General features: G+C 71.9%; 46 protein-coding genes, 1 tRNA gene and 2 pseudogenes (1 of these 49 only partly in view). 31 read left to right on the top strand and 18 right to left on the bottom strand.

Features of this window, described 5'->3' with window-relative positions:
• From Q7T67_RS11400 to Q7T67_RS11340, 13 genes are all read left to right on the top strand, one after another.
• Positions 1-767, top strand: partial view of an ABC transporter substrate-binding protein gene (locus Q7T67_RS11400; protein ID WP_304789219.1) — the final stretch only. 874 nt of this gene lie to the left of the window's left edge; 767 of the gene's 1641 nt are visible here — the last part of the coding sequence; its start codon lies beyond the left edge, outside the window; it ends in the stop codon at positions 765-767.
• 28 nt (positions 768-795) lie between these two features.
• Positions 796-1755 carry an ABC transporter permease gene (locus Q7T67_RS11395; RefSeq protein ID WP_304789217.1) on the top strand — a complete coding sequence of 320 codons (960 nt, stop codon included), beginning with the start codon at positions 796-798 and terminating at the stop codon, positions 1753-1755.
• A gap of 20 nt (positions 1756-1775) precedes the next feature.
• Positions 1776-2639, top strand: a complete 864-nt coding sequence (locus Q7T67_RS11390) for an ABC transporter permease (RefSeq protein WP_304789212.1) — start codon at positions 1776-1778, stop codon at positions 2637-2639.
• Positions 2639-4486 carry an ABC transporter ATP-binding protein gene (locus tag Q7T67_RS11385; protein ID WP_304789209.1) on the top strand — a complete coding sequence of 616 codons (1848 nt, stop codon included), beginning with the start codon at positions 2639-2641 and terminating at the stop codon, positions 4484-4486. The genes Q7T67_RS11390 and Q7T67_RS11385 overlap by 1 nt, the downstream gene beginning before the upstream one ends.
• Positions 4487-4576: 90 nt before the next feature.
• On the top strand, positions 4577-6229 hold the full coding sequence (locus Q7T67_RS11380) for a methylmalonyl-CoA mutase (RefSeq protein WP_304789206.1): 1653 nt from the start codon (positions 4577-4579) through the stop codon (positions 6227-6229).
• A 62-nt stretch (positions 6230-6291) separates the two neighbouring features.
• Complete coding sequence (locus Q7T67_RS11375) at positions 6292-7161, top strand: amidohydrolase (RefSeq protein ID WP_304789203.1); 870 nt, start codon at positions 6292-6294, stop codon at positions 7159-7161.
• A gap of 10 nt (positions 7162-7171) precedes the next feature.
• Positions 7172-7927, top strand: coding sequence for an SDR family NAD(P)-dependent oxidoreductase (locus Q7T67_RS11370; RefSeq protein ID WP_304789200.1), 756 nt, complete (start codon positions 7172-7174; stop codon positions 7925-7927).
• 30 nt (positions 7928-7957) lie between these two features.
• A complete protein-coding gene (locus Q7T67_RS11365; protein WP_304789198.1) occupies positions 7958-9202 on the top strand; it encodes a S9 family peptidase in 1245 nt (414 codons plus the stop codon).
• A gap of 10 nt (positions 9203-9212) precedes the next feature.
• Positions 9213-9974, top strand: coding sequence for an SDR family NAD(P)-dependent oxidoreductase (locus Q7T67_RS11360; protein ID WP_304789195.1), 762 nt, complete (start codon positions 9213-9215; stop codon positions 9972-9974).
• Positions 9975-10010: 36 nt separating this feature from the next.
• Positions 10011-12011, top strand: a complete 2001-nt coding sequence (locus Q7T67_RS11355; protein ID WP_304789192.1) for a hydantoinase/oxoprolinase family protein — start codon at positions 10011-10013, stop codon at positions 12009-12011.
• On the top strand, positions 12008-13660 hold the full coding sequence (locus tag Q7T67_RS11350; protein WP_304789190.1) for a hydantoinase B/oxoprolinase family protein: 1653 nt from the start codon (positions 12008-12010) through the stop codon (positions 13658-13660). The genes Q7T67_RS11355 and Q7T67_RS11350 overlap by 4 nt, the downstream gene beginning before the upstream one ends.
• Entirely contained in the window at positions 13657-14115 is a 459-nt protein-coding gene (locus Q7T67_RS11345; protein WP_304789187.1) for a VOC family protein, read from the top strand. The genes Q7T67_RS11350 and Q7T67_RS11345 overlap by 4 nt, the downstream gene beginning before the upstream one ends.
• Positions 14112-14546, top strand: coding sequence for a cobalamin B12-binding domain-containing protein (locus Q7T67_RS11340; RefSeq protein WP_304789183.1), 435 nt, complete (start codon positions 14112-14114; stop codon positions 14544-14546). The genes Q7T67_RS11345 and Q7T67_RS11340 overlap by 4 nt, the downstream gene beginning before the upstream one ends.
• A gap of 127 nt (positions 14547-14673) precedes the next feature.
• On the opposite strand, the gene Q7T67_RS11335 is transcribed toward Q7T67_RS11340, so the two are convergent.
• Genes Q7T67_RS11335 through Q7T67_RS11325 form a run of 3 tightly spaced genes read right to left on the bottom strand, consistent with a single transcriptional unit; the run spans position 14674 to position 17457 of the window.
• Positions 14674-15801, bottom strand: coding sequence for a class II histone deacetylase (locus Q7T67_RS11335; protein WP_304789180.1), 1128 nt, complete (start codon positions 15799-15801; stop codon positions 14674-14676).
• Positions 15801-17030 carry an alcohol dehydrogenase catalytic domain-containing protein gene (locus tag Q7T67_RS11330; protein WP_304789177.1) on the bottom strand — a complete coding sequence of 410 codons (1230 nt, stop codon included), beginning with the start codon at positions 17028-17030 and terminating at the stop codon, positions 15801-15803. Before Q7T67_RS11330 ends, Q7T67_RS11335 begins: the two co-directional genes overlap by 1 nt.
• Before the next feature lie 46 nt (positions 17031-17076).
• Positions 17077-17457, bottom strand: a complete 381-nt coding sequence (locus Q7T67_RS11325) for a RidA family protein (protein ID WP_370695390.1) — start codon at positions 17455-17457, stop codon at positions 17077-17079.
• A gap of 125 nt (positions 17458-17582) precedes the next feature.
• On the opposite strand from Q7T67_RS11325, the gene Q7T67_RS11320 reads away from it, so the two are divergent.
• Both Q7T67_RS11320 and Q7T67_RS11315 read left to right on the top strand, forming a co-directional pair.
• Complete coding sequence (locus tag Q7T67_RS11320) at positions 17583-18656, top strand: M42 family metallopeptidase (protein WP_304789172.1); 1074 nt, start codon at positions 17583-17585, stop codon at positions 18654-18656.
• 286 nt (positions 18657-18942) lie between these two features.
• Positions 18943-19116: a helix-turn-helix domain-containing protein gene (locus Q7T67_RS11315; protein WP_304789169.1), complete on the top strand. Its 174-nt coding sequence runs from the start codon at positions 18943-18945 to the stop codon at positions 19114-19116.
• Between the two features lie 6 nt (positions 19117-19122).
• On the opposite strand, the gene Q7T67_RS11310 is transcribed toward Q7T67_RS11315, so the two are convergent.
• Positions 19123-19989 (bottom strand): nuclease-related domain-containing protein, encoded by an 867-nt coding sequence (locus Q7T67_RS11310; protein WP_304789166.1) that lies wholly within the window; start codon positions 19987-19989, stop codon positions 19123-19125.
• A gap of 175 nt (positions 19990-20164) precedes the next feature.
• Here Q7T67_RS11310 and mobF point away from each other — a divergent pair.
• Positions 20165-22039 (top strand): annotated as a pseudogene (mobF, locus tag Q7T67_RS21210) (MobF family relaxase); the annotation flags it as partial.
• 1776 nt (positions 22040-23815) lie between these two features.
• Here the strand turns inward: mobF and Q7T67_RS11300 are convergent.
• Positions 23816-24172: a helix-turn-helix domain-containing protein gene (locus tag Q7T67_RS11300; RefSeq protein WP_304789160.1), complete on the bottom strand. Its 357-nt coding sequence runs from the start codon at positions 24170-24172 to the stop codon at positions 23816-23818.
• A gap of 92 nt (positions 24173-24264) precedes the next feature.
• Here Q7T67_RS11300 and Q7T67_RS11295 point away from each other — a divergent pair, with 92 nt between their 5' ends.
• From Q7T67_RS11295 to Q7T67_RS11280, 4 genes are read left to right on the top strand one after another with little or no spacing between them, the layout of a single operon-like run.
• Positions 24265-26493 (top strand): molybdopterin-dependent oxidoreductase, encoded by a 2229-nt coding sequence (locus Q7T67_RS11295; RefSeq protein WP_304789157.1) that lies wholly within the window; start codon positions 24265-24267, stop codon positions 26491-26493.
• Positions 26490-26705 (top strand): hypothetical protein, encoded by a 216-nt coding sequence (locus Q7T67_RS11290; RefSeq protein ID WP_304789155.1) that lies wholly within the window; start codon positions 26490-26492, stop codon positions 26703-26705. The genes Q7T67_RS11295 and Q7T67_RS11290 overlap by 4 nt, the downstream gene beginning before the upstream one ends.
• A gap of 17 nt (positions 26706-26722) precedes the next feature.
• Entirely contained in the window at positions 26723-27154 is a 432-nt protein-coding gene (locus Q7T67_RS11285; protein WP_304789152.1) for a tautomerase family protein, read from the top strand.
• Between the two features lie 3 nt (positions 27155-27157).
• A complete protein-coding gene (locus Q7T67_RS11280; RefSeq protein WP_304789149.1) occupies positions 27158-27646 on the top strand; it encodes an SRPBCC family protein in 489 nt (162 codons plus the stop codon).
• A 133-nt stretch (positions 27647-27779) separates the two neighbouring features.
• Here the strand turns inward: Q7T67_RS11280 and Q7T67_RS11275 are convergent, their stop codons facing one another.
• Positions 27780-28409, bottom strand: coding sequence for a hypothetical protein (locus Q7T67_RS11275; protein ID WP_304789143.1), 630 nt, complete (start codon positions 28407-28409; stop codon positions 27780-27782).
• 124 nt (positions 28410-28533) lie between these two features.
• On the opposite strand from Q7T67_RS11275, the gene Q7T67_RS11270 reads away from it, so the two are divergent.
• Positions 28534-29148 carry a recombinase family protein gene (locus Q7T67_RS11270; RefSeq protein WP_304789141.1) on the top strand — a complete coding sequence of 205 codons (615 nt, stop codon included), beginning with the start codon at positions 28534-28536 and terminating at the stop codon, positions 29146-29148.
• 56 nt (positions 29149-29204) lie between these two features.
• Here Q7T67_RS11270 and Q7T67_RS11265 read toward each other — a convergent pair whose 3' ends face one another.
• From Q7T67_RS11265 to Q7T67_RS11255, 3 genes are read right to left on the bottom strand one after another with little or no spacing between them, the layout of a single operon-like run.
• Complete coding sequence (locus Q7T67_RS11265; RefSeq protein WP_304789139.1) at positions 29205-30602, bottom strand: MFS transporter; 1398 nt, start codon at positions 30600-30602, stop codon at positions 29205-29207.
• Positions 30595-31125 carry a PaaI family thioesterase gene (locus tag Q7T67_RS11260; RefSeq protein WP_304789137.1) on the bottom strand — a complete coding sequence of 177 codons (531 nt, stop codon included), beginning with the start codon at positions 31123-31125 and terminating at the stop codon, positions 30595-30597. The genes Q7T67_RS11265 and Q7T67_RS11260 overlap by 8 nt, the downstream gene beginning before the upstream one ends.
• 46 nt (positions 31126-31171) lie before the next feature.
• Complete coding sequence (locus tag Q7T67_RS11255) at positions 31172-31840, bottom strand: enoyl-CoA hydratase/isomerase family protein (protein WP_304789134.1); 669 nt, start codon at positions 31838-31840, stop codon at positions 31172-31174.
• Positions 31841-31889: 49 nt separating this feature from the next.
• Between Q7T67_RS11255 and Q7T67_RS11250 the strand changes: the two genes are divergently transcribed.
• Both Q7T67_RS11250 and Q7T67_RS11245 read left to right on the top strand, forming a co-directional pair.
• Positions 31890-32516: a TetR/AcrR family transcriptional regulator gene (locus Q7T67_RS11250; protein ID WP_304789131.1), complete on the top strand. Its 627-nt coding sequence runs from the start codon at positions 31890-31892 to the stop codon at positions 32514-32516.
• Between the two features lie 135 nt (positions 32517-32651).
• The gene (locus tag Q7T67_RS11245; protein ID WP_304789129.1) at positions 32652-33509 is read left to right on the top strand and encodes an alpha/beta fold hydrolase; all 858 of its coding nucleotides are present in this window, start codon (positions 32652-32654) and stop codon (positions 33507-33509) included.
• 45 nt (positions 33510-33554) lie between these two features.
• On the opposite strand, the gene Q7T67_RS11240 is transcribed toward Q7T67_RS11245, so the two are convergent.
• The 3 genes from Q7T67_RS11240 to Q7T67_RS11230 all read right to left on the bottom strand — a co-directional run bounded on the left by Q7T67_RS11240 (position 33555) and on the right by Q7T67_RS11230 (position 38557).
• Positions 33555-37358: a hypothetical protein gene (locus Q7T67_RS11240; protein ID WP_304789126.1), complete on the bottom strand. Its 3804-nt coding sequence runs from the start codon at positions 37356-37358 to the stop codon at positions 33555-33557.
• A gap of 487 nt (positions 37359-37845) precedes the next feature.
• A tRNA-Ala gene (locus Q7T67_RS11235) sits at positions 37846-37918 on the bottom strand.
• 96 nt (positions 37919-38014) lie between these two features.
• Complete coding sequence (locus Q7T67_RS11230) at positions 38015-38557, bottom strand: pyridoxamine 5'-phosphate oxidase family protein (RefSeq protein WP_304789123.1); 543 nt, start codon at positions 38555-38557, stop codon at positions 38015-38017.
• Between the two features lie 269 nt (positions 38558-38826).
• Between Q7T67_RS11230 and Q7T67_RS11225 the strand changes: the two genes are divergently transcribed.
• The 3 genes from Q7T67_RS11225 to Q7T67_RS11215 all read left to right on the top strand — a co-directional run bounded on the left by Q7T67_RS11225 (position 38827) and on the right by Q7T67_RS11215 (position 42550).
• On the top strand, positions 38827-39825 hold the full coding sequence (locus Q7T67_RS11225) for a diiron oxygenase (RefSeq protein ID WP_304789120.1): 999 nt from the start codon (positions 38827-38829) through the stop codon (positions 39823-39825).
• Positions 39825-41366, top strand: a complete 1542-nt coding sequence (locus Q7T67_RS11220) for a 4Fe-4S binding protein (protein ID WP_304789118.1) — start codon at positions 39825-39827, stop codon at positions 41364-41366. Before Q7T67_RS11225 ends, Q7T67_RS11220 begins: the two co-directional genes overlap by 1 nt.
• 233 nt (positions 41367-41599) lie before the next feature.
• Positions 41600-42550, top strand: coding sequence for a manganese catalase family protein (locus Q7T67_RS11215; protein WP_304789115.1), 951 nt, complete (start codon positions 41600-41602; stop codon positions 42548-42550).
• An 18-nt stretch (positions 42551-42568) separates the two neighbouring features.
• Here the strand turns inward: Q7T67_RS11215 and Q7T67_RS11210 are convergent, their stop codons facing one another.
• Positions 42569-43483 (bottom strand): LysR family transcriptional regulator, encoded by a 915-nt coding sequence (locus Q7T67_RS11210; RefSeq protein WP_304789112.1) that lies wholly within the window; start codon positions 43481-43483, stop codon positions 42569-42571.
• 81 nt (positions 43484-43564) lie between these two features.
• Here Q7T67_RS11210 and Q7T67_RS11205 point away from each other — a divergent pair, with 81 nt between their 5' ends.
• Positions 43565-44764 (top strand): MFS transporter, encoded by a 1200-nt coding sequence (locus Q7T67_RS11205; RefSeq protein ID WP_304789109.1) that lies wholly within the window; start codon positions 43565-43567, stop codon positions 44762-44764.
• 9 nt (positions 44765-44773) lie between these two features.
• On the opposite strand, the gene Q7T67_RS11200 is transcribed toward Q7T67_RS11205, so the two are convergent.
• The 3 genes from Q7T67_RS11200 to Q7T67_RS11190 are packed head-to-tail and all read right to left on the bottom strand — an operon-like array spanning position 44774 to position 50523.
• Positions 44774-46207, bottom strand: a complete 1434-nt coding sequence (locus Q7T67_RS11200; protein WP_304789106.1) for an aspartate aminotransferase family protein — start codon at positions 46205-46207, stop codon at positions 44774-44776.
• Positions 46204-47604 (bottom strand): MFS transporter, encoded by a 1401-nt coding sequence (locus Q7T67_RS11195; RefSeq protein ID WP_304789103.1) that lies wholly within the window; start codon positions 47602-47604, stop codon positions 46204-46206. Before Q7T67_RS11195 ends, Q7T67_RS11200 begins: the two co-directional genes overlap by 4 nt.
• A 3-nt stretch (positions 47605-47607) precedes the next feature.
• Positions 47608-50523 (bottom strand): penicillin acylase family protein, encoded by a 2916-nt coding sequence (locus tag Q7T67_RS11190; RefSeq protein ID WP_304789302.1) that lies wholly within the window; start codon positions 50521-50523, stop codon positions 47608-47610.
• Between the two features lie 702 nt (positions 50524-51225).
• Here Q7T67_RS11190 and Q7T67_RS11185 point away from each other — a divergent pair.
• The 4 genes from Q7T67_RS11185 to Q7T67_RS11170 are packed head-to-tail and all read left to right on the top strand — an operon-like array spanning position 51226 to position 55046.
• Positions 51226-52326 (top strand): sulfite oxidase, encoded by a 1101-nt coding sequence (locus Q7T67_RS11185; protein WP_304789100.1) that lies wholly within the window; start codon positions 51226-51228, stop codon positions 52324-52326.
• Between the two features lie 34 nt (positions 52327-52360).
• Positions 52361-53494, top strand: coding sequence for a methionine ABC transporter ATP-binding protein (locus Q7T67_RS11180; RefSeq protein ID WP_304789098.1), 1134 nt, complete (start codon positions 52361-52363; stop codon positions 53492-53494).
• On the top strand, positions 53491-54171 hold the full coding sequence (locus Q7T67_RS11175) for a methionine ABC transporter permease (RefSeq protein WP_304789095.1): 681 nt from the start codon (positions 53491-53493) through the stop codon (positions 54169-54171). Before Q7T67_RS11180 ends, Q7T67_RS11175 begins: the two co-directional genes overlap by 4 nt.
• Positions 54172-54191: 20 nt before the next feature.
• On the top strand, positions 54192-55046 hold the full coding sequence (locus Q7T67_RS11170; protein ID WP_304789092.1) for a MetQ/NlpA family ABC transporter substrate-binding protein: 855 nt from the start codon (positions 54192-54194) through the stop codon (positions 55044-55046).
• 120 nt (positions 55047-55166) lie between these two features.
• Here Q7T67_RS11170 and Q7T67_RS11165 read toward each other — a convergent pair whose 3' ends face one another.
• Together Q7T67_RS11165 and Q7T67_RS11160 are read right to left on the bottom strand one after the other, a co-directional pair.
• Entirely contained in the window at positions 55167-55559 is a 393-nt protein-coding gene (locus tag Q7T67_RS11165) for a DUF1801 domain-containing protein (protein ID WP_304789089.1), read from the bottom strand.
• A 100-nt stretch (positions 55560-55659) separates the two neighbouring features.
• Positions 55660-56628, bottom strand: a pseudogene (locus tag Q7T67_RS11160) (hypothetical protein); the annotation flags it as partial.

Below are 56628 nucleotides of genomic sequence, written 5' to 3'. Positions count from 1 at the left end.
GCCTGAACCAGAAGCACAAGCCGTGGAACGACGTCCACGTCCGCCGAGCCGTCGCCCACGCAGTCGACCGACCGGGCCTCGTCAAGGCGATCCTCCGGGGGAACGGCTCGCCGTCCACGACGCTCGTCCAGCCGGCGAACGCGCAGGACGTCATGCCCGCCGCCGAGCAGGAGCGGCTGTACGCCTCGCTCGACCTCTACAAGCCCGACATGGCCGCCGCAAAGGCCGAGATGGCGAAGTCGACCGTCCCGGGGGGCTTCAAGGACACCATCGTCTTCTCCGACGCCGAGCCGGGGCAGGGCCGGGTGGCCCAGGCCATCGCGCAGGAGCTGAAGGCGATCGGGATCGACCTGACGGTCAAGCAGACCCCGGACGAGGCCTACACCGAGGCGGTCTTCTTCAAGCACACCGCGAGCGCCGCCGTCGTCGACTTCACGACGGACCAGCCCGACCCGATCAGCCTGCCCAACTACATGTCGAGCAAGAAGCAGACGCTCGCCGAGGGTGGCTACACCAACATCGCGGACTACGTCAACCCCGCGCAGGACGCGGTGCTCGACGAGTACCTCGCGACCCCGGCTACGGACAGCAAGAAACGCGCCGAGCTCCTCTCGTCCGCCCTGACCAACCTCGCCACCGACGAGCCGTACGTCCCGCTCTACAACTCGAACTACATCGCCATCGTCAAGTCCGGCCTGAAGTTCGCGGACTTCGACGGCATGTGGTGGATGCGCCGCTGGACCGACGGCGTCACGGCGTCGAAGTAGCGCCGGCCGAGACGACGGGAGCCACCCCATGAACAGCCTCGCGCTCTATCTCCTCAGACGCCTCGCCGCTGCGGTCCTGGTGGTCCTCGTCGTCTCGTTCCTCATCTTCTGCTGCCTCTACCTCGCACCCGGGAGCCCGGAGCAGGCGATCCTCGGCCCGCAGCAGGCCACGCCCGAGGCGCTGGCCACCATCCGCAGCGACTTCGGGCTCGACGACTCCTTCGTCCTCCAGTACTGGCACTTCCTCGACGGCCTGCTGCACCTGGACCTCGGCCGGTCGTTCCAGACCGGCGAAAGCGTCGGATCGGGCATCACCTCCCGGCTCGGCGTCACGGTCCCGCTCGCGCTCGGCGGGTTCCTCGTGGCGTGCGTCCTCGGGATCGGCGGCGGCATCATCGCCGCCCAGCGCCGCGGACGCATGAGCGACCGGGCACTGGGAACGCTGGGCGTCGTCGCGGCCAGCACGCCGGCCTACGCCAGCGGAGTGCTCTTCCTCTACGTCTTCGGCGTCGCGTTGGGGTGGTTCCCCGTCTCCGGCTCCGGCGACGGGCTGTCGGACCGCGCCTTCCACCTCGTGCTCCCGATCGTCACGCTGGGCCTCGTCGGCGCCGCGTCGATGTTCAGACGCACCCGGGTCGCCGTCGTCTCCGCCCTCGAGCGCGACGACGTCGCGTTCGCCCGGGCCCGAGGCCTCTCCTCACGAGAGGTCCTGCAGAAGTACGTCCTCCGGCACGCGATGGTGATGATCGCGACGTCGGCCGGAGTGATCCTGATCTTCATGCTCGCCGGCGCGGCGGTGGTCGAGAGCACGTTCGACCTCGACGGCGTCGGGTCGTACCTCCTGACGTCGATCAACGACAAGGACCTGCCGTCGGTGCAGGGGATCGCCGTCGTCACGACCGCCCTGGTCGTCCTCATCAACCTCGCGATGGACCTGCTCTACGCCGTCATCGATCCGCGCATCCAGCGCGGCGCGGCCGCGGACTGACGGTCGGAAGAACGCTGCTCATGGGAACCACAACCATCGGCTCTGTCGCCACCCGCCGACGCTTTCGCGTCCGGCCGGGCCAGGCGCTCACGGCCCTCGCCCTCGCGGTCGTCGTCGCCGCCCTGTTCCTCGCCGTGTTCGGCGAGGTCATCGCCCCCGACGACCCCCGCCGCGTCGACCTGAACGCAGGGAGCCTCGGCCCCGTCAGCGGCCACCTCCTCGGGACGGACCAGCTCGGTCGGGACATCCTCTCCCGAGCCCTCGCCGGCGCCCGCACCGCCATCTTCGGTCCGCTGATCATCGCCGCCAGCACGGTCGTCATCAGCACCGTCCTCGGCCTCGTGGCCGGCTACGTCGGAGGCTGGACGGACGCCACGCTCAGCCGCGTCAACGACATCGTCTACGCCCTGCCGCCCCTCCTCGTCGCGATCGTCGTCGTCGGCGTCCTCGGCGGGGGCTTCGGGCTGGGCATCGTGATCCTCGTCGTGCTGAACATCCCGGCGAGCTTCCGCAGCCAGCGCGCGGCATCGCTGGAGCAGCGTGGCCTCCCGTACATCGAGGCCGCACGCGTCCTCGGACTCTCGCGCTGGCGGATCATGCGCATCCACGTCCTCCCGAACATCATGCCCGTGGTCTCGTCGAGCTTCTTCATCGCGTTCACCTACGCGTTCGTCGACCTCTCCACGCTCTCGTTCCTCGGCCTGGGCGTCGCACCTGGCACCCCGGACTGGGGCCGGATGGTGGCCGAGAGCCGCATCCTCGTCTTCGAGAACCCGTGGGCCGCACTCGCACCGCTGCTGCTGATCGTCGCCACCGCCGTCAGTGCAAACCTCGTGGGCGAGGCCGTGGACGACCGGATCGCCGCGAAGGGACGGGGTCGCTGATGCCCGCCGACATCACCGAGCCGCTCCTGTGCGTCTCCGGCCTCACCGTCCGCTCCACCACCGGGACGACCCTCGTCTCCGGTGTCGACCTCGAGCTGCGAGAGGGGGAGGCCCTCGCCATCGTCGGCGAGTCCGGCTCCGGCAAGTCCCTGACGGCCCGCTCGATCATCGGCCTCGTCCCGACCGGGCTTCACGCCGCAGGATCGATCCGCTTCCGCGGGGAGGAGATCCTCGACCTCCCCGAGCGCCGCCGAGCGCGCCTCCGCGGCGCGCAGATCAGCATGATCCTGCAGGACCCGTTCACGATGCTGCACCCGATGCGTCGCTGCGGGGCGGTCATCACCGAGACCCTTCGGACAGCGACCGGATCGCGGCTGCGCAAGGACGAGCGCCGCCGCGAAGCCGTCCGGCGCCTGGCCGAGGTCGGCATCCACGACGAGCGCGTCGCCGGCCAATACCCGTTCGAGCTCTCCGGCGGGATGCGCCAGCGCGTCGCAATCGCCGCAGCACTCGCGCAGAACCCGCAGGTGCTGATCGCCGACGAGCCGTCCACCGCGCTTGACGTCACGACGCAGAAGGAGGTCCTCGACCTGCTCGTCGACCTGCAGCGCTCGCGCGGCATGGCCCTGATCCTGATCACGCACGACCTCCGCGTCGCGTTCTCGGTCTGCCAACAGGTGAACGTGTTCTACGCCGGCGGCGTCAGCGAGGTGGGGCCGGCAGAGGAGCTCGAAGCGGCCCCCGCCCACCCCTACACGCTCGGGCTGCTCCTGGCCGAGCCGCCGGCGGACCGGCGGGTACGGGACCTCGTCAACATCGCCGGGACCGTGCCGACGCCCGACGCCGTGGCCGGTCGCTGCGCCTTCGCGGCGCGGTGCGACTGGGCGACCGACGTCTGTCGCTCGATCGCGCCGCGGCTCGTCGACACCGAGGACCACCGCCGGGTCGCGTGCGTCAGGACCGACGAGATCGCCGGCGAGATGCGCGAGACCCGCGAGCGGTACGAGACGGTCGACGTCGCGCCGTCCCTGGCCGCGGTCGGCACCGGCCTCGTCCGGGCCCGCGGACTCCAGGTGACGTACCCGCCACGGTCGCGACGGGACGCCCCGATGCAGGCACTCCGAGGCATCGACATCGACATCGGGCCGGGCGAGAGCGTCGGCATCGTGGGGGAGTCCGGCTCGGGCAAGACCACGCTCGGGCGCTGCCTCACCGGCCTCGCGACCCCGAGCGGCGGGAGCCTGGAAATCGACGGCACCGACGCGATCGCCTACGCGGCCTGCTCCCGCGACGAGCGCCGGAAGCTCCGGTCCGCGGTCCAGATGGTCTTCCAGGACCCGTACTCGTCGCTGAACCCCTCGCGGACCGTCGGGGCCGCGCTGGGCGAGGCCCTCGCGGTGCGCTACGGCAAGGACGTCGGGCCCGAGCGCATCGGGGCGCTCTTGGACCGGGTGGGACTGCCCGCCGGGTACGCGGAGCGCCGGCCGGTCGCCCTCTCGGGTGGCGAGCGTCAGCGCGTGGCGATCGCACGGGCGATCGCACTCGAGCCGCGTCTCCTGATCTGCGACGAGCCCGTCTCGGCCCTCGACGTATCCGTCCAGGCCCAGGTCCTCACGGTTCTTCGCGATGTCCGCGAGGAGCTCGGGCTCGCATACCTGTTCATCACGCACGACCTCGCGGTGGTCCGGCAGATCGCCGATCGGATCTACGTCATGAACAAGGGCGAGGTCGTCGAGAGCGGCCCCACGCACGAGGTCCTCGAGGCCCCGCAACACCCATACACACAACGCCTGGTCGCCTCGGTGCCCGGCAACGACGCCGGCACCCCGTCGGCGATCGCCTCCTAGGAGCCCCGCGATGACGATCGAGCACCGCTGGTTCCGGACGCCCGGAGACCTGATGGATGGGCACTCCGCAATGTGGAAAGCGCACGCATAATGCCTGTGACGGATCCGGGCTTCGGCTCCCGCCTGGCGGCGTGGGAAGCGACGCACCGCTCCACGATCGGGGTCGGCGAGGCCGGCGACCGAACGCTCTCGGACCTCGAGATCGCGTCGCTCTACACCCGGGCGGACCGCGACCTCGCGACGCCTGACGCCGACGTCGGCCTGCCCGGGGAGTTCCCGTTCACCCGCGGAACGACGGCGGCGGGCTACCGCGACCACCTCTGGGTCATGGGCCAGTATTCGGGCTACGGATCGCCGAAGGAGACGAACGCGCGGATCAAGCGGCTGATCGCCGAGGGGCAGAAGGGGTTCTCCATCGCGCTGGACCTCCCGACCCAGCTCGGCCTGGACTCCGACGACCCGCGCGCCGAAGGCGAGGTGGGCAAGGTCGGCGTCCCGATCGACGCGCTCCAGGACATGGTCGAGCTCCTCGACGGGATCCCCCTCGAGCACGTCCGCCAGATCCGGACGACCGCCAACGCGATCGCGCCCATCGCCCTGGCGCTGTTCGTCGCCGCCGCCGAGGTCCACGGCTACCGACCGGACCAGTTCAAGGTGATGTTCCAGAACGACGTGCTGAAGGAGTACGTCGCCCGCGGGACCTACATCTTCCCGCCCGAGAAGGGACGGCGGTTCTCGGTCGACGTCATCGAGTACTGCGCGGAGCACATCCCGACCTGGGAGCCGATCGAGTTCTGCGGCTACCACCTGCGCGACTCCGGAGCCAACGCGATCCAGGAGATCGCCATCGCCAGCGCGAACGGCATCGCCTACATCGACGACGCCCTCGCCCGCGGACTCGACATCGACGAGTTCGGCGAGTCGCTCTACATGTTCCTGAGCGCGCACCTCGATCTGTTCGAGGAAGTCGCGAAGTTCCGCGCCGCCCGACGGTTCTGGGCGCGCCTCCTGAAATCGCGCTACGGCGCGCACGACGACGCGTGCCGGCTCAACATCTTCGTCTACACGCTCGGCAGTCCCCAGACCGCGCAGGAGCCGCTGAACAACATCGTCCGCATCGCCTATCAGGCGATGGCGGCGGTCCTGGGCGGCGTCCAGACCATCGCGACGTCCGCGTACGACGAGGCGGTCCAGCTGCCGTCGGACGAGGCGGCCCGGATCTCGCTGCGCACCCAACAGATCCTCGCCTACGAGACCGGCGTCCCCCGCAGCGTCGACCCGCTGGGCGGCTCGTACCTCGTCGAGGACCTCACCGATCGCCTCGAGGTCGCCGTGCAGGCCGAGTTCGACCGGATCCAGGACCTCGGGGGAGCCGTCGCGGCGCTCGAGTCGGGCTGGATCGCCGCGCAGCTCGAGGACGAGGCCTACGCCGTCCAGCGCGCGATCGAGGACGGCGACCGCGTCGTCGTCGGGGTCAACCGCTTCGCGCAGACCGAGGACGCGCCGCTCCGCCACCGGATGCGCACCGACCCGAGCCTCGAACGCACACAGGTCGAGCGCCTTCGGACCCTCCGGGCCGAACGGGACGCGGGCGCGGTGGACGCCGCCCTCGGGCGCGTCGGGACCGCCGCGGCGGGGACCGCCAACACGGTCCCGTCGATCCTCGAGGCCGTCCGCGCCCACGCGACCGTCGGCGAGATCTGCACCGCGCTGAAGGCCGAGTGGGGGGTGCACCGCGCATGAGCACTTCGCCGCCCGCCGGGCGGGCACCCGCGCCGGCCGTCCGCCATCCCGCAGGAGCCCGCATGACTCGTCCGCCGTTCACCGACTGCCACGTCCACCTCTGGGACCGCACCGTCCCGGGCCTCGACTACGCATGGCTCGACCCCACGGTCGACCCGGTGATGGGGGACGTCAGCGCCATCCAGTTCGAGCGCTGGGACGCCACCGACCACCTGCGCGACAGTCGCCACGCCGGCACCGGCAAGGTCGTCCACGTCCAGGCCGCTGGCCCCCCGGGCGACGCCGTCGCCGAGACAGCATGGCTCGAGCAGCAACACCAGTCGCACGGCCTGCCAGACGCCATCGTTGCCCGCGCCGATCTCCGGGCCCCCGACCTCTCGAAGACACTCGATCGCCACGCAGCGGCGTCCGGGCTGCTGCGCGGCATCCGGGACATGTCGAGCATGGGGCATCTGGACGATCCCGACGTGCTCCGCGGCCTGCGCGAGCTCGAGCGGCGGGACCTCGTCTGGGACCTGGCGTGCGGCTGGTCGGAGATGCCCGTCGCGGCGGACCTCGCACGGGCGTGCCCCGGCTTGCGCATCGCGCTGAACCACGCAGGCTGGCCCGTCGAGCGGACCGACGAGTACTTCGCGTCCTGGCGCACCGCCCTCTTTGTCCTGGCCGCCGAGCCCAACGTCCACTGCAAGATCTCCGGTCTCGGCATGGCCGACCACGAGTGGTCGGTCGCGAGCTGGCGCCCCTGGGTCCAGACGTGCCTCGACGCGTTCGGACCCGAGCGATGCGTCCTCGGCGCCAACTGGCCCGTCGACCGCCTCTTCGCGTCCTACGACGCGGTCGTCGCCGCCTTCGCGCAGCTGACCGACACCTTGTCCCCCGGTGACCAGCGCTCGCTGTTCACCGACAACGCCGCGCGGCTCTACCGCGTCTGAAGGAGACCGCATGACCTTCACCACCACCGCCCTCGAGGGCAAGAAGGTGCTCGTGACCGGCGCCAGTTCCGGCATCGGTGCCGGCATCGCCGTCGCCCTCGCGACCGCGGGTGCCTCGATCGCGATCGCCGGCCGCAACGCCGACCGCCTCGCAGCGACGGCGGAGGCCGCCCGCGAGACGGGAGCCACCGTCGTCGAGATCATCGCCGACCTCACCGAGGAGGAGTCCGCGGCGCGCGTCGTCGCCGAGGCGCTCGACGGCCTCGGCGGCCTGACCACGTTGGTCAATGCCGCCGGCGTCTTCGAGCCCGCGCCGATCGCGTCGGGCATCGGCTTCCTCGACCGGCAGCTCGCAGCGAACGTCCGGGCCCCCTTCCTCGTGACCGCCGCCGCGATCGAGCACCTGCGCCCCGGCGGCAGCGTCCTTTTCGTGAGCTCCGTCGGCGGCCACATCGGCTTCAAGGGCTGCAGCGCCTACGGGGCCACCAAGGGTGCCATCGAGCTGCTGGTCCGCTCCCTCGCACTCGAGGAGGCCCCCAACGGCGTGCGGGTCAACGCCGTCGCGCCCGGGAACGTCCGGACGCCGATGAACGCCCACCTCTTCGCGGACCCGGAGTTCGAGAAGAAGGAGATCGGCCACACCCCGCTCGGCCGGATCGGCGAGGTCGGAGACATCGCCGACGCGGCCGTCTTCTTCGTCTCCGACAGCGCGTCCTACATCACCGGCACCAGCTTGCTGGTCGACGGCGGCCTCGCCGCCGGCTGACCCCACCCACACACGAGAACGAGAAGCACCATGACGAAGCGCGCAGAACAGCAGAGCTGGGTCGTCAACACCCTGCTCGCCGGCAACGGCTACGAGGTCCTCCACCCGGAGTCCCGGCACTTCCTGGCCGAGATCGGCTACGACCCCGTCGACTTCGACCGGGCTCTGAGCCGGGTCAAGACCTCCGCCCAGATGCCGAAGGCCTGGGGCGAGGTCGGCTCCGAGATCGAGCACAAGGCGACCTGGTACGAGGCGCAGGGCTTCCGACGCGCCGCCCACGACCTCTACCACCGCTCCGCGCTCCTGTACGGCCACGCCCGCCACTCGTTCGCGCCGGGTGACTCCCGCAAGACCGCCTACACGCAGGCCATCAACCGCTGCTCCGAGGGCGTCGCGCGCATGGGCACCACCCGCAGCGAGCGGATCGAGCTGCCGTTCCGCGGCCAGACCCTCTACGCGACAGCACACTTTCCGGACACCGACGAACCGGCCCCGCTGGTCCTGATGCTGCCCGGCATGGACATGTACAAGGAGGACTGGGCCCGCGTCGCGGAGCAGTACTACCTGCCGCGCGGCATGGCCGTTCTCGCCGTCGACGGTCCCGGACAGGGGGAGACCCTCACCGACCAGCTGTTCGTGACGCTCGAGAACTACGAGCCCGCGATGAGCGCCCTCATCGACGAGCTTACGTCGCGTCCCGAGATCGACGCAGATCGCGTCGGGCTCTGGGGCGTGAGCATGGGGTCGTACTGGGGCCTGCGCACCGCGGCGCTGGATCCGCGGATCAAGGCGGCCGCGACCGCGATGGGCTGTTACGGCGACACGCAGGTCATCTTCAACCGGGCCCAGCCGGGCTTCAAGAAGCAGTTCATGGCCATGTCCGGCATCGCCGACGAGCAGGTCTTCGAGGACGAGGTCGCGACGAAGATGGGGGTCAAGCAGCTCGCCGATCGCATCAGCTGCCCCGTCCTCATGTGTTACGGCGAGTTCGACGAGCTCTCCACCCTCGAGGAGACCATCGACCTCTACGAGTACATCGACGCGCCGAAGCGGCTCGTGGTCTACGAGCAGGAGTTCCACGCGCTCGGCGGCGTCGGGGCCGAGATCATCGGCATCGCCGCCGACTGGCTCGAGCAGGCCCTCGGCGACGGCATCCCCGCAGGTGCCGACGCACAGAGCTACGTCGGACGCGACGGCACCATCGTGGACGGCACCGCCCGTCCGCCCTGGTGGGACGGCACCGAGGCGCCGGCCACCGTCGCCCCGGTCGCCTAGGGGACCCGGCATGCCCGGTCCCCTCGACGGCCGCGTCGCCCTCGTCACGGGGGCCGGCGCCGGCATCGGTCTTGCGTGCGCAGCCGCCTTCGCGCGGGACGGCGCGAAGGTCGCGGTCGTCGACATCGACGAGGAGGCGGCGGACGCCGCCGCGTCGGCGCTGTGCGACGACGGCGCGCGCGCGATCGCCGTCCGCTGCGACGTTGCAGATCAGGGCGACGTGACCGCGATGGTCGCATCCGTCGTTGCGCAGCTGGGCGGACTGCACTGCGCGCACAACAACGCCGGGGTCGAGGATCCCGGCGGTGCAGCCCACGAGCTCGACCCGGAGGAATGGGACCGGGTGCTGGCGGTCGACCTCCGTGGTGCGTGGCTCTGCCTGAAGGCCGAGGCCGCCCACATGCTCGAGGCCGGGGGCGGCAGCATCGTCAACACCGGATCGGTCCTCTCCTCCGTCGCGCAGCCCAGGACGACGGCCTACACGGCGGCCAAGCACGGGTTGCTCGGCCTGACCCGGGCCGCGGCGCTCGACTACGGAGCGCGCGGCATCCGGGTCAACTGCGTCTCGCCGGGCGTCATCGACACCCCGCTCCTCCAGCGCGCTGTGGACGGTGGGCTGCTCAGCCGTGGCGACGTCCGCGCGCTGCAACCCCTCGGTCGGCCCGGCACCCCGGCCGAGGTCGCCGAGGCCGTGGTGTGGCTCTCCTCCGATCGCGCCTCCTTCGTCACCGGACACGACCTCGTCGTCGACGGCGGCTATCTCGTCCGCTGAGCCGCCCGGCTCCCACCTCTTCCAGATCGAGAACGCATGAGCACCACCTGGCACATCGGCGGAGACGTCGGCGGCACCTTCACCGACCTCATCGCCTGGTCACCCGACCGGGCGGCCGTCCTGGTCAAGACCCCGTCGACCTTGGAGAACCAGGCCGACGGCCTGATGCACGGGATCGCCGAAGCGATCCCGGCGGAGGACCTTGCGGGGATCGTCGAGGTCCTGCACGGCACCACCGTCGCCACGAACGCGATCATCGAGCGGCGGGGGGCCCTGACCGGCCTGGTCACGACCGCCGGATTTCGCGACGTCCTCGAGCTCGGGCGACGGACGCGGCCGCAGGTCTACGGCCTGCGGGGCAGCTTCGAGCCCCACGTTCCGCGTTGGCTGCGCTTCGAGGTCCCCGGCCGGCTCAACCGCCACGGCGTCGAGCAGCTGCCATTGGACGAGACGGCCACCCGCGAAGCCGGACGTGCGCTGCGTGATGCCGGCGTCCAGAGCGTCGCGGTGGTCCTGTTGCACTCCTACGCCAACCGCGAGCACGAGGACCAGGTCCTCGCCTGGTTGGCCGACGAGCTCCCCGATGTCCCGATCACCCTGTCGGCCGACGTCCTGCCGGAGGTCCGCGAGTTCGAGCGGACCGTTGCGACGGTCCTGAACGCCTACGTGACCCCGAACCTCTCCGAGTACCTGGGAGACCTGGGGCAGCGGGTCGGTGAGGTCACGACCGACGCGCGCGTCCGGGTCATGCAGGGCAACGGCGGGACGCTCCCGGTCGCGGCCCTCACGGGGTTCCCGATCCGCAGTGTCATCAGCGGCCCCGCCGCCGGGTTGACCGGTGCGGCACGCGTGCTCTCCGAGCTCGGGATCTCCTCCGCCGTGGCGTGCGACATGGGCGGCACGAGCTTCGACGTCGGCGTCATCGAGGACGGCCGCCCGCTGACGACCAACGAGCTCGAGCTCGAGTACAACGTCCCGATCCGCATCCCCACCCTGGACGTGCGGACCGTCGGCGCCGGCGGGGGATCGATCGCCGAGCTCGACGACGGCGGCCTCCTTCGCGTCGGCCCGCGTTCTGCGGGTTCGGTGCCCGGACCCATCTGGTACGGGAAGGGCGGCACCCGTTTCACCGTCACCGACGCCAACGTGCTTGCCGGCCGGCTCCGCGCGACGCAGCTCGGGACGGACCTGGCGCCACCGGTCTCGAAGGACCAGATCTGGGCCACCGTCCAGCAGCACCAGCCCGAGCTGACTGCGGCGTTCCCGAGTCCGGGTCTCCTGGCCGACGCCGTGCTGCGCGTCGTCGTCGCGACCATGGCCTCCTGCGTCCGCGACGTCACGATCCAGAGCGGCCGCGACCCCCGCGACTACGCGATCATCAGCTACGGCGGAGCCGGTCCGCTGCACGCGTGCGAGATCGCCCGCGAGCTCGGCGTCCGGACCGTCGTGGTGCCCGCCAGCCCGGGCCTGCTGTCCGCCTACGGCTGCCTCATTGCCGACCTCGCTACCGACGAGATCATCTCCGCCCGGTCCGCGCTCCAGGACCTCGACACCGCAACGCTCGGCGTCGCCATTCAGCGGTCCGTCGCGCGCATGTCCGAGAACCTCACCGGCGTCGAGGGGATGCCGACGAGCGTGCGCGCGCTCTACGAGTGCCAGTTCGAGCGCCAGACCCACGCGGTCTACGTCGAGGCGCCCCTGGATCCCGACCCGGCGGCCATCGAGGCGGCGTTCCTCGCCCAGTACCGCGAGCTCTTCGGCGGCCTCCTGCCGAGCTCCGCGGTGATGGTCCGCAGCGTCCGGCTGGAGGCCCGGACGCCGCGCCGCGCCGCCGCGGGGTTCTCGCTCGGCGACGTCCGGACGACGAACGTCGCCGTCCCGCCCGACGTCGAGCACTGGAGGCCGGCCCTGGCCGACGACGCCGTCGTCCGCGGCCCGACCACGATCAGCGCACCCGACGCCACCCTGTTCCTCCCGCCCGACACCACCGCAACGGTGAGCACCGGCGGGCACATCCTCATCGAGGTCCACGCATGAGCACCACCGAGGCCACCAATGCCGCCGACCTCGCCATCTTCGCGGGGGCGATCGAGCAGATCTGCTCCGAGATGGACACCGCGCTGGAACGTGCCGCCTTCTCGCCCATCATCTCCGAGTCCGTCGACCGCGCGTCCGGGATCTACTCGAGCATCGACGGCGGCGCAATCGCCCAGGGCCACCGTGGTCTGCCGATCTTCACAGGCTGCATGCAGTACTCCGTCGAGGCGTTCCTCGACGAGGTCACCGTTCCGGGCGAGCGCGACGTCTACATGCTGAACGACCCCTACCGCGGCGGGACGCACCTGATGGACGTTCGGCTCATCACCCCGTTCCACGTCGACGGGGAGCTGGTCTGCGTCCTGGCCAACACCGCGCACTGGGCGGACATGGGTGGCGCCGTCGCCGGCGGATTCGGCAGCCGTTCGACGACGATCCACGAAGAGGGGCTCCGGTTCGGGCCGACGCGGCTCGTCCGCGACGGCGAGGTCGATCACGACGTTCTCGGCCTCGTGCTCGACAACGTCCGCGTGCCCGAGGAGCGCCACGGGGACATCGTCGCCCAGCTCGGAGCCCTGGAGGTCGGCAGGCGCCGCCTGACCGCCCTCGTCGAGCGCTACGGCCTGGACGGCTTCCGGAGCTTCGCCGACCAGCTCGGCCACTACGCCGAACGCCTCGCCCGTGCGCAGTTCCTGCGTCTGAAGCACGGACGCTACGAGACGGTCGCGTGGCTCGATGGCGACGGCGTGAGCTCGGATCCCCTCAGGGTCTCCTGTGCGATGACCGTTGCCGACGGACGTCTCGCGTTCGACTTCGCCGGCACGAGCCCCACGTGTGCAGGGCCGATGAACTCACCCCTGGGCGCGTCGAAGTCCGGCGTCCTCATTGGCATCATGCACGCGTTCCCCGGCCTGCTCATCAACGACGGGACCTTCGGGCTCGTCGACATCACCGTGCCGCCCGGCTCGTTCCTCGACGCGCGCTACCCGTCCCCGGTCGCGGGCTGCGCCTCTGAGGTCCCCGCCCGCGTCATCGATGCCGTGATGGCGCTGCTCGGGCAGGCCCTGCCGGAGCTCGCCCAGGGCGCTGCGTACTCCACGTCCGCGAACCTCACCGTCCACGGCCACCACGAGGGCCGCGAGTTCATCATGTACTTCTTCGCCGGGGGCGGCTACGGCGGCCACGCCGGCGGGGACGGCCTGACGAACGCCTGCGCGACCATCTCGATGGCGAAGGTTCCGCCGATCGAGCTCCTCGAGGAGTGGTACCCGGTGTCGTTCGCCCGCTACGAGCTGCGACCGGACTCCGCCGGGATCGGACAGCACCGCGGCGGCCTGGGTGCGCGCTACGAGCTCGTCATCGAGGCCGACCGCGCCGACGTCTCGTTCCTGATGGAACGTGGCCGCTTCGCCCCCCCCGGCATCGCGGGTGGCGGCGACGGCGCGCTGACGACCGCGAAGGTCGTCCGGACCGACGGCACCGTCGAGCTCCCCGAACACGTCACAAAGGACCAGGACATCCAGCTGCGCAGGGGCGACCGGATCGTCGTCGAGATGCCCGGAGGTGGCGGATTCGGTGACCCCGGGCTTCGCGATCCCGCGCTCGTCGACCGTGATGTTCGCGCCGGCTACGTCGGGGTCGCCGCATGATCCGCGACTTGCACCACACCGTCCTCCTCGTCCGCGACTTTGGCCGCTCCATGGACTTCTACACCGACGTCCTCGGCGCCGAGCTCGTCTCTCGCGACGACGACCGCCGCGGCGACTTCCTCGACCGGATGTTCAACGTCCCGGGCGTCGTCATCCGGCTGGGCCTCATCCGCCTCGGCGGCGAGATCATCGAGATCATCGAGCCGGTCGCCCCGGATGCGATCCGCACGTTCGACGGGGGCGAGGACCGTTTTGGGATTGCCCGCATCGGCTTCGAGGTCGACGACATCGAGGGCGACGTCCGACGACTCCGGGCCGCCGGCGTTGAGACGCTGAGCGAGATCGTCGACATGAGCGTCGGCCACTACGCGGGAGGCAAGGTCGTGTTCTTCCGGGACCCCGACGGCATCCTGCTGGAGTTCCAACAGCCCGGGACCCCGGGACAGGTCACATGAGCTCCCCGGACGTCGGACACGACCTCCCCGCGGTTGTCCGCGACCACCCGATCAGGGTCGTCGTCGGCAAGCCCGGCCTCGACGGCCACGACCGCGGCGCGAAGATCATCGCCCGGGCGCTGCGCGACGCGGGGATGGAGGTCATCTACACCGGGCTGCACCAGACGCCCGAGCAGATCGTGGCCACGGTTCTGCAGGAGGACGCCGACGCCGTCGGGCTCTCGATCCTGTCGGGTGCCCACATGACGCTGATGCCGCGCATCATGGATCTGCTGCGGGGCGCCGGGGCCGAGGACGTCGTGGTGGTCGTCGGAGGCACGATCCCGATCGACGACGTGCCCGTGCTGCTCGAGATGGGGGTCCGACAGGTCTTCACGCCGGGAACCCACACGGCACGCATCGTCGAACTCCTGCGGTCCGCGGTGCGCTGAGCACCGCGTCGGGCCCGGCGGCCGCCCGGATCGGGCGTCCGCCTGGCAGCCGTCGCCGCGATTCGTACGCGTCGGCGCCCGCGGACGGATCTGCACGCGCGGATGGCCCCCGCCGCGGCGGTTCGACCTACGCCCGCTGCGCGAGCTCTGCAAGAAGCGGCAGATCGAGGACGTCCCGGGCCGCGTCGATCGCGGCCTGCTGATGCGCGAGCACCGAGTCCGCGGGCCAGGAGGCGACGAAGTCCAGGAACGGGTCCGCGGCGCGCGTCACGGCGCCGACAAGCTCCTCGACGACCGCCAACCCGCAGAACGGCACGTACGCTTCGGAGTAGCCGCCCTCGTTGACCAGAAGGATCCGCCCGCCGCAGAGCTCGTCGGCCAGGCCGACCGCGAACCCGGTCATGTCGCGGAAGTCCTCGCTGCTCAGCATCATCCGGCCGAGGGGATCCAGGCCGGAGGCGTCAAACCCGGACGCGACGACGATCACCTCGGGCTCGAACGCGCGGAGGGCGGGAGCGACGACCGCCTCGAGTGCCGCTAGGTACGCCGGCCGTCCGGATCCGGGAGGAAGCGGGACGTTGACGTTCGTCCCGAGTCCGGGGCCGGCGCCGCGGTCCTCGACCGCCCCGCGGTCCGACGGAAAGCAGTGGTCCTGGTGCAGCGAGACGGTCAGGACGGACGGGTCGTTCGCGAAGGCCGACTCGGTGCCGTTTCCGTGGTGCACGTCCCAGTCGACGACTGCGACGCGTCGGATGCCGAGGTGCCTCCGCGCGTGCTGTACGGCGATCACGATGTTGGCGAGCAGGCAGAACCCCATCGCCTCCGCGCGTTCCGCGTGATGCCCAGGCGGCCGGACGAGCGCGTAGGCGTTGTCGACCTCGCCGGAGCAGACGGCTTCGAGGGCGGCGATGCACGACCCCGCGGCCAGGCGCGCGATCTCGTAGGACCCGGGCCCGCAGTTCACACCGTTCTCGACCTCGGCCCCGGGGCCGTCCGAGAGGACGGACAGCCGCTCGAGGTAGTCGGGAGCGTGGACCGCCAGGAGCTGCTCATCGGTCGCCGGCCTCGCAACGAGCCGCACGAGGTCCTCGGCGAGGCCGCTCGCCTCGACGATGTCCGCGAATCGCTGCTTCGTGAGCGCGCTCTCGACGTGCCGGTCCACCGCGACGAGTCCGCCGGCGGCCACGTACGCTGCAGCGTCGCCGGGGTCGTGCGCGGTGAAGCGCTCGTCCCAGAGCCAGCCGGTCCGGCGCATCAGTGGCCGCCGGCGGCGAGCAGGCCGTGGGGGTCGAGGACGAACTTCTTCGCGGCGCCCTGATCGAACTCCGCGTAGGCCGCGGCAGCGTCCTCGAGCGGCACGACGGTCGCGCCGACCGCGTCGGCGATCTTCACCCGTCCGTGCAGGATGCTCTTCATCAGGGCGGGCTGGTAGCGCTTGGCCGGGCAGCCGCCCGTGTGCAGCACCAACGACCGGCCCCATCCGACACCGAAGTCCACGCCGAGGACGCCGTTACGGGAGGCCTCCGTGGTGCCGCCGCCGTCGGATGAGACGTAGGCCCCGGGGATGCCGAGGTGCGCGCCCGGGCGGGCGATCCCCATCAAGGAGTTGAGCACCGTGGCGGGGGCTTCACCGTCCGCGCCGGGGCCGTGTCCCCGAGCCATGAACCCGACGCAATCGATCGCCGCGTCGACCTCAGGAACGCCCACGATCGCTTCAATCGCGTCGGGGAGCGGAACGCCGGCCGTGAGGTCGATCGTCTCGCAGCCGAAGCTGCGCGCCTGCGCCAGTCGGTCGGCATTGAGGTCGCCGACGACGACGACGGCTGCACCCAAAAGCTGCGCCGAGCACGCGGCGGCGAGGCCGACGGGGCCGGCGCCGGCAACGTAGACGACCGACCCGGGACCGACACCCGCCGAGACGGCGCCGTGGAACCCGGTCGGGAAGATATCGGCCAACATCGCGAGGTCCGGCAGAATCTCGCGTGCCTGCTCGCGGTCGGGGAACTTGAGGGCGTTGAAGTCCGCGAACGGCGCGAGTGCGTACTGAGACTGCACCCCCGCCCAGCCCCCGAGTCCGGGGTAGCCGAACGCCGCGCCGGCCCCGCCGGGGTTCGCGCCCTCGCAGATCGCGGTCTGTCCGGCCGAGCACGCGCGGCATCGACCGCAGGCGACGTTGAACGGCACGGAGATCACGTCCCCGACCTCGAGCGTCTCGACGTCCCGGCCGATCGCGACGACCTCGCCCGTCATCTCGTGGCCGAGCACCAGACCAGCCGGAGCCGGGGCCCGGCCCCGAACCATGTGGATGTCCGAGCCGCAGATGCAGCTCGCGAGGACCTTGACGATGACCCCGTGGTCGCAGCGGCGGCCGGCGTTGGCCGGATTGATGCCCGGGGCGTCGCGCAACACGAAGTCGGGTTCGTCGACGTCGGTCACCTCGACCACACCCGGTTCCTGAAACGTCACTCCGCGGTTGGCGGTCATGCGTGCCTCGTTCCCTCGTGGGGGACTGCGGGGATCGGCGCGGGCGTCATGGCGCCAGCGTCCCGGTGACGGCGATCGCGCTGACCTCGACGAGGTAGTCCGGGTCGGCGAGTCGTGACACCTCGACCAACGTCGCGGCAGGAAGGGGTCGGTCCCCGAAGGCCGATGCCCGCGCCGCCGCGATCGCCGGGAAGTCCTCGACGTCCCGGACGTAGAGGTCCAGCCGCACGACATCGTCGAGGCTCGAGCCGGCGACTTCGAGCGTGGAGCGAAGGTTCGCGAAGACCTGAACGGCCTGAGCACCCGCGTCCCCGATGCCGACCACGCCGCCGTCGTCCCCGCGCGCCGTCATGCCCGAGACGAAGACCTGCGGGCCCGGTACCGCGATCCGGACTGCCCGGACGCCTCCGGACGCGTCTGCGGACACGACGCTCCGCCCGGGTGCACCGGACGCTTGAAGGGTGCTGCTCACGGGCCTGGCCATGAGTCCACGATACAGAGTTAATATCCATATTGTAGAACTGGACTCCAGCATTCGGGTACGCTGCGGCGATGCGCGATGCAGATCTGGCCACCCTCCTGGAGGTGCTCTGCGGGGTTCCCGCGCCGTCCGGGTTCGAGTCGCCACTGCTCGACGAGTTCATCGAGCGGTGGGGCAACGACGTTCAGCGCGACGGGCTCGGGAACCTGCTGCTGCGGGTCGGGGGGAGCGGCCCGCGCACGTTGATCCACGCGCACGCCGACCAGGTCAGCTACGTCGTTCGGTCGATCACCGACGACGGGTTCCTGATGCTCGACAACGGCCAGGGGGCGCGCGGCACCCGCCCGGAGCTCCGGTGGCCCGTGGGCCAGGGCGCACGCGTGGTGACGCGCTCCGGCGAGATCATCGAGGGCGTCTTTGCCGCGGCGAGCGGCCACGTCGCTCACGGCGCCCTCGGTCCCCAGGACGGTCCAGACCTGCTCTGGCCGACCTTCTGGATCGACCTGGGTGCAGAGAGTCGCGCCGCCGTCCTCCGATCCGGGATCCACGTCGGGGCCCAGGTGCTCTACCGCGCCGAGTTCCGCAAGCTCGGCGAGCACCGCGTCGCGGGGTGCGCCATGGACGACCGGGTCGCGATCGCGGTGATGGAGGCGCTTCGGGCGGACCTTGACCTCGACGCCCTCGAGTGCGAGCTGTGGTTCGCGATCACCGTCCAGGAGGAGAACGGACTGCACGGCGCGCAGGCCGTCGCGGCGCACGACGGCTTCGCCCGGGTCCTCGGCCTCGAGGTCGGGCTCGTCGGCGACGTCCCGGGCATCGACGACCAGGAGCACCCGGCGCGGCTCGGGGCCGGGCCGATCCTCGTGCACAAAGACTCGATGGTCCACTACGACCGCGGGATCGGCCTGCAGATCCATGCCGCGGCCGAAGCGCACGGTATCCCGCTCCAGGACGCCGTGTTCTCCAGCTACGCCTCCGACGGCCGGGCGTTCATCGATGCGGGCTCGCCCGCCGGACTGATCGCGGTGCCGACCCGCTACACCCACACGGCCTTCGAGACCGTGGACCTTCGCGACGTCCGGGCGACCGTCGACCTGATGCGGGCCATAGTCGAACGTTCCGGAACAGAACCCACCGAGCTGTGACACCCCCCCCCGGGCACGGCAATCCCAGTCGCGCCTCGGCCTGATGCCGCACGCTCAGTCAGGTCGTCGCCGCAGGCGAACCAGCGACTGGGCACTCGGGCCGGATCGTGTGTCACCGCCGTCCGAATGATCCCGGGTGGAATGGCCGCTGTTCGGAACGGGCCCAGAGGCGACGCCGGAATTAAGGGTCACTCGCTCGGGTGGGCACAAGTGCCTACTAGTCGCGGGCCGTTCGGCGAGCTACAACCGGTCTGTGCAGGCTGATGCCCTCACGCGAGACGACGTGATGACCGCCGAACAGGTGGCGCGCATGCTCCACTGCTCGCGCCGGCGGGTCTACGACCTCGCCCAGCGGGACGAGCTGCCGGGGGCCCGGCACCTCGGGCGGACGCTCATCGTCGTCCGGCCGGTGTTCGAGGCTTGGCTGCTGACCGGTCATCGGGCGCCTGACGACGCCTGAACCGGGTCAGCGGCTCGTCGGCCCGGCGGGCGTCGCCGGAACACCGAGGATGAACGGGGCCGTCTCGCCGACGACCGAGGGCTTCGATGCCCGGCGCTTGGCGTCCCCGGCGTCCGCTCGGTCAACGAGCGTCCGCATCGCGGCGGCGAGCTGGTCGACCTCCCCGGGCGCCAGCCGCTGGGGGCGGGCCGCGAGCCAGTCGGCGAGCAGGTCGCGACGCACGAAGGTGATCCGGTCCCCGTCAACGACCCCGTCCGCGAAACGACTGTCGATCACGACCACGGCGGTCACCCACGGCCGCCGACCGGACTGCTGCGCCAGCGCCGATCCGAGGTCCACCGCTCGGCTCCGCGTCCGCCGACCGACGCCGCCGGTGACGTAGTTCGAGTCCGGGTCGAGTCGGCGCTGCACGCGGATCTCGTCGTTCTCGACTGTTGCGTCGCCGCCCAGCCACTTCGTCTCGAGCACGAAGACCCCGGCGGGGCCGATCACGACGTGGTCCATGTTTCCGAGACGACACGGCACGTCGTGCACGGCGAACCACCCCGCGCGGACGAGTCCGCGCAGCGCTCGAGCCGTGGCCCGCTCGGCGTCCGCACCCCACTCCCAGCGAGCTACGTACTCCGGTGGATCGTCGCGAAGCCAGAAGTAGAGGCCGATGAACGCCCCGCCGTAGACCCCCAACGCGTAGCCCCACATCTGTCCGAGCACGAGCGCGGGCACGACCGATGCGAGGACCATCGCGCCGGTGACGGCGAGCGCCGGCCGGTTGATCCGCTGGCGCCACTCGCGCTGGCCCGCACGGAACCGCTCGGTCGCGGCCCGACCGGCACGGCGCTCCTCGTCGGACGTCCTCACGCGCAGATCGACCATTCGCGAGGCATGATCACGACGGCCGACAGTCACGCCTAGGGATCTCGACGCACGTACGTCGGCCTGCCGAGGAAGGTGATCACCCCGACAACGAATGAGGCCCGCCCATCCTCGCTGCGCTCGTCGTGCACACAGTTGCACCCGGGGTGCGGCGGGCGTACGGTGAACGCACCGGATGTTGTCCGTCGGGAAGCTCGCCGCGGGTCAGGAGCGCTACTACGAGCGCACGGTGGCCCACGGCCAGGACGACTACTACTCGGGCCAGGGCGAAGCCCCCGGCCGATGGATCGGCCGCGGCGCCGAGCAGCTCGGCCTCGACGGTCAGGTCCGGGCAGAACAGCTGAGCGGGATGGCCGCCGGGATCGACCCGTCCGACCCCGACCTCCACCGCGCGCTGCGGTCGAGTCGGAGCGAGGTAAAGGTCGCCGGCTACGACCTGACGTTCTCGGCACCGAAATCCGTGTCGGTGCTCTTCGCCGTCGCGGACCCCGAGACGTCGAGGGAACTCGTCAGGGCACACGACGCCGCTGTCGGGGCGGCGCTGCGGTACGTCGAGGACACTGCCGTGAAAGTGCGCCGCGGGAAGGGCGGGGTCGTCGTCCAGCCCGGCGGCGGCCTCATCGCCGCGGCTTACCGGCACCGCTTGTCGCGGTCGTTGGATCCGCAGCTGCACACCCACGTCGTCGCGGCGAACGCGAGTCAAGGTCCCGACGGGCGCTGGACCGCGCTCGACGCCCGGCACATCTACCGGCACGCGAAGACCGCCGGCACGCTCTACCAGGCGCACCTCCGAGCAGAAGTCCGCGACCGGCTCGGTCTGGAGTGGGGTGCGGTCTCGAAAGGCGCGGCCGAGCTCGTCAGCGTTCCGAAGGGTGTGCGCGATCACTTCTCGCGTCGGCGGATGGAGATGCTCGAGCAGGCCGAAGGTGACGGGTTCTCGCTGAACACCAAGGGCCGTGCCGAGTCCGCGGCGCTCGCCACCCGGAGCCGCAAGACCTACGAGATCGACACCGTCACCTGGCGCGAGGAGGTCGTCGCCCGCGCGGCCGAGCACGGGCTGGACCGCGAAGCAGTCGAAGCGCTCGTCGACGAAGGCCGCAAGGACCTTGCCCGCGGGGTGCGGGTTGGCGGGCCGCCGGTCAAATTCGCGGCGCTCGACGCCCGGCTGGCGGGCCCGACAGGCCTGACCGAGATGGCCAACACGTTCCTCGCGCGCGACGCGGTCCGCGAGTACGCCGAGGCCCACCAGCAAGGTGCGCGCGTCGCCGACGTCCGCGACCACGCTCGTGTGTTCCTAGGGCGCGGGGACGTCCGCGAGGTCCAGCTGTCCGACGAGCTCGACCGTCCGGGCGAGCAGGACCGACTGTTCACGACCGACGACCTCGTCGCCACCGAGCGGCGCCTGGTCGCCGCCGCGGCCGGCAGGGCGGGGGAGGGCGTCGCCCGCCTCTCGGAGCGCCACGTCGAACGCGCACTGGTGACATCCGACCGCACGCTCAGCGACGAGCAGACGGCCGCAGTCCGCGGCGTCGCCGGATCGGGCAACGGTGTCGACGTCGTCGAAGCGCTCGCCGGCACCGGCAAGACCTACACCGCCGGCGTGCTCCGCCAGACCTACGAGTCCGCGGGACTGCATGTCGTCGGGGTGGCTCCGACGGGCCGAGCGGTCCGAGAGCTGGCGGACGAAGCAGGGATCACCGGGTCCCGCACCCTGCACAGCATGATCGCCGCGATCGAGCGTGAACCCAAGGCGAAGCTCGCGGACGTCGTGATCCTCGACGAGGCCGCGATGGCCTCGACTCGCCAGACCGAACGGATGCTCCGCTGGGCCGAGGCACGCGGGGTCAAGGTGATCGCGATCGGCGACCCCGGGCAGTTGCCGTCCGTGCAGGCCGGCGGATGGATGCGCGCCGTCGGCGAACGCGTCGGCCACCACCGCCTCGACCAGGTCCGCCGCCAGCGAGACCCCGACGAGCGGCGAGCCCTCGGGCAACTCCACGAGGGCCACAGCGCTCCGTACCTCGAGTGGGCGGACCAGGCCGGACGCATCACCGTTCACGACCAGCCCCGGAACGGGATGGACCGGGCGGTGGCGGCGTGGACGTCGGCCGTCGAGGACCACGGGTTGGCGTCGGCGGTCCTGATCGCGCGCGACAACGACACGCGCCAGGCCCTCAACGATCGGGCTCGCGGGGTACGGCGTGACCTCGGCGGGCTGGGGATGGACCACGACTACGGACCGGTAATCGTTGCCGCCGGAGACCGCATCATCTGTCGACGGAACAGTTGGGAGCTGAACGTTGACAACGGCACCCGCGGCACCGTCCAGTCGGCAACCGAGGACGGCATCACGCTCCGGACCGACACGGGCGCGGTCCGCGAGCTCCCGGCGGACTACGTCGCCGGCCACGTCGAGCCCGCCTACGCCTTGACCGGCCACGGGATGCAGGGCGGCACCGTCGAGTGGGCCGCTGTCGTCACCGAACCGTGGGAGCTCACCCGCGGCTGGAGCTACACCGCGCTCTCCCGCGCCCGGGACACCACCGAACTCCACGTCCTCGCTCCCCACGACGCTGACGACGAGCACCGCGACGAGATCGCCCCCAGCTACCGGCCGCCCCGTGCAACGCGGACGGAGATCCTCGACCAGGTCGCCCAGCGCATGACGGTACGTGACGACGAAGACCTAGCCGTCGATCGGCTTTCCGAGCGCGACTCGCGAAGCGGGTCGACTGAGGTTGCCCACCGCGAGTGGACAGCGACGCCAGAGCCGACCAAAACGGCGCCACAGCCATCCGAGCCCAGCGCCGACCGACAGCACTTGGCGCAGCTGCTCGGCGAGGTCGACCGGCTCGCGGACGTACGACGCGCGTTCCCGACCGGCGACCTCGAGCGGCATGCCCACGCTGAAGACCAGCTGCGCAAGCTCGACGAGCGCCGCGCCGACGCCGTCGCGCGACTGACGCAGCTCCCTGAGCCCCGAAAGCGTCTGCTCCGAAGCGCATCGGACGACTACGCGACCGAACGTCTCGTACTGCAGACCCGGATCGCGGATGCCGTCCGGGACCGTCCCGATCTCGTCGCACGCCGCGACGAGATCGAGCGCCGGCTCCCCGCCGACCCGCAGACGCTCCGACGCAAGCTCGCCGGCATCAACCGCGAGCTGCGCGACGTCCGGGCACGAGCCGAACGCGGGCTGTCAATCCTCAGCGAACAGGAAGTCCGAACCCGGCCGGCCTGGGCCACCCGGCAGCTTGGCCCACGTCCCGATGATGACGTTCTCGCCGAACGCTGGGACGAAGCAGCACGGCGTGTCGCTGAGCACGAGCTGCGCCATCGGCCGCTGGAAGCCGTAGGCGGTCTCAGTTCTCGGCGTCCGGACGACCCAATCGAAGCTCGCGACTGGCACCGGGCTACGCGCAAGGTGGACGACGCGCGTCGGTCGATCGCGCGTGGACCCGAGCCGCCGGACATCGGACTCGACCTCGGAAGGTGAGCTGCACCGAGCCGGACGCCGGATCGGTCGTGGCAGGACCGGTGCGCTGGTGGACTCGCGGCACGTGGGCGCTGATAGGTGAGTCCGAGACTTCCCGCGCTGAGCTGAAATCCCCGGCGACGCTCGAGGTCGCAGTTCGTGCCGAACGCCCTGGTCGGAACCCGTGGGGATTGGCGCCGCAGTCTCGTACCTGTCCCGTTTGACGCCCCATTCCCGGGAATCAATTCGGACGGGTCTATTGGTACAGCGACCATGCGTTTGCGCCGGGCCGCCCGCATCGGGTCCGCTTATTCCGTCTGGTGTTCGGTTGTCGGGACGGCCTTGGCGGAGTCAGTCGTCGAGGTTCGAGAGCGCCGCGGCCCAGTGGTCGGCCCAGGCGGTGAGTGGCGCTCCCGCTTCGATGAGTCCGTGCCCGAGGTCGGTCAGCGCGTAGCCGTCCTCGCCGTTCTCGACCAGTCCGGCCTCGCGGAGCTCGCGCAGGCGGGTGTTGAGGACCGACGCGGCGATGCCGCCGCTGCGGGTCTGCAGCTCGCGGAACGTCGCGCCGCCGTCGCGGAGTGCCCAGACGACGGTCATCGTCCAGCGGCGGCCGAGGAGGTCGAAGAGTGCGTTGAGTGGCTGGCCGGTCTGCGAGCCGCGGACCGGCTGCCCGGGGCGGGGGGTCTCGGGCTCGGCGGAGTCGCTCACGGCGCCAGCGTATGCGTCGCGGTGTACCCGGGGTGCGCGCCACCGGAGCGATCAAATCCCCGCTCCCTGTCGAGCGCTTCTATATTGAGAGCATGACGTCGACGACGAAGCGAGCGGTCTGCACGGTCTGCGACATCGCCTGCCAGCTGAAGGTCACCGTCGAGGACGGTGCGGTGACGAAGATAAGCCCGCCCGACAACCCCGTCGTGCACGACAACTTCTGCGTCAAGGGCCTGCAGGCCCACAAGCTCTACGCTCGGCCGGAACGGATCACGAAGCCGCTCAAGCGCGTCGGCGAGCGCGGGGCGGGGGAGTGGGAGGAGGTCTCGTGGGAGTCGGCGATGGACGACATCGCCGGCCGGTTGAAGGCCGTGGTGGACGAGCACGGGCCGGAGGCGTTCGCGGTCTCGACGTCGAACTGGAACACGAGCGTCGAGGGCGGGATGGGCCGCCGGTTCATGAACGTGCTCGGTTCGGCGAACTGGGTCTCGGGTGTGGCGATGTGCATGGGCAACACTGCGGCGGTGAACAAGATCACGTACGGGTGGTTCCCGTGGCCGGACCTCTTGAACACCGACATGGTGGTGCTGTTCGGGCACAACCCGCGCAAGCACTCGTGGACGCCGATCTACAACCTGATCCGGCAGATGCAGGCCAAGGGCGGCAAGCTGATCGTCCTGGACCCCCGCGTCTCCGGGCAGGCCGTCAACGCGGACGTGCACCTGCAGCTGCGGGCCGGCACGGACGCGGCGATGATGCTCGGCTGGCTGAAGGTCATCTTCGACGAGGGGCTCTACGACGAGGAGTTCGTCCGCGACTGGACCCACGGCTTCGACGAGCTGAAGGAGCGCGTCGACGAGTATCCGCTGGAGCGCGTCGAAGAGATCACCGGCGTGCCGCGCGAGCAGATCGCGCAGGCCGCTCGCATGTACGCCGGCGCGCGCTCCGCGGCGATCCCGTGGGGACCGACGCTGGACCAGCAGGTGTCGTCGACCTCGGCGATCCGCCTGCAGGCGATCCTCCGCGCGGTCTGCGGGCACCTCGACGTGCCCGGCGGCGAGCTGATGTACGGCTTCAACGAGGAGATGACCTCCGAGTCGATCATGGAGCTGCACGAGGCGCTGACGCCGGAGCAGCGAGCCAAGCAGCTGGGCTACGACACCCACCCGGTCTACACGCACCGGGTCGGCGAGATGCTCGCGCCGCACACCAAGCGGGTGCATGGCCACGAGTACGCCAACGTCGTGATGGGGTCGTACATGGCCAACCCCACCGACCTGTTCCGGGCGATGGACACCGGCGATCCGTATCCGGTGAAGGCGTTCTTCACGCTGGGCAACAACACGCTGATGAGCTACCCGAACCAGCAGCAGGTCCGGCGGGCGTTGATGAACCAGGACCTGATCGTCGCGCACGAGCTGTTCATGACCCCGACCGCGCAGCTGGCCGACTACGTGCTGCCCGGGGACACGTGGCTGGAGCGACCGAACGTGCACGACAGCTTCGGGTGGCGGTCGTGGCTCATCACCTCGGAGCAGGCCACGCAGCCCCCCGGCGAGTGCCGCAGCGTCTTCGCGTTCTGGCGCGACCTGGCCGTGCGGATGGGGATGGAGGAGCACTTCCCGTGGGGGACGATCGAGGACCTCCTCGACGAGCGCCTGAAGCCGCTGGACATGAGCTTCCAGGAGTTCACCGAGCGCCACGACATGCGGATCGCGCCGAACCCGTACCGCTCGTACCGGAAGACCGGGTTCGGGACGCCGACGGGCAAGGTCGAGCTGTACTCCACGATCCTCGACGAGCTCGGCTTCGACCCGCTCCCGTACCACCGCGCTCCGCCGCAGAACGCGGACTATCCCTACAACGTCTTCATCGGGGTGCGTGAGGACCCGTACTTCCAGACCGGCCAGCGGCAGCTGCCGTCGCTGCGGAAGATGTCGCCGGTCCCCAAGACGTTCGTGCACCCCGACGACGCCGCCCGTGAAGGGCTCGTCGAGGGCGACTGGGCCGAGGTCTCGACCCCGCACGGCAAGCTCTCCGCGATCGTCGAGCTGCGGCCCGACATGCGCGCCGGCCACCTGCGGGTGCCGCACGGCTGGTGGTTCCCGGAGCTCATCGACGAGATCCCCGGCGGCGGGTCCGACGAGCACAACGACGGGATGCTGATCAACGACACCGACGAGCACCTCGACCGCGAGCAGGGCGTCCCGCACTTCAAGGGCTTCGGCGGTCGCATCGACCGCCTCGACGGCCCGCCCGCCCATTGGGCCGGCGTGCTGCACCAGCCCCGCCCCGCGGACCGACCCGTCACGCCGGCATGAAGACCCGCAAGGACAAGGTGGCGCTCGCCGTACGTGAGCGCCGCGCCGCGGTCGAGCTGACGCTGCTCAACCGCGCGCTGCGCAACGACAAGGGCCCCGTCGACCGTCTCGTCACGAAGATCGTGCTCACGCAGATCCCCGACGTGCCCGACGACCAGACCGGCGGCGGCGCGGGACAGCGCGGGCGGCTGGACGCGCCGCGGCGTCCTTGACCGCCCAACGCCGACGCATGCCGCTCTACGAGGTCCTGACCACCCACGATGCCCTGGACGACGATCGGCGTGCCGAGCTCGCCGCCGGGATCACCGCGATCCACGTCGAGGAGACCGGGGCTCCGGCGTCCTTCGTCCACGTGGTCTTCGCCGAGGTGCCAACGACCGCGGCGTACACCGGGGGTGAACCAAGCAATCCGGTGATCGTGCGAGGCCAGATCCGCGCCGGTCGCCCGCCCGAGGTCCGACGGGCGATTCTCGAGCACACCTCGGCCCTCTGCGCCGCCGTCACCCGCGTGCCGGCCAAGGACGTGCTGGTCGCGGTGGTCGACGTGCCCGCAAGCTGGGCGATGGAAGGCGGCCAGATCTTCCCCGACCCCGACCCGGCGGCCGAGCGCGAATTCGCCGACCGGGCCGCCGCAGACCGACCCCCGACCCAGGACACCTGACCCATGCCGTTCTCCACCGCCGCCACCGACGAGCGCTTTCTGACCGACGCCCCGAAGCGCTACGAGCAGACCTTCGCGATCCCCCGTCCTGCGGCGCAGGTCTGGGAGGACCTGACCGCAGACGCGCCGCTCAGCTGGTGCCGCGCGCTCGGCCCGAAGGGTGTGACCTGGACGTCGCCCCGCCCGTTCGGCGTCGGGACCACCCGCCAGGCTCGCGTGCTGAAGGGCCTGCTCGTCGTGCAGGAGAGGTACTTCGCGTGGGACGAGGGCCACCGCCAGGCATTCGCCGCTACCGCGGTCAACCTGCCACTCGTCAGACGTCTCGCAGAGGAGCACGTCATCGAGCCCGACGGACCCGACGCCTGCACCCTGCGGTGGCTCATCGCAGTCCAGCCGACAGCGGCCGGCCGTCCCGGCGGACCGCTGAACGCCGCGATCTTCCGATCGTTCTTCAAGGACACCGCGCGCCACTACGGCGCTTCGACCTCCTAGAACGCCCGTCGAAAACCGACCGGAGACCGTCATCGGCGCGGCTTGTCGACGGAACCCACCCCGCTTCGGCGCGGTGTCCCAGTCGAGGATCGGCTGTGGGCCAGGGTTAGCGTGGTCGGCCGTCGCGCGGCTGTCACCGTACCTGCAGGACCCAGCAGTCCTCGACGAAGTCGATGAGGCCCGTCGCGCTCTGCCCGGTGCCGATGTAGAACACGCCGTCGGGGTAGGTCCGGCGAATGCGCTCAGGGGACCAGAGGACGTCGGTGATCCGGCGATTGACGCGTTCGGCCTCGTCGCGCGACCTCGCCAGAACTTCAACGATCCACACAACATCACCGCCGGCTGCCGTCCTGCGACTCAACGCGTCGACCTCGGGGACGGCGCGCACCCGATCTTCTGCTTCGGCGAGGGCGCCTTCGACGTCGGGGTCGAGCACCGCGTGGTACCACCGCCGGTTGTCGTCGTAGGTTGCTCGTTCGGCCTCGAACCGCTCGAACTCGCGCTGGACGGCCGCGACAGCTCGAACCATGTCCGTCGGCTCCATCTGCGGCAGATCGTCGAACGGGACGGATCCAGCGCTCCAGGCCTGCCCACGGACACGGACCGCGATTTGGCCGCTTCGTGCGCGGGCCCACTCGAGCGCGGCTGCGAGGTTCGACTCGAACGTCTCGGATTCCCCGGTCGGGTCGACCTCGGCGCTGATGTGGGGCGGGTCGAACTCTTCGGCGTCGTGCAGGTCAACGAAAGCCATCGGAGGAGCCATCTAGGGATCCTCTCAGCGCCGCCGCTCGCTTTTGGCGCAGACCGTCCCGGCAGACGATCGACTGCGGCGCGGCGTCGTCGGTCTGGGCGGTGTTGCGCGCCTACGTGAGCGGGACGCTTGCGCGATGAACAACCTCATGATCGGCTACGCCCGCGTCTCGACGAAGGGCCAGGATCTCACTGCGCAGCGCAACGCCCTGCATGCGCTCGGTGTCGGGCCTGACCGGGTCTACATCGACCACGGTCTCACGGGCACGAATCGTGCGCGACCGGGGCTCCGCGAAGCGCTCGCGGCCTGCCGCGAGGGAGACCAGTTGGTCGTCACCAAACTGGACCGCCTCGCCCGTTCGTTGCCCGACGCTCGCGACATCGTCGACGAACTGACGGTCAAGCGGGTCAAGCTCAACCTCGGCGGCTCGATCCACGATCCGAACGACCCGGTGGGTCGGCTGCTGTTCAACGTGCTGGCGATGGTCGCCGAGTTCGAGTCCGACCTGATCCGCATGCGGACCCGCGAAGGACTCGAAGTTGCCCGCGCAGCCGGGCGGCTGCGCGGCCGCAAGCCCAAGCTCACTCCAAACCAGGAGCGTCACCTGGTCGAGCTTCACCACACCAGGGATACGTCGGTCGCTGAGCTCGCGGAGCTCTTCAGTGTCGGACGCTCAACGGTGTACCGGGCGATCGAACGCGCGGAGACGAGAGCGATCGAAGGGACCCCTCCGGCGTCGACGTCCAAGTAGCGCCGAAACGTCGCCGCGACCCCCGGCACCCATGCCAGCGTCCGGCTGTCGTTCGGCTATCGGGATGGCTGGGACGGTGTCGGATTTGGCCTCCCGATGCGCAGTCCGGTGAGGCCTCCGACGAGCGCGAGCGCGACGCACGCCCAGAGGGCGTGGCGGAAGCCGTCGAGGGGGTCGAGGTCGCCGATGGTGGGCAGGAGGGCGATGACGGCGCTGACGCCGATGACGCTGCCGATCTGTCGGGCGGCGTTGACGATGGCGCTCCCGGTCGTGCTGCGGTCGGGCGGGAGCTCGCTGGTCGCGGTCGCGAGGATCTCGGGCAGTGCCAGGCCCGTACCGACGCCGGACAGCAGGAGCCCGGGCAACAGCCGCGCGGCGTAGTCGCTGCCGATGGTGATGCTCGAGAGGGTCAGGACGCACCCGGCGGCGAAAACGGCGCAGCCCAGCGCGACGACGGTGCCGGCGGACAGCCGGGTGCGGAGGCGGGATCCGACGACGGCGAAGATGGGGACCATGAGCGGCCCGGGGGCGACGGCGAGTCCGACGGTGATCGGCCCGTAGTTCCAGACCTCTTGGGCGAAGAGGACGCCGGTGAGGAGGAACCCGGCGAACGCGGCCCCGAACCCGATCGCGCTGATGGTCGACCAGCGGAACGTGCGAACGGCGAGCATGGCGGGCTCGACGAGTGGTCGCGGGTGCGTGGCCATCCGGCGGCCCAGGATGGCCGCGCCGACTAGGGCGACGGCGAACGCGGCCAGGGTGTCAGGTCCGCCCCAGCCCCATTCCTGGCCCTTGACGAGTGCGAGTGCGAGCGCGCCGATGGCGACGATGACGAGCGTGGCGCCGGCGGGGTCGGGTGTGCCGGTCTTCTCGGTCTCGCTGCTGTCTTGCACCACGCGTGCGGCGACGACGAACGCGCCGATGCCGATGGGAATGTTGACGAGGAACACCCAGCGCCAGGAGAGCTCGACGAGGACGCCGCCGACGACCGGTCCGGAGGCGGCGGCGATGGCGCCGGTGGCGGCCCAGATCCGCACGGCGCGGGCGCGGCCGGGTCCGTCGAACGCGGCGACGAGCAGCCCGAGGCTGGTCGGGGTCAGGGCGGCGGCACCGATGGCCTGCAGGACGCGGGCGGCGACGAGCGTCCAGAGCGAGGGTGCGACGGCGCAGGCGAGGCTGGCGACGGTGAAGAGGGCGACGCCGAAGAGGAAGCCGGTCTTGCGGCTGTGCTGGTCGGCGTAGCGGCCGATCGGGATCAGCAGCGCGGCGTAGACGATGGCGTAGGCGTTGAGGACCCAGCTCTGGTCGGCGAGTGGTTGGTCGGGGAAGCTCTCGCCGATGTCGCGGAACGCGACGTTGACGATGAAGAGGTCCAGGCTCGCCATGAACGCGGCGAGCGACAGGACGCCGAGGACGACGCCGGGCCCGCCGCCGCCCTTCCGGGTCTCAGGCATTGAGGATCAGGAGGGTCGAGGTGGCGTTGGCGACGAGCTTGCCTGCGGGGTCGCGGATCTCGGCCTCCGCGAACGCGATGCGTCGGCCGGGCTTGGTGACCCAGCCGCGGATCGTCAGCTCGGTGCCGCCCATGACCGGCCGCATGTAGTTGACCTTGATCTCGGTCGACGTGTAGCCGACGCCCGCGGGCAGCGTGGTGTGGACGGCACAGCCGGCCGCGCTGTCCAGGGCGGTGCAGATCAGGCCGCCGTGGACGATCCCGAGCGGGTTGTACGTCGACTCGTCCGGGACGCACCGAAAGACGATTTCGCCTTCCGACGCCGTGACCCCTTCGAGATTGATCAGCTTCGCGATCGGCGACTGCGGCAGCCCGCCGTCGCCCATGGCGTTGAGGTAGTCCAGGCCGCTCATCTGCAGTCCGACCTGGGCGGTCGGGACAGGGTCGTGCCAGGTGATCGTGCGGGAGCGCTCGGGGCCCCACGAGGAGGGATCGCCGACCTGCGGGGGCGTCGTGTCAGACATCGGAGCTTTCGGGTTCGAACGGAACGGAAGCGGTGAGGCGCGGGCCTCAGAGGCCCGCGTTCTCGGCGCGGAGCGCATCGAGGGTCGTGGCGTGGAGGCGTTGCTTGATCGTGGTGAGGGTCTCGGGGTGCTTCCCGGCCTGCGCGGCCGCCCACGCGACCGCGCGGCCGACGACGTCCCGCTCAGGGCAGACCTCGTCAACGATCCCCGCGGCCAGGGCATCGGCGCCGCCGTACCGACGGCCGGTAGTCATCGCCTCGTGGGCCGTGCGCGGCGGGAGCCGGGCGGCGAGGAGGGCCGTCATGCCGGGCGTGAACGGGATCCGGATGTCGCTCTCGGGGACGCAGAAGTAGCCGCGGTCCTCGCGCATCACGATCCGGTCGTGCGCGACCGCGAGCATCGCCCCTGCCGCGAAGACGTGCCCCTGGACCGCCGCGACCGTTGGCACCCCGGCCTCGAGGACGCGCGCGAAGAGCTCGTGGACGCGGGTGACGAACGCGGGGACCTCCGCCTGGTTGGCGCCCATCCATTCGAGGTCGAGGCCGTTGGACCAGAACTTGCCCGTCGCGGTCGTGACGAGGGCCCGCGGGGCCTCGGTCCGCAGCACCTCGCCTAGGGCGTCCTCGACGCCCTGGACCCAGGTGGGTGAGAAGCGGTTCTCGCCGTCGCCGAGGTCCAGGACGAAGACGTCGTCGATGCGGGTGAGCGTGGGCATGGCCGTACTGTTGCACATGTTCTAGAACGCATGACGGTATGGTGGGTGCATGGCTCGGCCGCGACTGCACGACCTCGACGGTCTCCTCGACGCCGCGGAGCAGCTGTTGGCCGAGGGCGACGACCGCGCGGTCACCATCCGCGCCGTGGCGGAGCGCTCCGGCGCGTCGAGTGGCTCGCTCTACCACGCGTTCGGCTCCAGGAACGAGCTGCTCGGGCAGCTCTGGCTCCGCGCAGCCCGTCGCTTCCTCGAGCTGCAGCAGAACGTCGTCGACGCCCACCTCGCCGCCGGGAGCGGCTGGGACGGCGCCGTCGCGGCCACCGTTGCCGCCGCGACCGTCCTTCGTGACCTGAACGAGACCGCCCCGGCGAGCGCCCGGGTCCTGATCCGGCACCGCCGGGAGGCCCTGATCGCCGACGGACTCCCCAACGGTCTGGCCGGCGACCTCCGCGACCTCGACGGTGAGCTCCTGGCCGTTCTGCGGCGCCTGGCCCACGCACTATTCGGTGCCGCGGAACGGCAGACCATCGAGACCGTCGCGATCTGCGTGGTCGACCTCCCGTCAGCGCTGCTCGATGGCCGACGCCCGCGATCGATCGATCCCGCGGCGGCACTCGGCGCCGCAGTCCGCGGCATCCTGAACGAGGCACGCGACGGGCTCACGCACACCGACTGAGGCCGGCGTCACTGCACCGGGGAAGGTGTCCCGGTTGACGATCCGTTGCGAGACGATCATCGCCGTACCGTGCTCCGATGAGTCCTGGGAGCGGGTGGAGTCGTGTCTTTGAATGTGCATCGACGAGGGGGACGTGTGATCACGACGGAGGACATGCATCTCGCCGACGGGCGCACCCTGAGGGTCTACGTCGCCGAGCCTGAAGCGACGCCTGTGGTCCTGACGGTGCTCTGGCATCACGGGACGCCGAACGTGGGCGAGCCGCCGGTACCACTCCTGCCCGTAGCCGCTGGGCTCGGCGTCCGATGGGTGTCGTTCGATCGACCGGGCTACGGCGGATCCACGGCGATGCCGGGGCGAACGTTGGCGTCGGTGGCCTTGGACGGCGTCGAGGTGGTCGACCGATTGGGGGTGGACCGCTTCGCGGTGATGGGCCACTCCGGAGGTGCCAGTCACGCTCTCGCGACGGCCGCGACTCTCGGAGATCGGGCGTCCGGCGCGGTCCTCGCCGCGCCGCTGGCACCCCGAAGAGCATTCGGACCCCTCGACTGGTTCGACGGGATGGGCGCGGCAGGAGACGCGGAGCTCCAGGCCGCCGGCAGAGGTCGTGCTGCGCTGGAGCGCCACCTCGCAGCGACGGCGTTCGATCCTGAGCAGTTCACCTCGTCTGATCACGAAGCGCTGGGCGGCCCGTGGGGGTGGCTCGGGACGGTGGCCGAGCGGGCCCTCGATGGTGGGCTCGACGGAATGGTCGACGACGACCTTGCGCTGGTGGACTACTGGGCCTGCGACCTCGAACGGGTGAGCTGCCCGGTCCTCGCTCTGCACGGCGAGCGGGACCGCATCGCGCCCGTGGCGCACAGCGAGTGGATCACCCACCGCCTGGCGGACGCGACGCTCTGGCGCGCCCCGAACGACGGCCACATCTCAATCCTGAACGACGCAGACCGAGCGCTCGCGTGGCTGTCGCGGCGTACAAGCACCGGGAGCTGAGCAACCGTCCCGGTAGACGATCCGCAGGGGACTCGTCCTATCGGATTATCGAGCGACCCCGCTGCGAGTGACTTCTCCGCCCGCGGCTGTCGGTGTCGCGAAATCCTCGTCGTCGGCTTCGCCGGCCGCCTCCTCGCGATCGACCCGCGCGAGTTCCTCACCCAGGATGTTCTCGGCGACCTGACGCACCGGTAGTAGCTCCGGCTCGTCCCAGCTGCGGAACTCGTTGAGGGTTTCCTCGATGCCGGGCCGACGGGAGCCCGTCCAGCTCGAGGGCGTCCGCGAGTAGACGATTCCTGCCAGCGTCTGATCGGAGACTCCCGTCCGCACGAGTACCAGGACTCGCGCACGGTACGCGTCCCACGACATCGGGTTGTCCAGCAAGTTCCGTGCGATTCGCCAGTCGTCTTCTTGTCGTGTGGCCAGCTTGTCGGCCATCCACGCGGTGATCGAGTGGTCTCCTCGGTCGATGACCTTGAGGACGTCCTGTGCAAGGACGGAGCCCATGGTGTGGTCGTCGGTCAGCAGCGTGAGGGCGCGCAACCGGTCAGCAGGCGTGACTTCGAAGGTGAGGTTTTCCAGCATCCCGAAGGGGAAGTCCCACCGTTCCTGGGTCGGATACCGGTCTCCGGATGCGCAAGCTGCGTCGATACGAGCCCACACCCACCTCATCACGCTCCCCGGCGCCAGCGACTCAAGTATCTCCACGACGACTCCGGCGTGTCTATCAGCACGCGGGTAACTCGACGCGGACAGTTCGACCAGCCGCACGAGCTCTTCGATCACATCGGAACCGAGATTGGTGCGCGGCGCTCGCCGGGGTCGGAAATCGAGGGACAGAAGGAGGAAGTACAGGCGGTCGAGGTCGCCGTCGCTACATGCGGCGAGTGCAATGTCGAGTGCCCATCTCGCGGCCGGGCTGGTCCGATTCACGACACGCGCGGCAGCGGACCGTACGCCCGGGTCCGGATCAGCGGCAAGCTCCGTGAGCGCCTCCGCCCACCGTTCCTCGCCAAGCGCTGCCAGAGCGGAGGTCATGGTCCGTCGTGCACCCACGTTCCGCGCTCGCCACCGACGAACTCGTTCCGCGTCGCCGTCGGCCTCCATGATGCGTGTCAGCGCGCGACTCGCATCGGGAAGGAGCGTCGAGTGCCGGTCTGCGAGACCGTCGATATGCGGGGCCATCGCCCGCCAATCGGCCGAGACGGCTGCGTCCAGCAGCTCGGCGAGATGCGGACGCGCGAGGTCGACCTGCGCTTCCTGCGCCTCCGCGATCCAGGTCTCCCATCGGCGGAGGGTGGACGCGGTATCCGTCCTCAACAGATGCGTATGCGCGGCCTCTGCTAGTCCGGCTTGCTGCTCCTCGTCCGTAAGTAGATGTCGCTCGAACCTGGGCGCGAGGACAGCGCCGAACTCGGCGACATCCAGGCCAGCCTCAGCCCCAGGGGCCAACAGGTCATTCATCAGGTGCCGGACCGGCACGGAATACCGCGCTCGATCATCGTGAAGGGAGGCGCCAATGCCGCCGACCGTCTCCGAAGCGATCTCCGCGAGTTCGGCGGAAATCTCCGCTGATCGCCCGCCGTGACCTCGAGCAGCACGGAGGACTGGTTCGAGATCCTTCAGGGTCCGTACTACGGCCCGCGGCGTGACGTGGGGTAGGACCCCGAGCAGCAATTCGGAGCCCGCCCGCAGAACTCCCCGAGTCGCGGCCGACGCGGGCAGCACGCACTCGGTAAGGAAGATGGTCCGCTCGTCCTCGGCCGACGCGTGACTCGCGTCGAAGGTCAGCGTCAGCATGGCCATAGCGGCCGCCATGGCCGCCTCCGGCGCGCCGGGTGCCGGCCCGGTCGAACTCTGGTGACGACGCCAGAAACGTCCTGAGATGTTGGTCATCGCCGCCTGAACCGACGCGAGAATCGCGCCATCATGCGGGCCCGTGCCGAGGGGTACCCTCGGATAGACGTTGCGTATGTCGTCCCTCGTCGCCTTCTGCTGACTAGAAGATGCGTCCGAGGCGAAGATCAGCCGAGCAACTTCGAGCAACAAGGTCCAGCCGGCGTCGAACGTCGGGAACCTCTTCGCCAGCAACTCCGCAGCCAGCCGCAGCGTGTCGACGTCGACCAGCGCTCCTTCATCGCACCGGCGCACGAGTTCGCGAACGATCTCCTCGGCGAGCGTCGGTACGCCGGAAGCCGCCTCGTGCATGACCGTCAATACGACGCCAGGCTCGTGCTCGATGCGCCCTCGGCACCAGGTCGCAACGGCATCGAGCGCCGGTTCGGAAGCTTCGATGGTGCGGGACGTGGCACCGGCGAGCGCGCGGGCCGCGGCTTCGGCGTTGAGGTCGGCCACGACCGGCCAGACGTCCCGGTAGGGCGCCGCGCTTCGAGGTCGAGCCCCGAGAAACGCGTCACGGAGCACCACCTCCGAAAGGACGTCTGCGCTGAAAGCGAAGGGCGCGCTGGGGTCTCCAGTGCCGATGAGAACGCCGCCGTCAGCGAGGTCGTTCACCGCCCTTCGCAGCTCGACCCTCGACATGTCGAGCAGTGGGCCGATCGCTTCCGCGGTCGCATCGTCGGCGGTCGAAAGCCGGCCGGCAGCGGCGACAATCGCTGCGGTCTCGTACAGGACACGCGAGTCGAGCCCAGACGCGGCGGCGATCGTTGCGAGTAGCTCGTGGACGTGCTTGAGGAGCGCTTCGTCGCCGCCGAGGTCCCGAACAGTTCCGCCCGACGAGAGGACTCGGTGCGCGACGATGGCGATGAACGGGTTGCCGTCGGCGATCCTGATGACGGCCTCGTACGCACGGTCGTAGTCCAAAGCCGGCTCGATCCGCCGAACCAAGCGTCCGATCGCTCTGTTCGACATCCTGCGCACGTCGTGCCGGGCCACCGGAATGTTGCTGTCGTCGAGGCCGCGAAGGATCTGCGTCGAGTATCCGGGCCGCGCGGTGAGGATCAGTGTCGCGGGGCCCGACCGTCTCGAAACGACGTCGACGACCTGCGCGAGGTCGGGGCGGCGATGTGCGTCATCGATGATCAGGACGAGGGAGTCGTTCCCTGCGCTCTCGGCCGGAAGTCGACCGAAGTCGACGTTCGTGCTTGCACGCAGAAGTCCGACGCGATCCGCGCCCACCTGCCGCGAGATTTCAAGAGCCAGCCGGGTCTTACCGACGCCTCCAGGACCCTCCAGAAACAGAGATTTCCCTCTCGCTACATCGGCGAGAGCACGTTCTCCGACGATCCGGCGGCCGGTGAAAGGAGCAGCTGAGCCGCCCACGGCGGCCTGCATCGATGCGAGCTGGTCGTCAGGTGAGCGAAAGAGCGGGAATGCCGGGGCTGGCAGGCCGAGAAGCCGAGTCCGTAGTTCAAGGTGCTCCGGACGCAGCAGCGCGTTGACCAGCCACCCTTGGTCCAAGACCTCGACGCGGTACAGCCGGCCCTTGCACGCGCGGGTCAGGTCTCGGAGGCCTCGGGCACTTGTCCGGCGGTTCGTCACAGCCACGATGCACCTCGGGGCGTGTCCGAAAGCGTCAATCCGCCCCAACTCGTCGCTGATCTTCGCCTTCCACCGTCGTTCCAAGGAGATAGACACCAGCAGCTCATCGGACTCCGCCATCCAGGGGCCACCGGCGCCGTCCCGGGCCTCGTCCCCCGGCCCTCCCGTGTGACGGATGGTGGGCTCGACCGCCTGCAGAAGCTGAATGACGGCGAGCTCGAACGCACGATGATCCGTCAGTCCATCAAGAGCGGTCCGCGTCGATTCGACCGCACCGGGAATCGTCGATGCCGCCGCCAGCGCCTGACGAAAGCGCTCGCTACTCAATAGTTCAGGTGATTCGCCCATCGATGTTCACTTTCGCGGGCCGACCGGCGGGTAAGGCCTCCGTGGAAGTGAGGAGACCGTTCGAAACCCAGCTCGGGCCCGCACCCCTCGAACTGCTCGTCCCGAAAAAGGGCCGTTCGCCGATGGGTTGCGCCTAAGTCCGATGCCGTGAGCCCTCAGCTGCGCTGGTCGTGGGCGCGAGGGTCGCGGCCCTGGGCACATCGCTTCGGTTGACGGTGATGTCCGTCCATCCGAGCACGGCGACTCGAAGTCGACGCCGTCTCGGTCGGTACCGCCAGGATCGCCTCGGGAACGTGAGGCCCTCATCGGAGAGCCTGTCGGGCCGACTGGATCGCGCTACGCAAAAGCGCTGCGCACACCCGACTCCGAACCCGCTACGCAAAAGCGCTACGCAAAAATCCGGACCGCATCCGGAGGGCCGTTAGAAGTGCCCCCTGGAATGGCGAAAGCCCCGTCTTGGACGGGGCTTTCGTGGTGACCGCTGAGGTGGAGCTAGACGGGCTCGAACCGTCGACCTCCTGCATGCCATGCAGGCGCTCTTCCAGCTGAGCTATAGCCCCAGCGCGACGAGCAAGGTACCACGGGCGGAGCGGAGCGGGTCGTGCGGGTGGGCGGTCGGGTCGGTCGTCCCCGGCTCGATCGGGGCGTGCGGGCGGTCAGCGCGTGAAGTCCCACGTCGTCTGGCTCGAGACCACGCCGTGGCGGAAGCCCGCTCCCAGGACGGGGTGCACGCGGAAGACGGAGAACTCGATCGGCCGGATCCCCGGGGTCGCCGGGTCGTCATGGACGACGCCGCCCTCCACGGCGCGGAGGTCCCACGGGTCGGTGCCGTACTTCTCGGTGAAGGCGGTCACGAACGTGCGGAGGGTCTCGTGGTCGGCGATGCGCTCGGCAGGCCCTTCGAGGACGACGTCCAGGTCCGCCGACGGAGAGCCGTGGGTCGTGGCGAGGGTGCAGTGCGGGTTCTCGGCCAGGGTCCGTGCCTTGCGCTCGTGCGCGCTCGTCGTGAACCAGAGAGCGTCGTCGTGCCAGACGGCGACGACCGGCGAGGTGCTCGGCCGGCCGTCGGGGCGGACGGTCGAGATCCAGAGGACCTCGGCGTCCCGGACGGCGTCGCGGCCGGTCGACCAGCCGACGGGGGTGCCGCCGTGGTCGGAGTAGCCGTGGACCTCGGCTGTCGGCTCGCTCCTGCGGGGCATCTCGGCGCTCCTCTGGTCGTCTCGTGGCCGCGTCGGCGGACGTCCGGCAGGCGACGGTCGGACGGGGGTCCCGCACGTCGTGTCCGGTGGTCGGGACGAGGAGCGTAGAACGCCGCCCGCCGACGTGTGCGCCACCGCACTCCCACCGTTCCCTACGCATCCGTAGTCCGCGCTACGCTACGGATCCGTAGCCGACCCGCCCGCCTCCCGTCCCCGGACGTCGCGGTCGGTCGGCCGAGCACCACCCCACCGAGCACAGGGAGCAGCAGATGAGCACCCCGACCGCCACGCGCGACCGCAGTCACGACGAGGCCTACGAGACGATGCTGCACACGCTCTCGGAGGGCTCGGTGCACGTGCACTTCGATCCCTACGAGGACATCGCCTGGGACTCCCCGGAGATGCAGATCGACAAGAACGACCCGCGGTGGGTCCTGTCGCCGGAGCTCGATCCCCTCGGGGGGACCGCGTGGTACCAGGCGCAGCCGCTCGAGCGCCGGATCGAGATCGGTCGTTGGCGCATGGTCAACGCCATCAAGGTCGGCGGCGCGTTCGAATCGATCCTGATCCGCGGTCTCATGCACTACGCGATGAGCCTGCCCAACGGGTCCGCCGAGTTCCGGTACTGCATGCACGAGATGACGGAGGAGTGCAACCACATCCAGATGTTCCAGGAGCTGGTCAACCGCTCCGGCACGGACGTCCCCGGGATGCGCCCGCTCTTCAAGGCCGCCACGCCGCTGATCGGCGTCGCCGGCGGCTACCTGCCGGTGGTCCTGATGGTCGGCATCCTCGCCGGCGAGGAGCCCATCGACCACTACCAGAAGGCCATGCTGCGCGAGGGCGTCGAGCTGCCCCCGGCGATGCTCCGCACGATGGAGATCCACATCGCCGAGGAGGCGCGCCACATCTCCTTCGCCGACGAGTTCCTGCGGCTGCGCGTCCCGCGCCTGGGCCGCATCCAGAAGCACCTCCTGGCCGTCGCGTTCCCGGTCATCATGCGCTGGCTCGCCGGCGAGATCATGACGACGCCCAAGTCGATCAAGAAGCGCTTCGACATCCCGGACGACGTCTTCCGCCAGGCGTTCTGGCAGAGCCCGCACGCCCGCAGCGTCATGTCCTCCTACTTCGGCGACATGCGCCGTCTGTGCACCGACGTCGGGCTGATGACGCCGATGGCCAAGCGCATGTGGAAGCGCATGGGCATCGACGGCGAGCCGTCCAACTACCGCGGCGAGCCGGACCGCACGGCCACGCTGGTCGCCTGATGCCCCACGTCGTCACGCAGTCCTGCGTCGGCGACGGGTCGTGCGTCTTCGCCTGCCCCGTCAACTGCATCCAGCCCTCGCCGGACGACCCGGCGTTCGAGCTCGCCGAGATGCTGCACGTCGACCCGACGAGCTGCATGGACTGCGGCGCGTGCATCAGCGCGTGCCCGGTCGACGCGATCAAGCCGCACACGCAGCTGACGGAGGAGGAGCGGGTCTTCGCCGGGATCAACGCGGACTACTACGCCGTCCCCAAGGCCCGTCCGGTCATGGCCCCGATGCGTCCGCGCCTGGTCGTCAAGGACCGCGGCGAGCCGCTGCGGGTCGCGATCGTCGGGTCCGGCCCGGCGGCGATGTACGCCGCGGAGGAGCTCCTGACCGTCCCCGGCGCCCACGTCGACGTCTACGAGCGGCTCGACCGGCCGTTCGGCCTGGTGCGCTCCGGCGTGGCGCCCGACCACCGGCGCACCCGCCGGGTCAGCCGGCAGATGGAACGGATCAGCACCCACGAGCGGCTGACGCTGCACCTGGGCGTGGAGATCGGCCGCGACGTCACCCACGACGGTCTGCTGCAGGACCACCACGCCGTGATCTACGCCGTCGGCGCGGCGTCGGACCGTCGTCTGGAGATCCCGGGCGCCGAGCTGCCCGGCGTGTTCTCGGCCACCGAGCTGGTCGGCTGGTACAACGGCCACCCCGACCACGCCGAGCGGACGCCGGACCTGTCCCACCGTCGGGCGGTCGTCATCGGCAACGGCAACGTCGCCCTCGACGTCGCCCGCGTCCTGACGCAGGACCCCGAGGCGCTCGTCGACAGCGAGATCGCCCCGCACGCGCTGCAGGCGCTGCGGGAGAGCCGGATCGAGGAGGTCGTCGTCGTCGCCAGGCGCGGGGTCGAGGCCGCCGCGTTCACGCTGCCCGAGCTCGTCGGGCTGCGCTCGACCCCGGGCGTCGCGCTCGACGTGCCCGACGCCGAGCTGGCCGCCGTGGCCCCCGGCCACGCCAAGGCGGACCTGCTGCGGTCGCTGCCTCCCGCCGCGCCCGGCGACCGGCGGATCGCCCTGCGGTTCCTGCGCAACCCGACGCAGGTCGTCGGCGACGGCGCCGTCGAGGCGCTCGAGGTCGAGCGCACGACGATCGACGAGCACGGCGTGCTGGTCGGCACGGGCGAGCTCGAGCGGCTCGACGCCGGGCTGATCGTCACGTCGATCGGCTACCGCGGGCTGCCCGTCGGCGAGCTGCCCTACGACGCCGCCCGCGGCGTCGTGCCCAACGCCGCCGGCCGGGTCGTCGACCCCGCGACCGCCGAGCCGCACCCCGGCACGTACGTCGCCGGGTGGATCAAGCGCGGGCCGTCGGGCTTCATCGGCACGAACAAGGGCTGCTCGCAGGACACCGTCGCGGCCCTGATCGACGATTGGAACGCCGGCGCGCTCGGGTCGCTCCCCGCGCCCGCCGCCCGGCCCGGCACACCCGAGGGCCGCCAGCGCCGCGCCCGTCTGCGGGCGCTGGCCGGCCAGGCGTTCGCCGGCCGCTGGTAGGCCGTCGGGGCGCGGGCCCGCCGTCCCGGCGGGCTGCCCCCGGCGGGTCGCCCCCGGCGGGTCGCCCCCGGCGGGCGGTCCGTCGGTGGGGGCCTCCGGCCGCGCGCGCGGACTGCGGCGGGACCTCCGCCGCCGGGGGCGTGAACCACGGGTGACGTTCTTCCGGGGGCGCATGAGGCTCCCCACCTCCGGGGCAGACGACGGGCCTCGCACCCGAAGGAAGAGGTCCCCCCATGATCCTGCGCATCGACCGGTGGCTCGCCGAGCTGCCGCCCCCCACCGATCCGGACCCGGCCCAGGCGGCCGTCGTCCAGGAGCTGATGGGCGGGAAGTTCGGCGAGATGTCGACCTTCCTGAACTACACGTTCCAGTCGTTCAACTTCCGCGAGCGCAACAAGGCGCGCCCGTTCTTCGACCTCATCTCGAACATCGCCGCCGAGGAGTTCGGCCACATCGAGCTCGTCGCCGCGACGATCAACTCGATGCTCACGGACTCCAAGAGCATCAAGGACGAGGTCGACACCCAGACGTCGCCGCTGCTGGGCCTGCCCGGCATCCCCGGCAACCCGCACCACTACGTCAACGGCGGCAAGGGTGCGCTGCCGCAGGACTCCCGCGGTCTGCCGTGGACCGGCGACAACGTCTTCTCCTCCGGCGACCTGCTCTCGGACCTGACGCACAACTACTTCCTGGAGACCGGCGCCCGCTCGGGCAAGCTGCGCGTCTACGAGGCCTGCGACCACCCGGCCGCCCGCGCGCTGACGGGCTACCTGCTCGTCCGCGGCGGCGTCCACCAGGTCGCCTACGCCCGCGCGGTCGAGAACCTCACCGGCGCGGACCTGACCAAGCTGTTCCCCGGTCCGCGCGTCCCGTCCGACGCGATCAAGGAGTCCCAGCCGTACATCGAGAAGGGCGACCACCGTCGCCTGTACCGCTTCTCGCCGGACGACTACCGCGAGCTGTCGGCGGTCTTCAACGGCAACCACCCCGAGACGGGCGAGCCGCTCGAGGTCGTCGACGAGGACCCGTCCCTGCGGCCGCTGCCCGTCGACCTGCCCGCGCAGAACGACGTCTTCGCGCCCGCCTACGCGATGGGCGAGATCGACGAGATCGTCACGAAGCTCCGCAAGGACGCGGGCTTCCCGGACGAGGTCATCGGCGAGGTCGCCAACCCGGGGACGTGATCCGGACGCCGGTGGCCGTCAGGCGCTGACGGCCGCCGGTGCTGTCGGGGCGATCGGGGCGGCCGACCAGTCCGCCACGAGCAGGGCGTCGACGAGCGCCGACTCCGCCAGGCCCGGAGGCGTGCGCGTCGCCACGGCGACCGCGCGCTCCAGGGTCGGCGCCAGGCGCCGCGCGAGCGGACGGGCCGTCGCGTCGACCGCCCCCTCCGGGACGACCGCGAAGCCGATCCCGGCGGTCGCCAGGCGGATGGCCGTGTCGACCTGCGTGGTGCGGGCCACGGTGTCGACCTCGACGCCCTCCCGCCGCATCGCCTCGGTCAGCAGGCGCTCCTCGACGCAGCCCGCACCGTGGCTGATCCAGGCGCGGCCCCCGAGCGATCGCAGCCGGACGGGCGCACCGCAGCCCAGCAGCGCGTCGCCCTCGGGCAGGACGACGACGAACGCCTCCACGCCGAGCGGGTGCACCTGCAGGTCCGAGGCGTCCGGGAGGCCGCCGACCGCGACGTCCGCCGTCCCGGTGCGCACCGCCCGTTCGAGCTCGGCGCACGCCCCGACCTCGACGACCTCGATCCGCAGGGCCGGGTGCAGCCGGCGCAGCACGCCCAGCGCGGCGGGCAGCTGCAGCACGGCGTGGGAGCGCTCGACCGCCACGATCAGCTCGCCCGCGATCGCCCCGCCGCAGGCCTGCGCGACGGTCCGGGCGCGACGGGAGGCGTCGAGCGCGGCGCGGGCGTCGGTGAGGAACCCGCGGCCGGCGGCGGTCGGAACCAGGCCGCGGCCGCCGCGCACGAACAGCTCGACCCCGAGCTCGCGCTCGAGCGTGCGCAGCTGCTGCGACAGCGACGGCTGGGCCACGTGCAGCGCCTCTGCGGCGGCCGTCACCGATCCGGCGTCGGCGATCGCGACGACGTACTCCATCTGGCGGAGGGTCATGGCCGAATCATAGCCCTGGGCTATGGGCGGGTGAGCGAGCGAGTCTTTGCGGCTGTGGCGTGCCGGTGACAGCCTCGGGGCATGTCGTTCCACACCCCGTCCCCACGTCCGCCGCTCGGCGTGTGGTCCCCGCCGATCCTCCTGCTCGCCGCCGTCGCCTTCGCGGTCGGCTCCGCCGAGTTCGTCGGGGTCGGCGCGGTCCCCGAGATCGCCCGTGGCCTGGGCGTGGGGGAGGACGCGGCGGGGCTCACCGTGTCGCTCTACGCCGCGGGCGTCGCGCTGGCGGCGCTGCCCGTCTCCGTCGCGGTCGGCCACCTGCCGCCGCGGCGGCTCCTCGTGACGCTGCTGGCGATCTTCGCCGCCGCGCACGTCGTGATGGTCGCCGCCCCGTCGCTGCCGGTGCTGCTCGCCGGCCGCCTCGTCGCGGCCGCCACGCAGGCGGTCGCGCTCGGTGCGGCGCTGCACGCCGCCTCGACGCTCGTCGCCCCCGAGCGCCGCAGCACCGCCGTGGCGTTGGTCTTCGGAGGGCTGCTGAGCGCCATGTTCCTGGCCGCGCCGGCGGGCACCGTCGTCGCCGACGTCTTCGGCTGGCGCGCGGCGTTCGGCCTCATCGGCGTGTTCGGGCTGGCGCTCGCCGCCGCGGTCGCCGTGGTCGTCCCGCGGACGCCGGGGCAGGACGCCGTCGGGTGGTCGGCGCTGCGGCTCCTCCGCCGACCCGCCGTGCACCGGCCGTTGGCGACCTCGGCGGCCCAGCTGCTCGCCGCCGCCGTCCTCTTCGCCTACCTCGGCGTCTACCTCGAGCGGGTGCTCGGCGTGCGCGGCTCCGGCGTGGCGGTCGGCCTGGCCCTGTTCGGCGCGGCGGGGCTCGTCGGCAACGCCTTCGCGCCGACGATCGCGCGCCGGGTGGCGCACCGTGCGCCGTCGCTGCTGCTGGGCGTCGTCGGTCTGGCGCTCGTGACGGTCGGCCTGGCGGGTGGCCACCCGGGCCCGGCGCTGGCCGCCGTCGCGGTCTGGGGCGCGGCGCAGATGGCGCTGCAGCCGATCCTGACCGACCGGGCCATCGTCGCCGGCGGCTCGTTCGCGGCGACGCTGAACGTCGCCGGGGTCAACGCCGGCATCGCCATCGGCGGCCTGCTGGGCGGGGCCGTCGTCGGCGCCGGGTCGCCCGAGGCGCTGCCGTGGGTCGCCGCGGCGCTGACCGTCGGTGTCCTCGTCCCGGCGGCGCTCGGCAGCCGCGCCGCCGGGGCCACCCCGACCGGTGCACCCGCGGCGGCGCGCTAGGCCGTCCGCTCAGCCCGGGAACAGGCGGCCGTAGAAGCGCTCGACGAGGACCTCCCGGATCGCCGGCGGGGCCACGTCGAGGATCCGGTCGACGAGGGGGCCGCCCGTCCCGGCGTCCTCCGTGTCGACGCCCGCCGCGGCCGCGAAGCCGTCTAGCACCTCCTCCGTGACGAAGGACGGGTCGAGGCCCTGCAGGCCCTCGGCCAGGCCCTCCGGCAGCGGCTCGAGCTCCTGCACCCGGGCGGCGGCGACGGAGGCGGCCAGCACCTCGAGCAGGTCGTCGACCACCGGCAGGCTCCCCGCGTCGGCGGAGAGGTGCAGGCTCGCGGGGGACGCCCCGTACGAGAGCTGCGTCTGCACGCCGAAGCCGCGCGTCCGCGCCTCGTGGATGACGACGTGGATGTCGACGGCGGGGTCGTCGGAGGCGATCGCGACGAGCACCGACTCCGGCGTGCCGAGCACCCGGATCCCGTCGATCGTCTCGACGCCGGCCACGATCCGCACCGCGGCCTCGCGGGCCTCGGCGGTCACGCGGCGCAGCCCGTCGCGGCCGAGGTGCTGGAGCGACGCCCAAGCGGCGCCCGGACCGCCGGCAGTGCGGGCGCTCTGGATCGTCGGGTTGATGACGGGGTAGCCGGCCCACCGCGCCGACGCGAAGTACGCGGCCCGGCGACGCTCGGCGTCGGCGAAGAGGACGACCGACGCGCCCTTCGGCGTGTAGTTGTACTTGTGGACGTCGGCGGAGATCGACGTGACGCCCGGGACGCTCAGGTCGAACGGCGGGACCGGGTCGCCGTTCTCGCGCTGGAACGGCAGCAGGAACCCGCCGACGCACGCGTCGACGTGGAACGCGACGCCGGCCTCCGACGCGATCCGCGCGAGCTCCTCGATCGGGTCGATCACCCCGTGCGGGTACGACGGCGCCGAGCCGACGACGAGGACGGCCCGCTCGTCGAGGCGGTCGCGGAGCGACGCCGGGTCCGCGCGGAACGTCTCCGCGTCGACGGCGATCTCGACCACGTCGAGGCCGAGGTAGTGCGCCGCCTTGCGGAACGACGGGTGCGCGGTCTCGGGGACGACGATCGCGGGCCGCTCGACGTCCGGGCGCAGGTCGCGGGCGGACTTGACGGCCAGGAGGATCGACTCCGTCCCGCCGGAGGTCACGATGCCCGCGGTCGCCGGACCGCCGCCGAGGATCTCGCGGGTGGCGGCGACGATGCCGTTCTCGACCGCGGCGGTGCTCGTGAACGCCGTCGGGTCCAGCGCGTTGGTGGGCAGCATCTCGAGGAACGCCGCGGCGGTGAGCTCGTCGTGCTCGGCGGAGCCCGCGTCGTAGACGTAGGCCCACGTGCGGCCGCCGACCGTGGGCGCGTCGGCGGCACGCAACGCCCGGAGGTCGGCGAGGACGTCGGCGGGCGGCCGTCCGGAGTCGGGGAGCGTCATCGGTCGGCCTTCGGGGTCGGGGAGGACAGGAGGCGGTGGAGGCGGAGGAGGACGAGCAGGCTGAGCGCCCCGAGCAGGACCGGCCCGGCGGTCCAGCCCAGGAGCACGGCGTCGACGGCCGTCGCGGACTGCGCCACGCGCTCGTCGGCGTCGGAGGACGCGAACCCGGCGGCGGCCAGTACGAGGGCGTAGACGCCGGGGCCCAGCGCCGCACCGGCGGTCTCCCCGGCCGCCCAGACGCCCGTGAACGCCCCGGTCACCGGCCGGCCCAGGCGCTCGGACTCGGCGACGGTGACGTCCGGCAGCAGGCTCAGCGGCAGGAGCTGCAGTCCCGCGTAGGCCGCGCCCAGGACGCCGCAGAGGACGAGGGTCGGAGCGACGGCCCCGGCACGGGCGGCCAGCGTCAGGACGACGACGGCGGCCAGGAAGAGCACGGTGGCGCCGAGCAGCGCGGTGCTCTTGCCCCGGCGGTCCGCCGCGCGGCGCCACAGCGGCACGACCACCAGCGACGGGGCGATCAGGGCGACGAACATGACCGACGTCAGGCCGTGGTCGTCCAGCCGGTAGGTCGCGACGTACGGCGCGCCGGCCAGCAGGACGGCGACCGCGAGGGCCTGCAGCGCGTAGACGACGGCCAGCAGGCGGAACGGCGGGCTGTCCCAGGCGGTGCGGAGCGAGACCCGCAGGGACGGGGTCGCGGTGCCCGCCGGGGCGGGGGGATCGGGCACCCCCGCGGTGGCCCGCGCGGAGGCGGTGAGCGCCGCGAGGAGCACGAGGCCCAGGACGATCCCCATCAGCGCGTGGCCGCCGCGGCTGCCCGCGTCGCCCCCGGCGAGGACCGGACCCAGGCCGCCCGACACGAGGATCCCGACGGCCAGGAGCGCCACGCGCCAGCTCATCGTCCGGGTGCGCTCGGCGGGGTCGTCGGTCATCCGCGCGGGCAGGGCGATGTAGGGGACCTGGAAGAACGCGAACGCGGTGGCGAGCACCACGAACCAGGCGCCGACCCACAGGCCGCCGAGCGTCCCGTCGACGGGGGAGAGGAACAGCAGCGCGAACGCCGGGGGCAGCGCCCACGCCGCGCGCCGCATCCACCGCGCGCGCCGCTCGCCCCGGTCGAGCGCGCGGCCCACGAGCGGGGCCAGGACGACGTCCCACGCCTTGGGCAGCACGAGCAGCACGCCCGCGAGACCGGCGGCCACCCCGAGCACGTCGGTCAGGTAGTAGAGGAGCAGCAGCCCCGGGACGGTGACGACGATCCCGGTGCCGACCGACCCCACGCCGTAGCCGACGCGCAGGCGCCGGTCGACGAGCGGCGACGTTCCCGGCGTGGTCCTGCGCGCTCCCGTCCCCGCCGCCGGGCCGGTGCCGGCGGCGGTGTCCCCCGTCAGGCCCACGGACTACCGGGGCCGGTGCCGGTCGAAGCCCACGACGAGCTGGTAGGTCGGGCGGTTCTGCCAGGGGATCATCGGCTGGCTGAGGCCGCCGAGCGAGCGCTGGTCGATGGCGTCGTAGCAGAGCTGCCGATCGAGCTTCGCGTTGGCCTGCTTCGCGCAGATCGGGTCCGACGGGTAGGTCGTCGCGATCGGGACGGCGACCGCGTCGCGCAGGGTGGAGAGCAGCGCGGCCTTGCACGCCTCGCGATCGCCGCCGCCGCAGAACGGGCGGACGTACTTCTGGCGGACGCGCTGCCCGAGCAGGGTCCGCAGGTCCTTCGCGGCGTAGCCGTACCAGGCGTTCTGGTACGCCGAGCCCTGGTGCTTGGAGGGGAGCGGATCGCCGCTGGACGGGGCGCCCGGGCCGTCGTCGACGGTGTGCTTGTACAGCGTGCCGAGGCGGTCGTAGGCGGCCGCACCCAGGACGGGGCGGAACTGGGCGCGGGCCCAGCGCGGCCACCACGCGTCGAGGATGCGGATCGCCTCGGCGTGGTCGTAGCGCCCGTCGCCGTCCCGGTCCTCCCTGGTCCAGCCGTCCTTCCCCCAGGCCCGCAGCAGCGCGATCGCGCGTCGGGTCGTCGGGTCGGTCCCGTCGCCGGTGACCTGCAGGGCGAGCGGGAGCAGCTCCTGGCCGCGCAGGTCGGTCACGGACGCGCGGGACATGGCGTCGACGACCTGCGGCAGCGAGACCTTGGCGCCCCCCTGCAGCCGGAGGTCGAGCTGGCGGTCGAGGATCTGGGACCGGTAGACGCTCGAGAACAGCGAGGTGTCCGACCCGGCGAACCCGGGAGCCTGGCGGTTGTTCCACGACGTGATGTACCCCTGGCCGTTGATCCGCTGCGGGTGCGCGGTCGCCGGCAGCCGGGCGGAGACCCACGTGTCGGGGTTCCAGTCCGCCCACGGCTTCGCACCGTCGATCGGCACCTGGCCCGTGGCCTTCGCGGGCCGCTGCGGCAGCCAGCCGGCGGTGATCATCGCCGCGTCGCGGTCGTCGACGTAGAACCAGTTGAACGTGTAGCCGACGGCCTCGGTGGCGGCCTGGAAGGACTTGGCGTCGCGGATCGCGGCCGGCTCGTTGAAGCGCTTGAAGCCGATCGCCGAGTCGGCCTCGTGCATGTAGGTCGTGCGCAGCTGGGTCAGGAGGACGGGCTTGCCGCCGACCCGCGCCCGGCCGCGGACGATGCCGAGCTTCGTGCGCTGCGCGACGTAGGTGATCGACCCCGCGGGCGTGCTGTCGCCGAGCGACGGCGCCCAGGTCGACGTCGTCCGCAGCTGCTCGATCGCGGTGCAGGTGCCCCGGTAGAGGTAGTGGTCGCCGCCGTCCTTCGGGGTCCCGCCGCCCGGGTCGCAGACCGGCAGGACGAAGGTGTCGGTGACGTCCTCGTTGCCGGAGGTCGCGGACCAGGCGTAGTCGGTGCCGCGGCCGATCTCGACGTACATCCCGACGCCCGGGAAGGTCGCGCCGCGGGCGCTGATCCCGGGACCCTGGAGCTCCTGCTGCACGAGGATCTGGGGCGAGAAGTACGAGGTCTGCGGGCCGAAGACCGCCAGCGGCCTCCCGGTCGTGGTCGACGAGCCGGGGACGAGCAGCGCGTTGGACATGCTCGACGCGATGCCGCCCGGGAACAGGCCGTCGGTCGGACGCGGCACCGTCGTGGCGCTCTTCGCCGCGGCGCCGCGCGTCGCGGCCTTCCGCACGGGGTTGCCGTGGAAGTCGAACGAGTCGTCGGCCGTCACGGGCGCCAGGCGGATCGAGCCGGTGTCGGGCAGCAGCTCGTCGGTCCCGATCGCGTCCGGTGCGGAGACGGGACGCTGGTAGGGGAACCAGGTCGCGCTGCGCTTGGCGTCCGCGCCCTTCGGGCACCGCCTCGCGCGGTGGAGCCTCCCGCGCGCGGTCCTCGCCGGCTTCAGGTCGGCCGGTCGCTCGGCGCAGGCCTTGCGGGCCGTCGCGTCGGCGCCGGGATGGATCGTCGTGGGCGCGTCCGGGTCGTCGAAGGCCATGAGCTGCCGCCAGAGCCGCAGGCCGTCGCCCGTGCCGAGCTTCTGCTGCAGGGCCTGAAGGACGTTCGCGGTGTCGGTCTCCGCGCCGCCGCCCGCACCGAACTGGCTGCCGACGATCGTGGCGATGGAGACCACGTCGGTGGTCGTGAACGGGTCGGGCCCCCCGGGGTGGCCGAGCAGGGCGTACTCGCCGGGCAGCTTCTGCCCGCCCGCGCGCGCGTCGGCGATGTAGCGGTTGATCCCGTCGATGTAGTCGCGGATGTCCGTCTGGACCTGCGCGCCCTCGGCCCCGTAGAGGTCGTCGAGCTGCTCGAACTGCCGGACGCGGTCCTGCTCGGTGTATGGAGCGAAGGCCCAGACCTGCGCGTCGAAGGCGCGGTTGCCCGGCGCCCCGCCGGCGAGCGACGAGAGCTGCGCCCGGCCGACGTGGCGCAGGGCGTCCATGAGGAAGAGCCGGTCCTGCGCGTTGGCGTACCCGGCGCCGAACTCCAGCCCCGCCCGCGTCGAGCCGGTGATGTGCGGGACCCCGACCCCCTTGTCGCGGACGATCGTGACGTCGGGCCGCGGGCTGATGCTCGACTCGACGTCGCCGGAAGCGACGCCGAAGCCGGCGGGGGTGAAGAACTCCGGCAGCCGACCGGCGGTCAGGCCGGGGGTGGCGTTCGGCAGCGCGGCGTAGCGGGACAGCTGGTCGCCGCCGTGATCCGGGACGGACGTCGGACCGATGAGCTTGTTGCCCAGGATGTCGACGACGTTCGCCCCGCCGGCGGACCCGGGAGGCAGGACCTCGCGGACGGTCCCCCCGCCGGTGTCGCCGGCCCCGGGGCCGGCGGGGGTCGGAGCCGCCCCGGCCGGGCCGGCGGAGCACGCGGCGAGCATCACCGCCGCGGCGATCGCGGCCGTCCGGCGCGCCCGCCGACGTGGGCGGGATGGGTGGGGCGCGGGTGCGGACACCGGGGTCCGGGGCGTTCCGTGGTGCATGGATCTCGATCCGGTCGCTGATGCCTGGGGTACGGCGGACGAGGCCGCGAGCCTCTCACGCCCGACCACGGGCGTCGAGGGGGGTCAGGCGTCCGCGCCGGGGCTGCGCAGTGGCGGGACGGCCCATCACCCGTCCACGCGTCGCCGGTGCACCGCGGTCGGTGGCGAAGGTCGACCGACCCGACCGCGCCAGGCCTGAATCACATGAATCCGTATTGGGATTTGCATGTTGTGCTCGCGATGCGCTACGTTCCCACCGTGGCACCCACGCCGAACACCCCCGAGGCCTTCGTGACGTGTGCGCGGCGGCGACCGGTGTCGGGAGCGAGGGCCGCTCCCCGACGTCGGTGCGCCGCGTAGGGCAGGACGACCCGCCCACGGCCCGGGGCGCACGACCTCTCTCCCGTGCGGCTGCACCCGGGCCCGCCGGCTCCTCGTCCGGGCCTTCACCGCGATCCTCGCCACCGCCGGCCCTCGGGCCCGCACCACGCAGACCGTGCCGACGGGACCTCCGCCGGCACGGGGTGGGCGGACCCCCGGGGCCCGGCGGCGGCGACGGATCGTGAGCCCGGCGCCGCTCGTGCGGGTACCCGCGGCCCCATGGCCCCGCCGCACGGCAAGCGCACCGAGACGATCGTCCACGAGCAGGATCCGTTCAACGCGGAAACCGCACCCGCCGACCTGGTGGCGTCGGCGATCACGCCGACCGACGCGTTCTACTCGCGCAACCACGGTGCGATGCCCCGGGTCGACGCCGTCGCGTGGGCGCTGACGATCGAGGGGCTCGTCGACCGGCCGCTCCGCCTGACGCTCGCCGACCTGCGAGACGGCCGCTTCCCCGTTCGCCGCGAGACCGCCACGCTGCAGTGCGCCGGCAACCGGCGGCGCGGGCTCATCGAGGTGCGGGAGATCCCCGGCGAGGCGCCGTGGGGCCCGGGGGCGACCGGGACCGCGGTGTGGGAGGGCGTGGCGCTGGCCGACGTCCTCGACGCCGCACGCCCGGCGGACGCCGCGAGCGACGTGGCCTTCGTCGGGCTGGACCGGTCGGAGGAGGCCGATCCGCCGCAGCCGTTCGCGGGCTCGATCCCGCTGCGCAAGGCCCGGCGCCCGGAGGTGCTCCTGGCCTGGGGCATGAACGGCGCCCCGCTCCCGGTCGCCCACGGTGCGCCGGTCCGCGTCGTCGTCCCGGGCTTCGTCGGCGCGCGGAGCGTGAAGTGGCTCGACCGGATCGAGCTGCGGGACCGGCCGTGGGACGGGTTCTTCCAGGACGTCGTCTACCGGCTCCTGCCGCCGGAGGCCGAGCCCGGTCCCGGCGCGGGGATCCCGCTCGGCGAGATCGCCCTGAACGCCGCGATCCTCGAGCCGCAGGACGGGCGCGAGGTGCGGGCGGGGCGCACGACGGTCCGGGGCTACGCGTTCGCCGGCGGTGAGCGCACGGTCGCGCGCGTCGACGTCTCGGCGGACGGCGGGGAGACCTGGGTCCAGGCCGACCTGGGCGACGACCACGGCCGGTGGGCCTGGCGGATCTGGTCCTGTCCGGTCGACCTGCCGTCCGGCCCGGCCGAGCTGGTCGCGCGGGCGTGGGACAGTGCCGGCGCGAGCCAGCCGGAGCGGGCCGGGCCGCTGTGGAACCCGAAGGGCTACGTCAACAACGCGTGGAGCCGGGTGCGGCTGGACGTCGGGTGCGCAGGCGCACGCTAAAACGGATCCGATATAGGTAGTTTTCGTTGGCCGCATGATCCTGGTCGACGCCCTCACCAAGTCGTTCCGCCGCGACGGACGCGATGTCCTCGTCCTGGACGACGTCTCCCTCAGCGTGGGGACCGGGCGCATCGCCGGCGTGATCGGGCCCAGCGGCGCGGGCAAGAGCACGCTCGCCCGCTGCATCAACCTGCTGGAGCGTCCCACGTCGGGGACGATCACCGTCGGCGAGCAGGAGCTGACGTCGCTCGACGACCGGCGCCTGCAGGCCGCGCGCCGCAGCATCGGCACGATCTTCCAGTCCGCCAACCTGCTCTCCTCGCGGACGGTCGCGGGCAACGTCGCGCTGCCGCTCGAGATCGCCGGCGTCCCGCGGGGGGAGCGCCGCGAGCGGGTCGCGGAGCTCGTCGCCCGCGTCGGCCTGGAGGACCACGCCCGGTCCTACCCGGCGCAGCTCTCCGGGGGGCAGCGCCAGCGCGTCGGCATCGCCCGCGCGCTCGCGCTGCGCCCCAGCGTCCTGCTCTCCGACGAGGCGACCTCGGGCCTGGACCCCGACACGACGCGCTCGATCCTCGCGCTGCTGCGGGGCCTGCGGGACGACCTCGGCCTGACGATCCTCCTGATCACGCACGAGATGGAGGTCGTCCGCGACGTCTGCGACCAGGTCGCGCTGCTGCGCGACGGGCGGATCGTCGAGCAGGGCGACGTCGCCTCGCTCGTCGCCGACCCCGCGTCCGCGCTCGGCCGCGGCCTCGTGCCCGCCCGGCCGGTCGGCACGACGCCCACCGGGGCGCAGGCCTGGCGGGTCACCTACACCGACCGCGCCGTCGACCCCGGCTGGCTCGCTGGCCTGCAGGACGAGCTCGGCACCCGCGTCGCGCTCCTGGGCGCGAGCGTCGAGGCCGTCGGCGGCCGGCCCTCGGGCCACGTCACGGTCGCCCTCGACGACGCCGGGCTGGACCTCGCCGCCCGCCTGGGGGACCGGGGCCTCTTCGCGGAGCGCCTCGGTGCGGACGACGAGGCGCAGCCGCCGTCGGCCGTCGCCGACCTCGTCGCCGCGCCGCCCACTGCGGCAGAGGACCCCGGCACGCCGGTCACCCGCCCGTCCACCACCGCGCCGTCCGCCACCGACCCCGCGGCCGGCGCCCGGACGGGGGAGTCCGCATGAGCACCGTCCTCGCCGCCGCCACGCCGTGGGGGGAGATCTGGCCGCTGCTCCAGCCCGCGCTCGGGCAGACCATGGCGATGATCGTCGTCTCGACCGCGATCACCGGCGTCCTGGGCCTGCTGCTCGGCGTGCTGCTGCACACCACCGGCCGGGACGGCCTGCGGCCGCTGCCGCCCGTCAACGCGCTGCTCGGGCTGGTCGTCGGCATCGGCCGGTCGGTGCCGTTCATCGTGCTGCTCGCGGCGATCATCCCGTTCACGCGGCTGGTCGTCGGCACGTCGCTGGGCACCAGCGCCGTCATCGTCCCGCTCGTCGTGGGCATGACCCCGTTCTACGCCCGCGTCGTCGAGGGGTCGCTGCGCGAGGTCCCGCGCGGCCTCGTCGAGATGGCCCGCGCCGCCGGGGCCAGCCGCCTGCAGACCACCCTCAAGGTCGTCCTCCGCGAGGCCGCGCCCGGTCTCGTCGGCGGCCTCACGATCACCCTCGTCGCGATCGTCGGCTTCTCCGCCATGGCCGGCACCGTCGGCGGCGGCGGCCTCGGCGCCCTCGCGATCGACTACGGCTACAACCGCTACGACGGCAACGTGATGCTCGCGACCGTCGTCCTGCTCGTGGTGATCGTCCAGCTCTTCCAGTTCGCCGGCGACCTCGTGGTCCGCCGCATCTCGCATCGATGAACACCATCCGAAGGTCACCCATGCCCGTACGAATCCGCGCGATCCTCGCGCTCCTCGCCACCGTCGTCCTCGGCCTCGGGCTGACGGCCTGCGGCAGCGACGACGACTCGTCCGCCTCGTCCGGCTCGTCGACCACCGCCTCCTCCGAGCCGCTGAAGGTCGGCGCCAGCCCCGTCCCGCACGCCGAGATCCTCGACTACGTCTCGAAGAACCTCGCGCCGAAGGCCGGCCTGAAGCTCGAGGTCAAGACGTACGACGACTACATCCAGCCGAACGTCGCCCTCCAGGAGGGCCAGCTGGACGCGAACTACTTCCAGACCGTCCCGTACCTCGACGCGCAGAAGAAGGACAACCCGGACTACGCCGACCTCGTCGCGCTGAAGCCGGTGCACCTCGAGCCGCTGGGCATCTACTCCAAGGACATCAAGGACATCGCGGCCGTCCCGAACGGCGCGTCGGTGACGCTGTCCAACGACCCGGCCAACGAGGCCCGCGGCCTGAAGCTGCTGCAGCAGGCCAAGCTCATCACCCTGAAGGCCGACGCGCCGGACAACGCCACCCCGCGCGACATCGAGGACAACCCGAAGGACCTGAAGTTCACGACGATCGCGCCGGCGAACCTGCCGCGCACGCTCGACGACACGGACCTCTCGGTCATCAACGGCAACTACGCGATCGAGGCGAAGCTGACGCCCGCCACCGACGCGCTGGTGCTCGAGGACGCGGCGAACAACCCCAACGCCAACCTCCTCGTCGTCAAGAAGGACGAGGAGACCGACCCGCGCGTGGTCAAGCTCGAGGAGCTCCTGCACTCGCCCGAGGTCAAGACCTTCATCCAGGACCGCTACAAGGGGTCCGTGATCCCCTCGTTCTAGTCGCGAGGAGGCGTCCGGCGCGACCGGCCGACCTCCGTCGCCGGGCGTCCGGCGGGCCGGGCCCGGCCCGCCGTCGCCGTCGGCCGGGCGCGGGCACGCTGCGCGCGGTCCCCGCGCGCGTCAGCCCTCGTTCAGGGCGACCGCGGCGCGGACCAGGTCCCGGAACGCGTCGGCGTCGAGCTCGTCGCCCTCCGCCAGGTCGATCGCCCGACGGACGTTGCCGTCGAGGCTCGAGTTGAAGAGCCCCGCCGGGTCCGGCAGCGACGCGCCCCGGGCGAACGTCAGCTTGACCTTCGCCTTGTACGTCTCGCCGGTGCAGACGATCTTGCCGTGGTACCAGGTGGGCACCCCGCGCCACTTCCACTCCTCGACGACGTCGGGGTCGGCGTCCTTGATCAGCTCCCGCGCGCGGGCCAGGGTCTCACCCCGCCAGTCGCCCAGCTCGGCGATCCGCCCGTCGATCAGCTGCGCGGGCGTCCGCTCGTCGCCCGCTCCCTCGTCCTGTGCCGTCATGGTCGCTCCGTCGCGATCGCCGTCGGTGTCCGCGGCAGCGTAGTCCCCGGGCGGTCGCTCAGCCTCGGCGGGCGGCCTCGGCGGACGGTTGCGACGCCCGTCAGCCGCGGCGCACGAACTCCGGCGGCTCGAGCGGCGACTCCCCGCGGCCGGAGGCGCCGCCGGCCGGACGCGCGCGGTCCGTCGCCGGGCGGGCACCCTCGGCGGTGGTCCCGGCACGGGGAGGGGTGCGGCCCGGCCGGCCGCCGGCGTTCGGCGTCACGCGGTCCAGCGCCGCGATCAGCGCGGCGTGCGTCGCGCGGACGTCGTCGAGCAGGATCTTCGCGTTGACGTCCAGTGACCGGCCGAGCTCGCGCATGTCCTGCGACAGGTCCTCACCCTCGCGGAGCACGTGCTGGGCGACCTCGCGTGCCCTGCGCAGCGACGCCTGGGCCCGCTGCGCGGACTGCTCCTCGGTCTCCTTGGCGACGCGCAGCGCCTCGTCGCGCCGCTGCTCCGCCGTGGCGGTGACCGACCGCGACGCCTCCTCGGCGCGCGAGCGCAGCTCGGCGGCGCGGGCCTCGGCCTCCTGCACCTGCTGGGCGGCCAGCGCCTGGGCGCGGGCGACGAGGTCGCGGGCCTGCTCCGTCGCCTCGGACGTCACGGCCTCGGCGGCCTGCGTCGCGCGGCTGCGGTCCTCACCGATCGCGTTGCGCGTGGCCAGCTCGATCCGGGCGGCCTCGTCCTCGGCGGCGCGACGGCGCTCCTCCGCCTCCGCGGCCGCGGCCGCCCGCTCGCGCTCGGCCTCCGCGGCGGCCAGAGCCCGCAGGCGTTCGGCCTCGGCCTGCGCGGCGGCACGCTCACGCTCGGCCTCCTCGACGCCCTGCAGCCGCTCCCGCTCGGCCTCCGCCTCGGCGTCCTCGCGCAGTCGCGCGGCGTGCTCGTCGGCGTCGCGGCGGGCGGCGGCCGTCTCCTCGTCGATCCGCGCGCGGCCGTGGGCCAGGAGCTGCTCGGCGGCGGCACGCGCGTCGGCCAGCAGGTCCGCGGCCTCGGCCTCGGCGGCGTCGACCCGCAGCGCGGCGGCGCGCTC

The organism is Patulibacter sp., from assembly GCF_030655195.1.
Lineage (GTDB): Bacteria > Actinomycetota > Thermoleophilia > Solirubrobacterales > Solirubrobacteraceae > Patulibacter.
This window is presented reverse-complemented; position numbering and strand designations above follow the sequence as displayed.

What these genes read in the sequence shown, in the direction of transcription:
- Q7T67_RS11395 (WP_304789217.1), top strand. Translation starts at nt 796, where the DNA reads ATGAACAGCCTCGCGCTCTATCTCCTCAGACGCCTCGCCGCTGCGGTC.
- Q7T67_RS11390 (WP_304789212.1), top strand. Translation starts at nt 1,776, where the DNA reads ATGGGAACCACAACCATCGGCTCTGTCGCCACCCGCCGACGCTTTCGC.
- Q7T67_RS11385 (WP_304789209.1), top strand. Translation starts at nt 2,639, where the DNA reads ATGCCCGCCGACATCACCGAGCCGCTCCTGTGCGTCTCCGGCCTCACC.
- Q7T67_RS11380 (WP_304789206.1), top strand. Translation starts at nt 4,577, where the DNA reads ATGCCTGTGACGGATCCGGGCTTCGGCTCCCGCCTGGCGGCGTGGGAA.
- Q7T67_RS11375 (WP_304789203.1), top strand. Translation starts at nt 6,292, where the DNA reads ATGACTCGTCCGCCGTTCACCGACTGCCACGTCCACCTCTGGGACCGC.
- Q7T67_RS11370 (WP_304789200.1), top strand. Translation starts at nt 7,172, where the DNA reads ATGACCTTCACCACCACCGCCCTCGAGGGCAAGAAGGTGCTCGTGACC.
- Q7T67_RS11365 (WP_304789198.1), top strand. Translation starts at nt 7,958, where the DNA reads ATGACGAAGCGCGCAGAACAGCAGAGCTGGGTCGTCAACACCCTGCTC.
- Q7T67_RS11360 (WP_304789195.1), top strand. Translation starts at nt 9,213, where the DNA reads ATGCCCGGTCCCCTCGACGGCCGCGTCGCCCTCGTCACGGGGGCCGGC.
- Q7T67_RS11355 (WP_304789192.1), top strand. Translation starts at nt 10,011, where the DNA reads ATGAGCACCACCTGGCACATCGGCGGAGACGTCGGCGGCACCTTCACC.
- Q7T67_RS11350 (WP_304789190.1), top strand. Translation starts at nt 12,008, where the DNA reads ATGAGCACCACCGAGGCCACCAATGCCGCCGACCTCGCCATCTTCGCG.
- Q7T67_RS11345 (WP_304789187.1), top strand. Translation starts at nt 13,657, where the DNA reads ATGATCCGCGACTTGCACCACACCGTCCTCCTCGTCCGCGACTTTGGC.
- Q7T67_RS11340 (WP_304789183.1), top strand. Translation starts at nt 14,112, where the DNA reads ATGAGCTCCCCGGACGTCGGACACGACCTCCCCGCGGTTGTCCGCGAC.
- Q7T67_RS11335 (WP_304789180.1), bottom strand. Translation starts at nt 15,801, where the DNA reads ATGCGCCGGACCGGCTGGCTCTGGGACGAGCGCTTCACCGCGCACGAC.
- Q7T67_RS11330 (WP_304789177.1), bottom strand. Translation starts at nt 17,030, where the DNA reads ATGACCGCCAACCGCGGAGTGACGTTTCAGGAACCGGGTGTGGTCGAG.
- Q7T67_RS11320 (WP_304789172.1), top strand. Translation starts at nt 17,583, where the DNA reads ATGCGCGATGCAGATCTGGCCACCCTCCTGGAGGTGCTCTGCGGGGTT.
- Q7T67_RS11315 (WP_304789169.1), top strand. Translation starts at nt 18,943, where the DNA reads ATGACCGCCGAACAGGTGGCGCGCATGCTCCACTGCTCGCGCCGGCGG.
- Q7T67_RS11310 (WP_304789166.1), bottom strand. Translation starts at nt 19,989, where the DNA reads ATGGTCGATCTGCGCGTGAGGACGTCCGACGAGGAGCGCCGTGCCGGT.
- Q7T67_RS11295 (WP_304789157.1), top strand. Translation starts at nt 24,265, where the DNA reads ATGACGTCGACGACGAAGCGAGCGGTCTGCACGGTCTGCGACATCGCC.
- Q7T67_RS11290 (WP_304789155.1), top strand. Translation starts at nt 26,490, where the DNA reads ATGAAGACCCGCAAGGACAAGGTGGCGCTCGCCGTACGTGAGCGCCGC.
- Q7T67_RS11285 (WP_304789152.1), top strand. Translation starts at nt 26,723, where the DNA reads ATGCCGCTCTACGAGGTCCTGACCACCCACGATGCCCTGGACGACGAT.
- Q7T67_RS11280 (WP_304789149.1), top strand. Translation starts at nt 27,158, where the DNA reads ATGCCGTTCTCCACCGCCGCCACCGACGAGCGCTTTCTGACCGACGCC.
- Q7T67_RS11275 (WP_304789143.1), bottom strand. Translation starts at nt 28,409, where the DNA reads ATGGCTCCTCCGATGGCTTTCGTTGACCTGCACGACGCCGAAGAGTTC.
- Q7T67_RS11270 (WP_304789141.1), top strand. Translation starts at nt 28,534, where the DNA reads ATGAACAACCTCATGATCGGCTACGCCCGCGTCTCGACGAAGGGCCAG.
- Q7T67_RS11265 (WP_304789139.1), bottom strand. Translation starts at nt 30,602, where the DNA reads ATGCCTGAGACCCGGAAGGGCGGCGGCGGGCCCGGCGTCGTCCTCGGC.
- Q7T67_RS11260 (WP_304789137.1), bottom strand. Translation starts at nt 31,125, where the DNA reads ATGTCTGACACGACGCCCCCGCAGGTCGGCGATCCCTCCTCGTGGGGC.
- Q7T67_RS11255 (WP_304789134.1), bottom strand. Translation starts at nt 31,840, where the DNA reads ATGCCCACGCTCACCCGCATCGACGACGTCTTCGTCCTGGACCTCGGC.
- Q7T67_RS11250 (WP_304789131.1), top strand. Translation starts at nt 31,890, where the DNA reads ATGGCTCGGCCGCGACTGCACGACCTCGACGGTCTCCTCGACGCCGCG.
- Q7T67_RS11240 (WP_304789126.1), bottom strand. Translation starts at nt 37,358, where the DNA reads ATGGGCGAATCACCTGAACTATTGAGTAGCGAGCGCTTTCGTCAGGCG.
- Q7T67_RS11230 (WP_304789123.1), bottom strand. Translation starts at nt 38,557, where the DNA reads ATGCCCCGCAGGAGCGAGCCGACAGCCGAGGTCCACGGCTACTCCGAC.
- Q7T67_RS11225 (WP_304789120.1), top strand. Translation starts at nt 38,827, where the DNA reads ATGAGCACCCCGACCGCCACGCGCGACCGCAGTCACGACGAGGCCTAC.
- Q7T67_RS11220 (WP_304789118.1), top strand. Translation starts at nt 39,825, where the DNA reads ATGCCCCACGTCGTCACGCAGTCCTGCGTCGGCGACGGGTCGTGCGTC.
- Q7T67_RS11215 (WP_304789115.1), top strand. Translation starts at nt 41,600, where the DNA reads ATGATCCTGCGCATCGACCGGTGGCTCGCCGAGCTGCCGCCCCCCACC.
- Q7T67_RS11210 (WP_304789112.1), bottom strand. Translation starts at nt 43,483, where the DNA reads ATGACCCTCCGCCAGATGGAGTACGTCGTCGCGATCGCCGACGCCGGA.
- Q7T67_RS11205 (WP_304789109.1), top strand. Translation starts at nt 43,565, where the DNA reads ATGTCGTTCCACACCCCGTCCCCACGTCCGCCGCTCGGCGTGTGGTCC.
- Q7T67_RS11200 (WP_304789106.1), bottom strand. Translation starts at nt 46,207, where the DNA reads ATGACGCTCCCCGACTCCGGACGGCCGCCCGCCGACGTCCTCGCCGAC.
- Q7T67_RS11190 (WP_304789302.1), bottom strand. Translation starts at nt 50,523, where the DNA reads ATGCTCGCCGCGTGCTCCGCCGGCCCGGCCGGGGCGGCTCCGACCCCC.
- Q7T67_RS11185 (WP_304789100.1), top strand. Translation starts at nt 51,226, where the DNA reads ATGGCCCCGCCGCACGGCAAGCGCACCGAGACGATCGTCCACGAGCAG.
- Q7T67_RS11180 (WP_304789098.1), top strand. Translation starts at nt 52,361, where the DNA reads ATGATCCTGGTCGACGCCCTCACCAAGTCGTTCCGCCGCGACGGACGC.
- Q7T67_RS11175 (WP_304789095.1), top strand. Translation starts at nt 53,491, where the DNA reads ATGAGCACCGTCCTCGCCGCCGCCACGCCGTGGGGGGAGATCTGGCCG.
- Q7T67_RS11170 (WP_304789092.1), top strand. Translation starts at nt 54,192, where the DNA reads ATGCCCGTACGAATCCGCGCGATCCTCGCGCTCCTCGCCACCGTCGTC.
- Q7T67_RS11165 (WP_304789089.1), bottom strand. Translation starts at nt 55,559, where the DNA reads ATGACGGCACAGGACGAGGGAGCGGGCGACGAGCGGACGCCCGCGCAG.